Source organism: Actinacidiphila epipremni (assembly GCF_012034175.1).
In the GTDB taxonomy this organism is placed as follows: domain Bacteria; phylum Actinomycetota; class Actinomycetes; order Streptomycetales; family Streptomycetaceae; genus Actinacidiphila; species Actinacidiphila epipremni.
This window is the reverse complement of the sequence record NZ_JAATEJ010000009.1, coordinates 170473-226635: the sequence shown is the minus strand read 5'-3', so window position 1 is coordinate 226635 and position 56163 is coordinate 170473. Positions and strand designations below refer to the sequence as shown.

Sequence of the window (56163 nt, the reverse complement as noted above, 5' to 3'; positions counted from 1 at the left end):
ACTGCCAAAGCCGGTTGAGGAGGGCGGTGATGCCACCTGCCGGATCCCACTCACGGGAAGGATCCAAGTACAGGCACAGCCGTCGGCCTTGAAGCACGTGCGGATAGCCGACGAATCGGTCATGAACGACTTCCACCATGGGAGCCTGCAGCGAGTCGTCGGGCACCACTACGAAGAAGTCTTCGTCGTCCTCCAGCGGGAGCCCCCCTTCTGCTGCGGGCAGTCCGGCGGTATGCAGCCGCAGCCCGAAGCCAACAAGTCCACGTGCGGTTGTCACCGTCTGGTCAGTGATGCGCAGATCGTGCGGTTGCAGTGCAGCCAGGGTTCGGAGGTCACTCAGAACCCTGGCCTGCCACGCTGTCATGCCTGGCCGGGCCGGCTTGCGTTTTGTCATCCCGCTCGCCCGCTCCTGGGCACCGTCGCGATAGCAGAGGCCGGTACGACGAACTTGGAGCCGGCTGCCGCAACAGGTGCCTGAAAACGATCACCGAACACCTTTTGCCACAGCCGAACGCTCTTCGCTGGATCGCTCTCCTCGTAGGCGAGCTTGATCTCTGCCGCATGGGCATGGATACGGTCCCGGAAGTATGCGTAGGCGGTCTGGTCCCACCGGTGGTCGAAGGTCACCCCGGAGCCCGACGGGTCGGGAATGGACGGCTTGTAGGGACGCAGTTGAAGCCAGTCGTCGAGGTCGCTGACGATGTGCAGCAAGGCGGTGGGGACGTTCCCGTAGTAGCCGGGGTCGGTGAACTTGGAGATCTCGGACACCCGCTCGCCGAGCAGGGTCGTCAAGATGATCGACCTGGTGCCGGTGAAGGACCCCTTGTGGTCGCGCAGATACTTCATCAACCTGATGACCTTGCGGAGGTTACCCTCGGCAATCTTGTCTTTTGTCTGCATCCATGCGGTGAACCCTGCCGGGTTGGTGTCCTCCCACCGGTCCTCGTCCCGGTTCACAATGACCTCGCGACCGCTGGCGAGCTTCACATAGGGGACGATGTCGACGTGCATCGAGTTCGCGTAACTGAGCTGGACGCACCGACATTTACGAGTGTGCGGCATGTCCTTGTAGATGCTGTGTCGGTGGATCGCAGCGTAGACGTTCTCGATGTACAGCTTCGGGCTGTGGGCCCAGTCGGCGTTCTCCTTCATGTCGAGCATGAAGTCGGCGTCGAACTCCTTGTTGCCGACCGGGTTGATGATCGTGCGCTGAGCCCATGAACCCTGCGGCTTCTTGCCAAGGATGAGGCTGCCGAGCTCCATGTCTGCTTTCAGTGCTGTGTAGATCGCGGTGACCCGCAGATCCAGCAGGTTCAGCTTGGCATCGCTGAGGTTCACGACTTCTTTGAGGAAGGTGCCGAAGTAGTTGATGTGCTGCATCTTCTCCTCCTGGAAAAGCGGAAATGCCCAATGAATGGAGTCAGTCCCTTGACTCCTCATCAATCACAGCACAGGGGCGGCAGGATGTGCAACATAAATTGAGGGACAGTTTGGCTGACATGTGAGCCCAGGTCAGCCCTCGGTGGACACTTTCCACGGCGGAGTCCTGGACGATTACTGGCCGGGGCCGGAGATGATGCCGAGGTTCATGAGTCGATAATTCATGGCAACCTCGCTCATTTTGAACTCGCGGGAGAGGTCTCTCACCAGCTCCTGTGTGGTTCGGAACCTCGTGCGCCACACGGCCTCGCGCACCATCGCTTCAGGAGCTAGTAGGGCAGAGGCGAACCGGTTGGCCTCGATCTCTTCCCGGTCTGTGGCCATGCTGGAGACGGTGTTGCGGTAGTTGATCCGCGTGTCCGTGTCAAGGATCAGAGGCCGACCCCGGTGCATTCGAAGATGCCCCAGCTCATGGGCGACGGTAAATCTTCTGCGCACGGACGGGTGGCTGCGGTTCACTCCGATCACCCGCTCACCGTCCCGGCGCAGCAGCATGCCGGACACGTCATCGGCCATGTCCTGTGGCACGACTAGCACGCCGAGATCTCGTGCAATCCACTCCGGGTCGATGGGCGCGCCCATGACGCCGCACTCTTCCAGCAGAGCCTTAGCTGCAACGTCAGCTCTGCCCATCGTCCACCCGCATCTTCTTTGCTGCGGACAGCACGGACGCCACCTCGGCGGCTAGGTGTTCGGGAAGGTCACCGACCTGGGACCCTGGCCCCAGTGGAGGCAGAAGGTCGGCTGGTTCCACATGCAGAGCTGCGGCGATCCGCGCAAGGCGGTAGGGAGGAGGTGCCTGAGTGCCCGACTCCATATTCGTGATCGACCCTCGTGACAGTCCTGCCTGGCGGGCCAAAAGTTCTTGGGTCAGCTCAGCCCGCTGCCGCGCCGCTCGGATGTTTCGTCCGACGGCCGCATTGAACGCCTGCTCGTCCACAGTGCTCCTCAGAGATGTCAGCCACGCTGACAACCTACTGCCCATTGCCCAGCTTCACTACCGGCCGATCCGAACATGTGGCCCGTTTCTCAGTCCGATCGTGTGCTCGTCCAACATAGGTCGTTTGAGTGTGACCTCGCTCCCTGCCAGAACCCCACGTGCGAGTTCGGAGCGCCCTTCGTCCATCAGGGGGTAGCTGTGCACAGGCCACGGGCATCACAGGTCGTGCACTGGAACCACGTACAGTCGGCGGAGGTGCCAGCCGTCACCCGTCCGCCTGGTCAGGATGGGGCTCTTCGGCGTAACCGTTCCTCTCGCTCGCAGAGTGGGAGGAAGCCATCCCTCGACCGTTGACTGCGGTACGGTCCTTCAGCCCATGGCAGCAGTCTGATCCGTGTCCAGATTGGCCAGTCACAGGAACCCGCCGACCTTTGCAGCCGTTTGCCGGAGTACCGGACTCGCCATCCGTCCACGGCGTGCGGCCCGCGATCCGCCGCTTCACCGGCGACAAGCGCGCTGTCCGCGTCGGCCCCCTGCGCTTCACACCGGACGAGCACTGCCGCCAACGCGAAGCCGCTGCGGAGCACGGTTACAAGGGCGAATCCGGTTTCGCGGCCGACATCGTCCTCGCCTTCGTCGTGGGACGCTTCACCGCCAACCTTCCGCTGTCTATGGACCGCCGCCGTACGCACGTGTTCCGCGCCCCCTGAACGGCCACCAACCTCGTCATCGAGGAATCGTGACCCGCACTTTGATGTGCCCCCGTCGGCAACGCTCCGACGTAGCTCCTTACTGAGCGTCCGCGGCGATCAGCGTGGAAGGCCTCATCAGCTGCACGGTGTTTCCACGAGCTCATCGACTTCGGCTGCCACTACGTGCCAGTCGATGGCAAGAGAGCAGGCGCCTTGCCAGTACCGGTGGAAGTGTCGGATGGCCCTGCTCCATCCCAGGGCGCTGACCTCAGGCGGAAGGCGTTGGAGAACGCGGCGAGTGACGCCGCCGGCCCCGCGGGCAGCCGGAGTGATGCCGGTGACGATTCCCGAGGACCTCCTTGACGAGATCCGAGCGGAGGCGGCTGAGCGCGGCCTGTCGGCGTATGTCGCCGAGGCGCTGCGAGCCAAGCGCGATCGGGATCGGCTGGTCGAACTCGTCGACTGGCTCGAGGCGGAGCACGGGCCCGTCACCGAGGACGAGCGGTCAGCCGCGCTCGATGAGCTGAGCCGTCTCGATGCCGAGCACGCGCACCGTCGGCCGGGCAGGGTCGGAGACGCCGCGTGAAGAAGCGAGGCGGTGAGCACGGGCCCCCGCTCAGGGTCTTCGTCCTCGACTGCGAAGCTCTGTCCCTCGCCGTACGCGGCGACCGGAAGATGATCACCTGGCTCGACCTCGCGGCCCGGGGCGAAGCGGACGTGGTGACCTCCCCGATGACACTGGTCGAGGCGTACGACGGCAGGACCACCGAGCAGCGCTGGGACTGGGTGCTCTCCCGGCTCAAGGTCGCCGACGTCGGAAAGGACGAGGCCCGACAGGCCCGTCGGCTTCTCGCTGATGCCAAGTTGCACGGTCGCAAGTACGCGATCGATGCGGTGCTCGCCGTGGTTGCACGACAGCAGAAGGGGCAGGTCACCGTCTTCACCTCGGACGTCGACGACCTGGGAAAGCTCGTCCCCGACACGATCGTCGTCAAGCGGGTATGACGCGGCCCGGTCTCAGTTCTGGTCTCGTTCAGCCGCGTCCGGGGCCGTCCACCACCCAGCAGGGCTGCCGCTTGAGCGCAGGTCAGAACGCCTCCGCTTCCGCGTATACGGCAACCTCTCGCGAGTTGGAAACCCGTATCCTCCGCCAGCGCAGAGGGCCGGACCGTGGTCGTGGTCCGGCCCTCTTGGTGTTCAGCGTTTCGGATTCGGGTGGCCGGCGGCGTGTGCGACGTCGGGCTACCAGGGGAGGGGGTCGGGGCGGCGGCGCCACCACCAGGGGGCGTTGTCCTCGTCGGGGACTTTCAGTGCTGGCTGCGTTTTGAGGTCCAGGTACCAGGCGGGGGCGGGGACGGTCAGGTTGATGAAATGGCGGTCCACCAGGTCCACCGCGGCCTCCAGCAAGTCGGCCGCCTGCTGGGGAAGCTGCTGTTGCAGGTCCTCCAGCTCGTCCCGCGCCGTGAGGTTTTGTACATACAGATCCGCCGGGTACCAACCCGCGGGAGCCCAGTCGTCCGTCATCGTCTGTACGAGCTGTTCCCATGCCCCCAGGTTCGTCGCAGCCGTCCAGTACGGGGAGCCGGTTTCGTCGGTTCGGCCCGTCCCCAGGGCATTCAGAGACGCAGCGAAGCGGTCGCTGACGGGCGTCGGCTTCTCCTGGTCCTGCACGATCTCCGGAAGTCGGATGACCTGAGCGTTCGGGAGGTCGGCGACAGGTGCCTCGACGGCATCGACCCGGTAGCCGGGCTCCTCGTCGTCCGGGTCGAGCAGCCGTGCCCGGGTGACGGTGCCGTCGGCGGTGGCGAGCCAATACGCGCTGGGCCGAATCGAGTCCGTCGGGTAGAGGACTGAGCGGCCGAGTACCCGCGCGAGCGCCGCGGCAAGTTCCGGCTCGGTCGGCTGCGGTTCAACGCTGTCGTGGGCGTAGATGTCCAGAGACGTCCGCACGTCGCCGCGGACCGCATGCGTCTCGCAGAGCACCGGCGCGTCCCAGTTCCGTGCGTCCTGGTCGGCGTTCTCGTCGGCCACGTCGACATCGCGGATGGGGAGGCCGAAGCACTCGGCAAGCGCTTCGGCAACGGCTCTTTCGCTCAGCGGCTCGGTGACGAGCAGGTTGTAGGTCATCAGTACGTCCCATCATAAACTGCCTGGGCTTTCTGGATGGCTTCCGGATTGTTGATGAAGCGTGGATTCTTCACGAGTGCTTGCCCGGCTGCGATGTCGGCGACGTCCTGATTCACCTGCTGCTGGTACCCGCGCAGGATCACGCTGTTTTTCGCCTTGCTTTCACCGGACTCCGCACCGGAGACGGTGTGCCGTGAGTTGGGCGGCAGCAGTGATTTTCCCTTTGCGGACCCTTACACCGCGTCGGACACGGGCCAGGGGCCCCTCCCGGGGCCGGCGCCGCCGCCCTCCCCGGTGCGCATCAGCATGCCGAGGTCGTCGTAGCCGGCCGTCGGCCGCGCCTAACCCGCCGCCGAAGACCACTGCGTAGAGCGCGGCGTCGGTCGCCTCGTCGAAATTGAGGCCGCTGCTCTCGCCGCTGACCATCGCGATGGGCTGCGTGACGGCGAGGCCGACGGTGACCGATTCGACGCCGGCGATGGCGGCGGTGGCCAGCGTGGTGCCGCCGACGATCTCCAACTTGTGCTCCGGTTGCGTCACCGCGCTGTGCACGCTGTCGGCGTACTGGTCGAGGTCGTCGCCAGGTCGTGGGCGCCGTCGATCGTGTCCTGGAGCCAGCCGCGCCCGTGTTCTGCTCGATCAGCGTGCGGGCCGACGTGTTCGCCGCGGCCGTGAGCGTCTCCACGTCGTCGGCGAAGGTGCGCCATGCGGTGGACGCGTCCCGTAGACCGCCCGCGTCGGCGTCCGGCCACCACATGCCGGTCAGCTTCATGACGATCTTCTTGGCCTCGTCGGCGACGCTCACTGCAGACCTCCCCCGGCGGTGTGCGGGGGAGGCTCCGGGCGTGGCCCGTTCCTGCTGAACATCGACCGGATCAGTTCCTTGTTGCCCACGTGGCCGCCCGCCATGTCGACCATCGCGTCGTGGATGCCGGCCAGGCCGAACGCCAGGACTTCGGCGGCCATCGTCATGCTGGTCACGTTCGGGAGGTATTGGTCCTCGAACTGCTTTCCCCGGTCGTCCGCGCCCCATGGCGAACCGGTTGCGACCGGGCTGCCCCCGCACATGAACTGCGGTCGGAAGTACGGAAAGTGGGGGAAGCGTGGCTTGAACGGGGGCTGCGGTGGCTTGGGTTCGGCGAGGAGCGGTCCGCTCCGCGGCTTGCGGGGGCAGCGACCGTCGGGCCGGCTGCCGGCGGTGGCGCTACGGTGCTGCGGTGACTGGCGCTGCGCGACGACCCCTGCTGTTCTTGGACGTCGACGGGCCGCTCATCCCGTTCGGTGCCACCCGGGAGCAGTTGCCGGACGGCTATCCGACGTACGTGCCGCAGGGGGCCGGTGCGAATCCGCTGCTGGCCAGGGTCGATCCCGGGGTCGCGTGGTTGCGCGGCGGGTAGCGGTTCTCGTCCCCGTCGTGGCCGGGGCAGGCCCGCGGGACGGGCCGAATCCTGGCCCGTGCCCTCTGCGTCGTCGCCGAGATCCTGCAATCCGGAGTTCAGCCCGCCCGCGGCAACGATCATGGCTACGGTGAACGTCCGACGCTGAGATCCTTTGGCGCCGACTCCTGTGGGGGGACGTTATGGGTAAACGCCGCGGCTTCTTCGCGGAGCTGAACTACCAGGCACAGCAGGCGGAGAAGCGCCGGCGCCAGCAGGAGGCCGCGGCCCACCGTGCTCATCTCGCGGCGCAGCGGCAGGCGGAGCGGGCGGCGAAGGCGTACGAGCGCGCGCAGGTGGTGGCGGCGCGTGCCTCCGCCGCGGAGAAGAAGGCCGCAGAGCGTGAGGCCGCGCGGCTCCATGTGGAGGCCAGGCTCGCCGAGGTCGAGTCGATGAACGCCGACCTGGCCGGCGACCTCGCCGACATCGACGGGCTGCTCGTGTGGGCCCTGGACATGGACGACTACATCGATCTCGAATCCCTGAAGATCTCAGAGGTGGAGCATCCCCCGTTCGCGCCCGGAAGCCTGGCCGTCCCGGTCCCCCTGGTCCCGGAACCGGCCTATGCGCCTGAGCCTGCGTACGAGGAACCGCCCGCACCCGGCGGACTGTCCGCCATGCTCGGCGGTAAGAAGCGGCACCAACAAGCCGTCGAGGCGGCTCGGACCGCCTTCGCGGAGGCGCATCAGCACTGGGAACGGGCCAGGGAAGCTGCCCGCGGCAGGTACGAGAAGAAGACCGCCCAGCGCGAGAAGTCGGAAGCCGAGCGGCTGGCGGAGCTGTCGGCAGCCGAGGACAAGTACAGGCAGGAATGCGAAGAGCGCGAGGCCGAGGCGTCGGCGCACAACGCCGAGGTCGCCAAGCTCATCAATGACCTCGCCTTCGACGTCGAATCCGCCATCCATGACTACGTCGGCATGGTTCTGGCCAACTCGCTCTACCCCAAGGTCTTCCCGGTGACGCACGACCACGCGTTCAGCCTTGCGTCCCGCGAACTCTCCCTGAAGGTCAGCGTTCCGGAGCCTTCGTCCATGCCGTCGGTGAAGGCGTACCGGTACCTGAAGGGGAAGGACGAGATCACCTCGACCAACCTGTCCGTTCGCGAGAGGAAGGAGCGGTACGCGAACGCCGTCTGGCAGGTCGCGGTGCGCTGCCTGCACGAGGTCTTCGAGGCCGACCGCGCCGGCAAGATCCACTCGATCGCGCTGGCGGTCGGCGTCGAGACGATCGACACCGCGACCGGCCGCCCGACCACCGTCCCGCTGGTCGTTGTGGCGGCGGACCGCGAGACCTTCACCAGCTTCGACCTGACCAAGGTGATCCCGCAGGACACGTTGCGACACCTCGGTGCCGCGATGTCGAAGTCGCCGTTCGACCTGGCCCCCGCGGACACCAGCCGCGGCGTACGCGTTCGGGGACAGTGACGGTGCGCTTCAATCCGCCCCCAGGGTGGCCCACGCCGCCCGAGGGCTGGACACCCCCACCGGGATGGAACCCCGACCCCGCCTGGCCGGCCCCGCCGCCTGGCTGGCGCCTCTTCGTGCCCGACGACGGGCCCGAACCGGATGCCGACGCCGCCAAGTCCGTGGCCGGCACCTGGAGTTCGACGGGCCTGGCGCAGGGGGCGCAGGAAGCAGGGCAGGACCCCTCCGCCGACCCACCGCCCGCGCCGCCCTCCCACGGCGTCGACCCCGCGCCGCTGTTGGCCCGCATCGCCGACCTGGAGGCAGCGCTCGCAGCGGCGCGAGGTGGCGCCGGCCCCGTCGATCTCAGCGACCAGCGTGCGCTGCAGGACGTCGGCATCTATCGCTACCACCATCCGTTGGAGAACGCCGCGGCCTACAAGGACCGGTTGCGCAGCCTCGAAGGCGAGATCGGCGAAGCGGTCAAGAGCAGCCGCGCGATCCTCGCGGCCGACACGTTCACCTTCGACGGTTCCCTGGCCCGGGGAAGGAAGTTGGTCGGTGATCTGTCCAAGCTGATGCTGCGGGCCTACAACGCCGAGGCCGACAACTGCGTGCGCTCGCTGAAGTCGGGGAACGTGCGCACCGCGCTGCGGCGGCTGGAGTCGGCGGTCGCCGCGATCGAGAGGCTCGGGGCGATCATGGAGATGCGGATCAACCCCGAATACCACGCGCTGCGTATCCGCGAGCTCGAACTGACCGCCGACTTCCAGATGAAAGTGCGGGAAGAACGCGAACACGCCCGCCAGGAGCGGCAGCTCCTCCGCGAGCAGCGCAGAGCCGAGCAGGAGTTGGCCGCCGAGAAGGAACGGCTCGAAAAGGAAAGAGCGCACTACGTCAGCGCTCTCGCCGCTCTCCGCGCGAAGGGCGACGACGACGCCGTCACGGAACTCTCCAGCCGCCTCGCCGACATCGAGAAGGCCATCGCGGCGAACGACTACCGCTTGGCGAACATCCGCGCCGGATATGTGTACGTCATCTCCAACATCGGTGCGTTCGGCCCGGACATCGTCAAGATCGGCATGACACGCCGCCTCGACCCGATGGACCGGGTCCGGGAACTCGGCGACGCCTCCGTACCGTTCCGCTACGACGTGCACGCCATGTTCTTCTCCGAGGACGCGGTGACTCTGGAGGCGCAACTTCACAAGGCGTTCGCCGGCCGACGCGTCAACTTCGTCAACCTGCGGCGCGAGTTCTTCTTCGCCACGCCGTCCGAGGTCCGCGCACTCCTGGCGGACCAGGTGGGCGGCCTGCTCGAGTTCACGGAGGAGCCCTCGGCCGTCGAGTATTTCCAGAGTCGCGGCCGGTGGCCGTAGCACGGGCGTGCCCGGGGCCGGGCGCCTTGGGTTGGGGTGCCCGGCCTTGGGTGGGGGCTACTGGTGGGGGTGGAGGACGACCTTTGTGTAGCCCTCGATGCGCTTGTCGAACTTCTCGTACGCCGACGGGGCCTGGTCCAGGGGGAGTTCGTGGGAGACGACGAAGCTCGGCTTGGCCCGGTCCTCGATGATGAGGTCGCGCAGTTGGCGGTTGTAGCGCTTGACGTTGCACTGGCCGGTGCCCATGCGCAGGCCCTTTTCGAAGGCGCGGCCGATGGCGACCTGGAGCATGCCCTGCTGAGCGGACTTGTCGGGGCCGCCCGGGTCGCTGGGGACGTAGAGTCCGGGGATGCCCAGCGCGCCGGTGGGACGTACCGTCTCGATGAGCGAGTTCAGTACGGTGGCCGGCTCCTCGCGGTCGGCGGAGCCGGACTTGGCCTGGTAGCCGACGGCGTCGATGCCCTTGTCGGCGCCCTCGCCGCCGGTCTGCTCCTTGATCTGCTCCACCGGGCTGCCCTCGGCGAAGTTCACCGGGACCGCGCCGATCTCCTCGGCCTTCTGCAGCCGCTCGGGCACCCGGTCGACCACGAAGACCTTCTTCGCGCCCCGCAGCAGCGCCGAGTACGCGGCCATCAGCCCGACCGGCCCCGCGCCGTACACCGCGACGCTGTCGCCCGGCGAGACGTCGGCAAGCTCGTTGCCGTGGTAGCCGGTGGGGAAGATGTCGGCGAGCAGCACGAAGTCGCTCTCGTGCTCGGTGCCCTCGGGCAGCTTCAGGCAGTTGAAGTCCGCGTACGGCACCCGGAGGTATTCCGCCTGGCCGCCCGCCCAGGGGCCCATCGCGACGTATCCGTAGGCGCCGCCGGCGAATCCCGGGTTCACGGTGAGGCAGAAGCCGGTGTAGCCGGCCGTGCAGTTCCGGCAGAACCCGCAGGCGACGTTGAAGGGCATGACCACCCGGTCGCCCTTCTTCAGCGAGGTGACCCCGGCGCCGGTCTCCTCGATCACCCCGAGATTCTCGTGCCCGAACACGATGCCCGGCTCCGCCGCCGTACGCCCCTCGTACATGTGCAGGTCGGAACCGCAGATCGCGGTGGACGTGACCCGTACGACCACGTCGTTCGGGTGGTGGATCGACGGTTTGCCGACCTCTTCGACGGCTACCTCGAACGGTCCTTTGTAGACGACGGCCCTCATACGCGAACCTCCGATCGGCGGGTGCCTCACGTGATCTGGTTCTCATGCTCCCCCTCTGTGAGGAAGGGGACAAATCGCCTAAGCTCGGGCACACTATGCGCGTGCGGCCCCGGCTCCGGTCCGTGGGGTGCCCGCTCGTGCGCGACTGCGAGAGCGCAGGTGAACGTCCGTGACCCCACGCCGGGGAACGCTGCTCGTGCCGGTGCCCGGCCTGTCAGGGCACGTGTACCCGCCGGGCACGGAGATCGTCGTCAACGGCCGCGGGTCCGCCGTGGACGCCTTCGTCGGCGGCGACTGGCTGCCGGTCTCGTGGTGGGAGTTCGCCGAGGGCATCGAGGAAGCGCCCGCCGACGCCTGACCGCCGGAGTGACCGGAGTGATCGGAGTGATCGGGGGCGACTGCCGGTGAGTGCGGGTGATCCCCGGTGGCCGTGGGTGACCATGAGTGGCCCTGGGGTGGTCGCTCGGTCGCGGGCTCGGCCGTACGGGTGGACGTGCGGGGCGGGGCGATCCGATGGTGCAGGTCAACGGCTATCTGTGATCCCTGGGGTGCAAAATCTATGCTCGCCGCAGTAGACATTCGGGTGCGGCCTCAGTAATCTCGTAGGCGTCATACACGGTCGGGCCGGCCGCTCGTACAGCGGCCGGCCCGGAGGAAAGGACACAGCAGCAGACGCCGTCAGGATCGCCCGGTCCGAGGGGCCCTCGGGCCGGGTAACGCAAGACCCCGGAACGGAGGGTGGTCCCCGGTCACGCAGCCGCGATCCCCGCGTCCCGCCCGATGCCGGGCAGGGCGGCGGAAACGAGCGGCCGGCGCTCCCTGAGAACCGGCCGATGGTGTTCAATTTCCCTCGGGGCCCTGGTGCCGCACGGTGCCGGGGCCCCTCGACGCGCGTTGCACGACGAGGTGACATGGCAGCAGACAAACCGCTCAGCGATCGTCTGGACGACGACGACTACCCCGCCTACACCATGGGCCGGGCCGCCGAGATGCTCGGCACCACCCCGGGCTTCCTGCGGGCCATCGGCGAGGCCCGGCTGATCACCCCGCTGCGCTCGGAAGGGGGGCACCGGCGCTACTCCCGCTACCAGTTGCGGATCGCCGCCCGGGCCCGCGAGCTCGTCGACCAGGGGACGCCGATCGACGCCGCCTGCCGCATCGTGATCCTGGAAGACCAGCTCGAAGAAGCCCAGCGCATCAACGCCGAATACCGCCGCGCCGCGGACGAGGCGGCCGGCTCCCGCCCCGACCCGGGCTGACCGGCCCCGCGTGCCTACCCCCGGTGGGGGCAGGCTACCTACGCGCGGCGGGCCCACACTCGACGCCATGACCGCGAAAACGCCCCTCGGGGACTTCCTGCTCGCCCGGCGCTCCCGGCTGCGCCCGGACGACGTCGGGGTGGACACGTACGGCGAGCGCCGGCGAGTGCCGGGGCTGCGCCGGGAGGAGCTCGCGCTGCTGGCCGGGGTGAGCGCCTCGTACTACACGCGGCTGGAGCAGGGGGAGTCGGCGAGCGCGTCGGCCGAGGTGCTGGACGCGCTCGCCGGGGCGCTGCTGCTGGACGAGTCCGAGCGGCGCCATCTGCACGACCTGGCCCGTGCCGGACGCGGGCGAAGGCGGCGCCAACGGCCCGCGCCCGAGCGGGTGTCGGCGGCGACCCGGCAACTGCTGGACGTGCTCGGCGATGTGCCGGCGATCGTCCTGGGCCGCCGCAGCGACGTGCTGGCGTGGAACCGCCCCGGACACGCGCTGTTCGCCGGGCACTTGGACCCGGACGCGCCGCAACTGCCCCGGGAACGCCCCAACATGACCCGGCTGGTGTTCCTCGACCCCCACGTCCGTGAGCTGTACGCGGACTGGCCGAGCAAGGCCGCGGCGGCGGTCGGCGGGCTGCGCCTGGTGGCCGGCCGGCATCCGGAGGACGTGGCGGTGCATGCGCTGGTCGGCGAACTGTCCGCCAAGAGCGCGGAGTTCGCGTCGCTGTGGGCCGACCACCGGATCCGGGCCTGCACCGTCGCCGAGTACGAGATGCGTCATCCGCTGGTCGGTTCGCTGACCGTGACGCAGCAGACGCTCAGCAGCGGGCCGGGGCCCGCCGTGGTGGTCGCCACGACGCCGCCGGACTCGCCCTCCCGGGCGGCCCTCACGCTGCTCGCGCGGGCCACCGCGCACTCCGGCCTTCCCGCCGGGCCGGTACGGGCCGGGGCCCGCGCCGGCCGGGAGTGACCCCGCCGTACGGCATCCCCTCGCCTCCTGACCGCCGTACGCGAGCGACCCCGCCGTACGGCACCCCGCCACCCTTTCCCGCCGGCCCCGCCCGGCGACCGTAACGACCCCGAACAGGGAGAAACCATGTCCACCAAGCTCTTCCGCTCCGCCCTGACGGCAGCCCTCCTGCTCGCGGCGGCGGCATCCGCGACCGCCCCCACCGCCGCCTCGGCCGCCACCCCACCGCTCACCCGCGCCCGGATAGCCCAGCACTTCGACCTCGCCGGGGGCCAGACGCCGGAGAACATCGCCATGGCGCCGGACGGCGACGCGTACGTCACCTTCGCCGCGGGCCGGCAGCTCGCCAGGATCTCGCCCACGGGTGCCGTACGGGTCCTCGCCACGCTGCCCGAGCCCGCGGACGGCGGCGTCCACACCCCCGCGCTGGGCTTCCCGCTCACCACCGGCGTCGTACGGGCCGGCGACGGCACGCTGTACTTCCTGTACGCCACCGGTACCGCCGACCTCACCGGCGTGTGGCGGCTGCGGCCCGGCGGACGGCCGCAGCGGATCGCCGCGCTGCCCGCGAACGGCCTGCCCAACGGGCTCGCGCGGGACCCGCGCACCGGCACGCTCTACGTCACCGACTCCGTGCTCGGCACCATCTGGAGCGTCCCGGCCGCCGGCGGCACCCCCACCGCCTGGTCCACCGCGCCCGAGCTGGCCGCCGCCGGATTCCTCGGCGCCAACGGCCTGAAGCTCCACGACGGCGCCGTATGGGCGTCCAACCTCGACCAGGGCACCGTCCTGCGCATCCCCGTCCTCCCCGACGGCCGCGCCGGCACGCCACGCACCCGGGCCACCGGCCTGACCGGCATCGACGACTTCGCCTTCACCGGCCGCGGCGACCAGCTCCTGGCCACCCTCGACAGCCCGAGCGAGGTCGCCCTCGTCCAGCCCGACGGCACCCACTCCATCGTCCTGACCTCGGCCGACGGACTGCAGAACCCCACTTCACTCGCCCTGCGCGGCGACACGGTCCACGTCCTGAGCGCCGCCTACCTCACCGCGCACGACCCCAACCTCCTGCTCGCCCGCCTCACCAGGTGACAGCGGACTCCCGGGCGGAGGGGGTGGCAGTGCACACTGGGAGCAATGACAAAGCCCGATGCTCCGAAACGACACTTGCCCACCAGTCCCTTCAAAGCCCCGGTCGTCCCCACGGCCAAGCATTTCGCCGTGGGCGACCAGGTCACACATGACGTGTACGGCCTCGGCCGGGTGATCGACACCGAGGAGGGGGTCGCGGCGCTCGTCGACTTCGGTTCGTCGCGCATGCGCATCCTCAGCCCGTACACCAAGATGACCAAGCTCTAGCGCCGCACCGATCCCTTGGCGTCGAAGGCCCCTGCCGGAACCGGCAGGGGCCTTCGACGTCCACCACTTCGCGGCTCCCCGCCGGCTCCCCGCTACTTGCTCATGGCGAAGCGCATCAGCGCCTGCTCGTCCCCCTGCTTGATCTTGCCCGTCTCGTTGATCACCTGGAGCTTCCAGCCATCCGCGCCCCGGGTCGCCTTGGCCACCGCGCAGCCGTTGTCGGTGGTGAGCAGGCTCGGCCAGATGTCGGCGACCTGCTGGGTGCTGCCGCCGGTCGCGTCGTACACCTTGAAGCTGACGTTGCGCGCGTTCTGGAAGGCGCTGCGCTTCTTGTACGCGGCGGCGATGAACACGATGCTGGTGATGTTGGCCGGGACCCGGTCGAGCACGACGGTCACGGTCTCGTCGTCGCCCTCCCCGCGCCCGGTCTGGTTGTCCCCGCTGTGCACCAACGAGCCGTTGCCGAACGGGTCCAGGGAGTCGAGGCCGGCCAGGCGCACCGGTTCCTGGCCCTGCATCGCTATCGCGATCAGGTCAAGGTCGGTGCCGGTCTTCTGGCGGATCTTGCCCATCAGCCCGCCGCTGCTGCCGGCGGTGGGGTCCCAGGACACCCCGATGGAAAGGTGGGTCACCCCGCCCAGGTCCGCCGGCTCGTCTTCCTTGTTGAGCGTGATCATGCGTGGTCCTCTTGTCGGTTCGGACTGCGACACGTGAAGTGTGCCTGGTTCACTGCGCCGTGGCCGCCACCAGGTCGGCTCGGCGTCGGCTGGGCGGCGGCTCAGCGCAGTACGCCTCAACGCAGTACGGCCTCAACGCAGTACGGCCTCAACGCAGTACGGCCGACAGCACGTCGGTGCCGAGCGCCGTCAGGTCGGGCAGGCTGAGGGTGTAGCGCACATAGCGGCCCCGGCGCTCGGCCGTGAGCAGGCCCGCGCGGCGCAGCACGGCGAGGTGCCGGGAGACCTCCGGCGGGGTGAGCTCCCAGAAATGCGCCAACTCCGCGGTGGTGTGCGGGCCGCGGGCCAGCGTACGCAGCAGCCGCAGCCGTACCGGGTGCGCGAGCGCCGCCAGCCGGAGGGTGACCGTCTCCAGCGAGACCGGCTCGGCAGGGCCCGGCTCGGCGACCGGATACTGCACCACCGGATGCCACCCGGGCGCGTGGACCGCCACCAGGTGCGGGCGGCCGAAGACGCTGGGGACGAAGGTGACGCCGGCGCCGCGGGCCGCGGTCGCCTTGTCCTGCACCTTGTCCACGACGATGCAGTCGCCGTCCGGCGCCAGGGCGACCGCGCCGGAGACCGAGGCGAGCGCCGCCGCGACACCCTGCCGCCTGAGCAGTTCGTTCTTCAGCCGCAGATCGCCGGCGAGCTGCGCCGCGACGCCCGCCCAGGCGTCGTCGAAGAAGGCCGCGGCGCATTCCTCCAGGGTGGCGCGCACCCGCGCCCGTACCGCGGCAGGATCGGCGAGCAGCCGCTCCGCGAACGCCTCCTGGAGCGCGCCGCGGGCCTGCGCCACCTCCAGGGCCCGCTCGCGCGCGGCGGTGTCGGTGAGCGGGGACGCGCCGCGGAAGTGGACCCGGTTGCTGCCGCACGTGGTGACGAGCGCGGCCGTCACGTACGTCTCGTCGTCGATCCGGTCGACGTCGTCCAGCTCCTCGGCCAGCGTCGGCCGGGGGCGGGCGGGGATCAGGAAGTCGGCCTGCGAGGAGCGCCAGAGGAACTCCGCCTCCCGCAGCCGCTCGGCCAGCTCCGGCCGCAGCCCCGCCCACACGTCCGCGGCCCAGCCGGCGAACTGCGGATGGTGGCCGGGCTCGGCCAGCACATGCAGCATCGCGGTCAGCTCGGCCATCGGGGAGGCGGCGAACCGCACGGGCTCGGACGGCACACCGCTGATGTCGATCCTCAGCGTCATGCCCCCATCATCACCGCGCCGGCGGCCCGGCGGCGGTGCCGATTGACGGGACGCGTCAACCGGCGTGCCCCGCCCCGGCGCCCGCCCGCACCGTCCGACGCATGGCATCCCTCACCGCGCTCCGCCCCCGCGCGCTCGTCCGCGCCTCGGGCGGTCCCCGCTACACCGTCGCCCTGGCCGTCGACGCGCTCGGCACCGGCCTGCTGCGGCCCTTCCTGCTGCTCTACGGCGTGACGGCGCTGAAGCTGTCCGCCCCGGTCACCGGCGCCGCGATGACGGCCGGCATCGTCGTGGGCCTGGGGTGCATGCCCGCGGTGGGCCGGTGGCTGGACCGCGGGGCACGCAGCACGGTCGTGGCCGCGTCGATGCTGGTGCGGGTGCTGGGGGTGGCGCTGCTGCTGGCGGCCCCGGCGGGGCACGTACCGCTCTTCGCGGGCGCGGCGCTCTTCCTCGGCATCGGCAACCAGGCGTGGCCGGCCGCGCACGCGGCGCTGGTGGCCACGGTCGCGCAGGGCCGGGACCGCGACACCGCCTTGGCGGCGGCCCGCGCGCTGCGCAACGCCGCGCTGGGCGTCGGCGCGCTGCTGGCCACCGTGTGCCTGGCGGGCGGTACGGCGGCGCTGCGGGCGCTGGCGGGCGGCACCGGGCTCGCCTACCTCGCGGCGGCGGGGCTGGCGTGGTCGGTCCGGGTGCGCGCCCGCCCCGCGCAGGCCGGCCCGGCGGGGGAGCGGGGCGCCGGGCCCGCACCGCGGATGCTGCCGCTGCTGGCCGCGAACGTGGTCTACGCCTTCTGCCTCAACGTTCCCGAGGTCGCGCTGCCCCTGGTCCTGGTGACGCAGCTGCACGCGTCGCCGGTGTGGCCGGCGGCGGTCTTCGTGGCCAATACGGCGCTGGTGGTGACGTTGCAGGTGCCGGTCACCGTCCTGGCGTCGCGCTTCCCGCGGCGGAGCGTGCTGGCCTGCTCCGGGGTGGTGCTGGCCGGGTCGTACGCCGGCTTCCTCGGCGCCGCCTCGCTGGGGCCGGGCTGGGGCACCCCGGCGGTCGCCGCGGTGTCCGTGGTCTGCACGCTGGGCGAGATCGGCTACGCCGGCAGCGCCACCGCGCTGGTCGCCGCACTCGCGCCGGCGCATGTGCTGGGGCGCGCCCTGGCCCGCTTCCAGCTCTCCACGGGCTTCGGGCTCGCCGTCTCCCCGGCGGTCATCACCGCGCTCGCGCCGCACGGGCCGGCCGCGCTGTGGGGGAGCCTGGCCGCGGGGACGCTGGTGTCGGCGGCGGGCGTCGCGGGCGGGCGGGAGCGGGGGGCGCGGCTGCCCGGCGGGGCGGGGGCGCGGCAGGGGTGAGGCGGGACGGCCCGGCCCCGGGGGTGGGGCCGGGCCGTCGGGCGCCGTCGTGGGGGCAGGGAATCGGGCCGGGGATCGGGCCGGGGGTCAGGCCGGGGTCAGGAGGTCAGGGGCTCAGCAGGCGCCGAGGTCCTGCCAGACGCCCCACTCGCCGGTGGTGCCGGGCTCCTCCCCTTGCGTCCACCACTTGGCCTGCCAGTTGTGGCCCTTCCAGGAGACGGTGTTGCCGCCGGTGTAGATCTGCGAGGAGCTCCAGGAGGCGGTGGTGCAGCCGGTGCCGCCGGTGGAGCCGCCGGTCGTGGAGCCGCCGGTGGTCGTCCCGCCGGTGGTGGTGCCGCCCGTGGTCGTGCCGCCGGTGGTGGTCCCGCCGGTGGTGGTGCCGCCCGACGTGCCGCCGGAGCCGCCCGCGTACTTCTGGAAGATGTCCGTGAAGGCGAGGCTGCTCTGGCTGATCTGGCTGCACGTGGACAGCGAGTTGGCGGAGCCGCCGCACGCCTGGTCGCGGTTGACCGACCAGAACGCCAGCCGCCCGACGCCGTGTTGGGCCGCGAAGCTCTCCACGGTCTGCGCGTCGGCGAGCGTGAACGTCGAGCCGTCGTCGTTCTTGCCGATCATCGGGGTGATGCCGAGGTTGGCGTAGGTGTAGCCGGAGTCGACCGACTGCATCTGGGCGAGCGTCGCCTGGGCGGCGGAGACCGAGCCCTGGCCCATCTCGGTGCCGGTGCCGGCGTAGAAGTCCATGGTCATGATGTTGACCACGTCGATCTTGATGCCGGCGTTCTTGGCGGCCTTGAGGATGTTCACGCCGTCGTTGGTCAGCCCGCTGGTCAGGACCGGCAGCGTCACCGAGAACTTGAGGTTGGGGTTGGACCCCTTGAGGTCCTTCATCGCCTGCATCTGGCGTGCCGCCGCGGCGGTGTCCGCGATGGCGGCGCCCTCGATGTCGAAGTCCAGCTGCGTGACGCCGTAGTCGTTGATGAGCGCCTGGTAGCCGGCGTCGATCGCGCTCTGCGTGGAGCACGTCCAGGCCAGCGGCAGTCCGCTCGCGCCGCCGGAGGAGATGATGAGGGACGCGCCCTCGGACTTCGCCTTGGCGATGAGCGGGTCGGTGAAGGAGTCGTTGCCGATGGGGAGGGTGTCGCCCCAGATCTGGTTGCAGCCGGAGCCGAGCACGAAGGCCGCGGTGTAGGCCTTGAGGCCGTGTCCGGTGATGGCGGTGTCGAGCAGGCCCTCCTGGCTGTTCGACATGTCGACGTACGGGGCCACGGAGTAGGTGCCGGTCGCCGCGGCGTTGCCGGCGGGGGCCAGGGCGAAGACCGCACCGGCGGTCGCGAGCGTGAGCGCGGAGGCGGAAGCCGCCCATTTCGCAAGGTGCATGGGAGTCCCTCGGGCGTGGAGTGGTGGGGGGTGCGCATCGTGGGCCGGAGTTGGTACGTACCAAACCGCGCGCATGCCTGCCCCGTCAAGAGGACTAGACCAACTTCCGTGCGCGGAAGTGCCGCCGGACTTCGAAATGACGAGCCGTCAGATACGGCGAGGGCCCCTCCGGGCGGACCGCGGGGTCCGCCCGGAGGGGCCGTTCGCCGTTGCTATGTACCGAGTGCTACGTGCCGAGCGCTATGGACCGAGGATCAGCCGCCGGTCGTGAACGGCCGGTGGTCGCGGTCCGTCTGCCGGAAGCCGACCGTGTACGTGCGGCTGGACCTGCCGTCGGCCGAAGTCACCGTGATCGTACGGGTGGTGAGCCGGGCGCCGGTCGAGGACAGGATCCGGCTGCCGTCGGTGACCCGCACCCGGGCGCCGGGCCCGGCCGGCACCGCGGTGACGGCCGGCACCTTCTTGTTCCTCGGCCAGTCGACGACGTACGTGGCCACGTCCGGCGCGAAGCCGTCGATCGCGACACCGCCCACCGTGATCGCGGACGCGTCGGCGACCGCGGCCTTGGTGGCGTCCCGGAAGTTGGTCACCGTGACCGAACCGTCGGCGTTGACGACGACCTGCGCCGCCATCGCCGCCGCCAGGTTGATCCGCTCCCAGCTCGCCCCGCCGTCCCCGGTGAGGTCGAGCGGATAGCCGGAGTCCGTCGCGGTCTGCTCCAGGATCTGCGTGCGCTGCTCGGTGCTGAGGTCAGGGAACGCCGTGACCAGCAGCGCCGACGCGTCGGACGGCGCCGTGAGTGGCTGCCCGGACGCGCCCACCTGGGAGAAGCCGTACGACAGGCGCTGCGTGTAGAGGTCGATGTCCTGCGCCGTGCTGAGCCCGGCGTAGGAGCCGCCCGCGCAGGCCGCGAGCGTGTCGCCGTACCCCTGCTTCCGGCAGTCGGCGAGCAGCACGTTCTCGATCTCGGTGTGCGCCTGGAGCAGCAGGTCCTGGAAGCCGGGGTCGGCCCACCGGTGGGCCACGGTGGCCTGCCCGGTGATGCGACCGCCCATGACGTCGAGCGGGTAGTGGAAGCCCAGGACGATGCGGTTGTTGCCGTACTCCGAGGTGCGCGCCAGGATCGACGGCGCCAACTCCGGGAGGAGCGTGGCCAGTACGGTCCCGGCCTCGTAGCCGCCGTAGGTGTGGCCGCTGGGGTACGAGCCGCTGGTGGCCAGGCCGCTGTACGAGCCGTCCTGCGACTCGTAGACGTCGCCGCCGTCACCGACGAACCCGAGCCGGACGTACGGGCGCAGGTAGCCGAAGTGGTCCTTGGCCGCGTCGTGGGTGTCGAGGCTCTGCGTGACGCGGCCGAACAGCGCGTTGGTCTTGGGCAGTTGGCCGCCGTTCAGTGCGTCGAGGTAGACCTGGCCGAGCCGGGAGCCGAGGCCGTCGGCCATTGTGACGGTGGGGCTGTTGGTCGCGTCGACCTCGGCGCGGTCCACCTGGGCCTGCGTGGCCGCGTTGTTGATGCGCACCGCGATCCGGTCGTTCTGCGCGGTGAGCGGAGTGCCGTTCGGCACCTTGGAGTTGGCGCCGAGGATGTCGGGGTGGAGGTCGTCGATACCGGCGAGCAGGTCATCGAAGTAGTCCGAACCGTCGCCGGTCGCCGGCCACTTGTCCGACGGGTAGGCCGCGTCGAGGGTGCCCGCGGGGAAGGGGGCGGGGGTGTACGCCGGGTCGGGCGCGGCGGCCGGCGTGGTGCCGGTGCCGGTGCCGGCCTCGGTGCCGGCCTCGGTGGCGGCGTCGGTCGTGCCGGTGCCGGTCGTGCCGGTTGCCGGTGCGTCGTCGGAGGTGCCGGCGAGGGTGACCGCGGTGACGGTGGCGGTGTGCGCCTTCGCCTTGCCCGTGGTCGTGAGCAGCGCGGTGTCCGCGGTGGCGGGCAGGTGCGCGGTGGTCCCGTCGTCGAGGGCCACGGTGTAGCCGATGATCGGGAATCCGCCGTCGCCGGCCGGCTGCCAGCTCACCCGGGTCTGCGTGCCGTGGGTGACGACGCCGGTCACGGCCGGCTTGCGCGGCTTGGCCGCGGTCACGACGGGCGCGGTGGCGGCGCTCTGGCGCGAGGTGCCGCGCGCGTTCACCGCCTGGACGCGGGCGGTGAAGGAGCGGTCGGCGGGCAGCCAGGTGAAGGTCGTGCTGCGGCTGCCGGGATCGGCGACCGTGACCTGGTGCCCGTCGCTGAGGGCGACCTTGTAGCCGGTGACGGGCGAGCCGCCGGTGTCGGTGGGCGGCGCCCAGCGGACGGTCACGCTGCTGCCGGAGGCCGTCGCCGAGACCGCGTCGGGCGCCGCGGGCACCGTCTTCGGCTTGGTGACCAGCGTGGCCAGGGCGTGCTCCAGGGTGTTGTAGCGCAGGGTGAGCGTCGCGTCCGTGGTCGTGCTGTCCGCGAGGGCGGCCTGGGCCGCGGCGAGCGCGGTGGTGAAGGCCCGCCACGAGGTGTCGGTGTAGCGGGCGTTGTCGAGTGCCGCCGCGGTCGTGGCCAGGTCGTCGAGCGTGAGCCGTGCCAGCGGCACCAGTTGCTCGGCGGCCAGGGTGAGGCTGCGGGTCTGCGTGTCGACTTCGAGCTGCGTCGCACCGTCGGCGGCCACCAGGGCGCGTGCGGCGGCGAGTTCACGCCGGTAGACGCCGAAGTCGATGGCGTCGTAGCGTGCCGCGTCGCCGGCGAGCCCCGCGTACTGGTCGATGGCCTTCTGCAGCGCGGACGTGTCCGTCGCGGCAGGCGCGTCGGTGTGGCTGAAGGTGACCCGGCCCAGGTTCGCGACGTACGGGTGCGAGGAGTCCGGGGTCGTCGTCAGCCGCAGGTAGACCGCGTGCGTGCCGGTGACGGCCTTGGGCAGCGTCAGGCTCGTCGTGCCGCCCGAGGACCACGCGCTTCCGGTGACCGGCAGCGGGACCGTCGCGTACGGCGTGCCCGGGTTCGCCGCGTCGAAGGAGTCCAGGTAGAGCTGGACGGCCGAACCGGTGCCGCAGCGCGCGGAGTTGTTGACGTAGGTGAGCGTGACGGTGTTCTTCGGGGAGTCGCCGAAGTCGATGCTCCCGTAGTCCAGCCACGCCCCGTCGTACGTGCCGCCGAGGTCGGTGGCCGAGCCCGCGTCGCTCCAGCCGGCCGGCTCGCTCTTGAGCCCGCCGCCGCTGTCGGCGCGGAAGGCGGTGGCGTCGAAGCCCACGGGGGCGGCGGCGTCACGCGTCAGGGCCAGCGAGTAGACGTTGGCGACGTAGGGCTGGGACGACGTCTGCGTGCCGGAGACGAAGTCGGCGTAGACGTCCTGGACGCCGGCGAAGACCGCCGGGTCCAGGTGGGCGGTCGCGGTGCCGATGGTGCCCCAGCCGGAACCGGTGTAGTCCAGCGGGATCTCGACGCTCTTCGGGCCGTCCTTCGCGCCCAGGTGCAGCTCGATGCGGGAGTCCGACGCGGCCCGCGACTGGGGCTTGTCGTAGCGGACGGTCACGGTGTCGGCGCCGCTCTTGAGGTCGGTGCCCTTCCACTGCGCCCACGCGCCGTTCGAGACGTTCTCGAAGATGCCGTTGGAGAGGTTGAGCGGCAGCGAACCGTCGCCCGTGGCCGTGCTGTCGGCCGCGGTCAGGGTGGCGAGGGTGTCGGTGGGCTGCGACGGGACCGGGTTCGGCGAGAACTGGTACCAGTCGAAGTTGGACACCCACTGCTGGCCGGCCGGCGCGTGGAAGACGAACGCCGCGCCGGAGGCGGCGAGTAGGGCCGCCGGGTCGGTGACGGCCGCCTGCACGGTGGTGTAGTACTGCCAGCCGCCCGTGCCGGGCAGCTGGACGGTCGCGACGACCGGCCCGTCGGCGGTGCCGGCGTGGACGTCCACGCTGCTCGGCTTGGCGCTCACCGCCTGCGAGTTGGCGTAGCGGACCGAGATGCTGCGCGGGGCGACCCCGCCGAAGTCCAGGGTGTCGTAGCGCTCCCAGGCGCCTTCGGTGACGCCGCCGAGGTCGCCGTCGGAGTAGTACGCCTCGCTCACCAGGCTCGGGCCCTGCTTGGCGTCGGGCTTCTCGGCCTGGAGGACGGCGTAGCCGCCCTCGTCGATGGTGAGCGCGTCGATCGCCGAACCCAGCTGGTCCGCGGCGGACATGAGGCTGCCGGTGCCGGACGCCGGGTCGGCCAGGACGGTGCGGGCGTGCTCAAGGGCGGACTGGAACAGACTCCAGGAGCCGGCCGAGTAGTTGCCGCTGCGCACCACCGACGCCTGGTCGACCAGGGCGCCAAGTGCCTTGCGCTGCACGGCTGCCGCGTTGACGACGAGCGGGTCGGTCGCGGAGATGCCGGTGCCGTTCACCGTCGCGGCCCGCACGCCGTGCGCGAAGGCCGCGTCGCGGAAGCTCAGGCCGAGCCGGGCGTCCACGGTCGTGGTGCCGGTCAGCGACAGCGTCGCCGTACGCGAACCGGTCACGCGCAGGTCGGCGGCGAGGCCCTTGGGCAGGCCGGTAACGCTTGCCGTACCGGCCTTGGTGAGGCTGGTGCCCTTGCGGGCCGCGAACGACGCCGGTCCCGACAGGCTGAGTTGGACCTGGCCCGTGACCTTGCCGTTGGCGTCGGTGTCCACGGTGGCCGGGCGGGCGGTCAGGACGCTGTCGCCCCAGGCCGTGCCCGTACCGCCGTCGCCCGGGGTGCCCGGGGCGGTGTCCAGCGAGTACGCGGGCTTGGTCGCGGCGCCCCAGGAGGAGGGCTTGGCGCCCATCCGGAAGTCCAGGGTGCCGCCGGCGATGATCTGCGAGTAGTCGAGCCAGGTGTTGTCGAAGCGCTTGCCGTTCAGCGTCGCGCTCTGCACGTAGTAGCTGCTCGGCGAGACCCCGTCGGCCTTGACGGTGAAGCGGGAGCCGTTGGCGTACGTGATCGTCGTGGAGTCGAAGAACGGGCTGCCGATCTGGAACTGGCTGGAGCCGGCCGTCACCGGGAACAGGCCGAGGGCGGCGGCGACGAACATCGTCGACATCGTGCCGGCGTCGTTGTCCATCGTCGGCAGGAAGCCGTCCGGCGACAGCTTGTAGACCCGGGTCTTGACCGGCGGGGTGAACTCGCCGCCGGAGCTGGGGGCTTCGTTCGTGGAGCCGGTTGCGATGTAGCGGTTCCAGGTGGCGCCGGTGTAGATCGACCGCACCCACTTCTGCGTCTGGGCGGGCTCGCCCACGTAGTTGAAGAGGTAGGGCGCCTGGAGGTCGATCTCGTTGGCGTTGGAGTGCAGCATCGTGGAGCCGTCGTCGGCGGCGGAGTCCACGCCGAACATGTGCTCCACGGCGGCCTTTCCGGCCTTCGCGCCGCCCATCGCCTTGATGAGGCCGCCCATGTCGTAGGCGTCGTACCAGTTGTACTGCCACAGCGTGCCCTGGTAGAGGCCGGCCGCCTCGAACTTCTCGTAGTCCGCGCTCTGCCAGTCGCCGCCGGACGCGCGCGGGGTCAGCAGGCCGACCTGCGTGCCGTCGGCGGCCGTCCAGGCGCCGGACTTCACCAGGTTGTCGATCGCCATCGTCGACTGCGTGCGCAGCTTCTGCGCGTCGTCGTCCTTGCCGAGCGCGCCGGCGATGATCGACAACGCCCACTGGTCGTAGCCGCGTTGGACCGTCGTGCCGGGATCACCCGAGACGTATCCCTGCCGCAGCTGCGCGCCCGTGTAGTAGCCGGCGTACGACAGCAGCGCCGGGTACGCCTCGTCGAGCCGGTCGAAGTTGCGGTAGCCCTTGGACAGCGCGTCGGCGATCACCACCGCCGAGCGCTCCCAACGCACCGTCGGCACCGAGTGGGTGAGGCTGCCGGGGCTCTTGCCGGCGGCGTGCGTGTCGGCGAACAGCTCGACGAGCGACTGCACCATGTCCCGGTAGGTGGCCGGGTCGATGTACGCCTCGACCGAATACTTGCGGAAGTCGTCCCAGGTGGACCAGCCGTCGTAGTACGTGAAGCCGTTCGTCTTGTGCACGGCCCCGTCGGCGCCGCGGTAAGTGCCGCTGGTGCTCGTGGCGTTCACCGGCAGCCCGTACATGCGGTACAGGTGCGTGTAGAACTCCTCGGTCAGCGTCGAGCCCGGGTCGGACTTCGCGGAGGACTGCACGGCGACGGCGCCGAGCGTGCTGTTCCAGTCCGCCTTGGTCTGCGCGCGGACCTGGTCGAAGGTGCGGCTGCCGAGTTCGTTGCGCTGGTCGGTCGCGGCCTGCTCGGCGCTGATCGGGGAGAGGGTGATGCGCAGTTCGACGTCGTTGCCGGCGGAGGGGGCGAAGCCGAGGACGGCGCCGGTGTCGGTGCCGTCCTGCGCGGTGGCGGCGCTGAGGGCGCCGTCGTTGCCCCAGGACTTGAGGGAGGTGACGGGGACGTTGGTGGTGGCGTCGTAATACAGCTGGTACGAGGCGCCGTTGAAGGAGCCGGCGATGAGGCCGGTGATCGAGGTGGTGCCGTCCGGGAGGGTCGTCGCCTTCATCGTCGCGCGGGTGCGGCTGGTGAAGTTGTTCGCGAGGTCCAGGACGAGTTCGGGCTGCGCGCCGGCCGGGAAGCGGTAGCGCTCCAGCGCGGTGCGGGTCGTCGCCGTGACCTCGGCGTCGATCTTCCCGGGGCCTTGCGTGACCGCCGAGCCCGTACCGGTCAGCGCGCCGAGGCCCACCCGGTAGGAGCCGGGCGAGGCGTCCTCGTCGTCGTGGCTGTACGGGTGCGCGTACGTCGCCGGCGCGGGCCGCCGGTCGTACGCCACGGACGTCGGCACGACCAGCAGGTCGCCGCCGCCGCCCGAGCCGCCGACGCCGTCGAGGTCGGTGGCGGTGAAGCCGGCGATGTGGTCCTCGTTGTAGTCGTAACCGGAGTGGTTGCGGCCCGGCGTGGTCATCGGGTTGACCTTGGCGAGGCTGTGCGGCGCCTCGGCGCCCGGCAGGTCGTTGCCGTCGTCGCCGGCGGTCGACACGAAGGGGTCGACGAGCGCGGTGTAGTCCGTGCCGCCGGGCGCGCTCGTGCGGCCGGCGGCCCCGGGCGCGGCGCCGGCCGCCCCGGCCCCCGCGAGCGCGGCGAGGCCGAGCGCGCCGGTGAGCAGCGCGGCGACGGTCGCTTGCAGCGGGCGGCGGCGGGCGGCGCGGGGCCGCGGTCCGGGGTTCGGTATCGGTGGGGCGGTCGGAAGCTGCACCCCGGGCAACGGGATGCGGGATCTGCTGGGCACGTGACCTCTCCGGCGTCGCGGTGACGCCCCGCACGACCCCGGCGGAGCCCGGGCCGGCGACCTGACCGACAACGTTGTCAGCGGTCGTCCGGCCCGAACGCCGGGGCGAGCGAGGCGGGTTGGCAGTGGACACAAGGGATTCCACCCGTTGCGTTCACGGATGTCCACCATCAGACACGGAGAAGGCGTACGGGGGGCGAACGGGGGCCGCACAACTGGTGCGACCTGGGCGTGTCGCCCTGGCCGGGCGGGGGCGCGGCGGGCGCGCGTGGCGGACGGGGGCCCGGTCGGGCCGCGGCCTGCGCACGGGCGGGGGCCCGGGGTTGGCGGGGCGGCGGCGTTGCCGCGCTCGGTGCGGACGGCCGCCGGGTGGGGGTGCCGGTCGGTGCGGGGGCCGGCTGGGGAGGTTCGGGCGGATGGGTTGAAGTGCGGTTCTTGCTGGGTTTTCTCGAAGTCTTGCGGGGTCGGCGCGGTCGGCCCGACAATGACCCGGGGCATGGGCGGCGGTTTTCCGCCATTGCCCCCGAAGGGGCGATCCCGTGACGTTTACGGCGCAACGGGCCCGTCCCCCGGCGGACTTCGCATCGGTGAGCGGCGGACACTTCGAGGGGACGGCGGCCGATGGCTGAGACGCCGACGAGTACGGTGCCGGGCACGGTATTGGGCGGGGTGCGGATGACGGACGGCGTCGTCGTGCCGTTCGCGGGGCCGGGCGCGGGCGTCGGGGAGCTGACGTGGGGGCAGCGCAAGGTCTGGACGCTCATGGAGCTGGCCGGCGGGTCGATGAGCATGGGCGGCGCGGTGCCCGTCACGGACGGCCGCACGGTCGGCGACCTCGCGGCGGAGCTGCGCTTCTTCCTGTGCCGGTACGCCTCGCTGCGGGCCCGGATCAGGGCCGGGGCCGACGGCGGCCTGGTCCAGGAGGTGGCGGGCGCGGGCGAGGCCGTCCTGGGCGTCCTCGACACCCCGGACGGGGGCGAACCGGACGTCGTGGCGGGCGAGTTGGCCGCGCGGTGGGAGGCGACGCCGTTCGACCACGCCGAGGAGTGGCCGATCCGGATGGCCGCGGTACGCGCCGGGGGCGTGGTCACGCATGTCGTCGTGATGATCTCGCACGTCGCCACCGACGGCGGCGGAATCGCGGTCATGCTGCGGGAGTTGGCCGAACGCGACCCGGCCACCGGGCAACCGGCCGCCGCCGGGCCCGCGATGGGCCCGCTGGAACTCGCGGCGCTGCAACGCACGCCGGCCGGCCGCCGGCACAGCGACACCTCGCTGCGGCACTGGGAGCGGCTGCTGCGCGCCGCCGGACCGCGGCGGTTCGGGCCGCGCGTGGACCGGGGCGAACCGCGCTACCGGCGGGCGGTCTTCACCTCCCGCGCCCTGCACGTGGCCTCGGGCGTCGTGGCGGCCAGGACCGGCACCTCGACCTCCACCGTGCTGCTGGCCGCGTACGCGGTGGCCGTCGTGCGGCTGACCGGCATCAACCCGGCGCTGATCCAGGTCGTCGTGAGCAACCGCTTCCGGCCGGGACTCGCGGAGGTGTCCCACCCGCTGTCCGTGAACGGCCTGTTCATGGCCGACGTCGCCGACGCCTCCTTCGACGAGGTCGTGGACCGTACGCGGCGGGCCTCGGCGCAGTGCTCGAAGTACGCGTATTACGACCCGGGCCGGTTGGAGGAGTTGCGCTCCCGCGTCCACGCCGAGCGGGGCGAAGTGGTCGAGATCACCTGCCTGTTCAACGACCGCCGGCTCGCCCTCGGCGTGGAGCCGGCGCGCCGCGAGGTGCCGTCCGAGGCCGAGTTGGCGGCGGCCCGGGCCGAGAGCGAGCTGCGCTGGGGCGAGCCGTTCGCCAGCTACCTGGACATGCTCATGATCCAGGTGGGAGCGGCGCAGGACACGGTGGAACTGGAGGTCCAGGTGGACACGCACCACGTCTCGGTGGGGCAAGTGGGCGAGCTGGTACGGGACATGGAGGCGCTGGCCGTCGCGTCGGCGTCCGACCCGGAGCTGCCGACCGGGGTACGGGGGGCCTGACCCGCGCGGCGCCCGGCCGCGGGTCGTAGGTGAGCGTGGCGGATGCGGGCGTGGGCCCGCCTGGACGACGAGGCGGTCCGGCGTCAAGCGGGGCTTAACGCGCGTTGCGCAGAGCGTCGTTGATGGGGGGCCTGGGGCCGAGCAGGATCGGGGGCGGGGATGGAACCTCCGGCCTGCACAGGGAGAACAGCATGTACGTCACCCGGGATCGTGCCCTCGGGGCAGTCGCGCACGACGGCGGGGCGGTCGTCGCGGAGTTGCGGGACCGCGTCGAGATCACCGACGCGCTGCACCGGTTCGCGCTCGGCCAGGACCTGAAGGACGAGGAGCTGTTCGCGTCGGCCTTCGCCGTGGACGCCGAGGTGGACTTCCGGCCGGCCTCCGCCAGGTGGGGCGCGCAGCCGCCGGTCATCGTGGGGCGGGAGGTCATCGTGGCGACGATCCTGGGGCTGTTCACCGGCCGGGTCGACACCACCCACCAGGTCACCAACGTCCGGATCGAGATCGAGGGCGACACCGCCCGCCTCACCGCCCTGGTCGAGGCGCAGCACCTGCTCAGCGCGGACCACGGCACGTACGCGCTGCTCAAGAACCCCTACGACGTGGACCTCGTGCGCGACGGCGACCGCTGGGTCATCCTGCGGCTGCGCATCGACAACACCTGGTACACCGGCGACCCCGCGGCGATCTTCGGCTGACGGCCCGAGGGGGGCCGTCAGCCGGCGGCGCTGCGCAGGAGGGTGCGGGCGGCGGCGCGGATGCGCTGGTCCTCGGCGAAGCGCCGCCAGTTGCCCGCCGACCCGAGCAACTGGTCGGACTCCAGGGCGGAGGTGAGGGCCGCGCGGGTCGGTGGGCCGATCTCGCCGATTTCCGTCAGCGCCTCCAACGCCCGGTGCATCACCGGCAGATGGCGGCCTTCGGCGAGCGGCCGGACGGTCTCTTCGAGCGCCGGGCGGCTCGGCTCCGGATCGCCCGTGACCTTCCACAGGGCGATCGCCGCCTCGACGCTCGTCCAGTCCACCGGATACCCGGTCGCCAACAGTACGCGCAGCCGCCCGGCTTGGGAGACGGCCGCCGGGCCGAGGTCGCCCACGTAGCGGGTCGTGGTGTGGAAAACGCCGTCCGCCGCGAGTGCCGGGCCGAGCACGTCGAGGGCGCGCGCCGGGTCGTCGCCGAGCCGGGCCCGCGCCCACGCGAAGAGCTGCCGTTCGGTGGCCGCTTCACGCGAGCCGGCCGCCGCGGTGCCCGGCGCGGGGTGCAGATACGGCAGGGCCCCGGCGGCGGACGGGCCGATCGCGGCGAGCGCCCGGGCCGCGTGGCCGCGCAGACGCGGGTCCGCGAGCAGGGCGATCAGCTCGCCGAGGGCCGACAGCGCGGCCTCGCCCCACGCGGCCAGCACCTCCGTGCAGGCCCGCGCCGCCTGCCAGTCACCGGACTTGCGCACCTCGCGCATCAACGCGGCCACCTGTGGCACCAGTTGCTTCGCGTGCGCGCGCAGCGGGATCAACACCTCGTGCATTCCCGGCAGATCGTGCAGGCCGAGGAGACCGCTGTGGGAGCTGTAGGGCGCGAAGACCTCCTGCCGGGCGTGCAGCCGCGTGACCAGGCCGGGCAGGCAGCGCGGGTCGCCGCAACGGGTCAGCGCCCACAGGGCGTTGTCGGCGACGGTGGCCGGTGCCCACCGCTCCGGCCGGCGCGCGTGGTCGTCGAGGCGGGCGGCGAGCCGGTCGGCGTACGGGGCCGAGGCGGCGCCGAGTGCCGCGAGCAGATGCGCGGCCTGCACCCGGACCGCCGGCTCCGTGTCCTCCAAGCCCCTTGCCAGGACCGGCAGCAGCGCGGCGGCCGGTGAGCGCCACCGCAGCAGCAACTGCCCGGCGCAGTCCATCGCGGCGGTCCGCAGCTCGGCCGGACCTTCCGCGGCGGCGAGGCGGACGACCAGGCCGGTGGCGGCTATGGGCCGGTTCGCCACGAGCGCGAAGCTCCACGAGACGGCCTGGGCCAGGTTCATCTCCGCCCAGGCGGCGGCGAGTTCGGTGGCCGCCCCGGGCGCCGTGAAGCCCTCGCACAGGAGATCCACCCGGCGGGCGGGCGCGTCCGGATCGATGCAGGCGAGGGCGTGCAGGGCGGTGATCCGCACCGCAGGACGTGCGTCGGCGAGCAGCGCTTCGAGATACGCCGCCGTCCGCGCGCACTGCTGCGCCCCGGCCCGTGCCGCCGTCCGGCCGAGCGCGTGCAGCGCGGCGAGCCGGGTCGGCCCGTCGCCGTCCCGCTCCCAGCGCTCGCGCAGCAACTCCACGGTCTCCGGGCCCGGTTCGGGCGCCTCGCCCAGTGCCTCGACGGCCGCCCGGCGGACCGCCGCAGGCTCGGCGTCGGCGGTGGGCAGCGCCAGGAGGGCGGGGAGCGACCGCTGCCACGCCTCGGGCCAGCCAAGGTGCACGAAGCGGGGCTCGGCGGTGCGTGCGGTACGGGCCAGGTCCCCGACCAGTTCGAGCAGGCCGAGCCGGTCGGGCAACGCCACTGTGGGCAGCGCCGCGAGGCCGACGAGGAAGGGCAGCGCGGCCGTTGCCGCCGGGCACACCCAGCCGCCCTGGTGGGAAAGGTGGTTGGCCAGGTCGCCATCAGCCGGCTCGGTGCCGGCGGCAACTCCGCGCAGCCGGTCCGGGATGTCCTCGGCGGTGCCGTAGTTGTGCTCCAGCCGCGCCCAGGGCAGGGCGTCGACGCCGTCGAGCACGGGCGGATACGGGGCAGCGGTCATGCGCACAGGGTGGCTGCCGGACGGGGCGTGTGTCAGCAGGATTTCGGGTGTGTGGCACGGGCCCGGCGGGCGCCGGGGGCCGCGCACACTGGGGGCATGGAGCTTGTGCCCGTTTTCGTCGCCGACTGGGAAATGCGATGCTGCGGCGACCCCTTCGCCCTCGGCACCGAGGTCCGCTGGGACCTGGACTTCCTGTACGAGGACGAGTTCGCGGCTCCCGCGCAGGCGCTGCTGCCCGCCGGGACGGCGCTGACGGCCGCGATGGCGCCGGGGCCGGACGAGCCCGCCGGCGGTGCGGGGGCGCGGGGCCTGCTGCTCGCGACCTGGCACCGGGGCGAGGGGCCGCGGGCGGAGCCGGCGTCGACCGGCACCGTCCGGCGGATCCGGCTCGTACGGCAGCCGGCCGTGCGGGAGGGCACCCGTACGACGGTCGTACCCGGCGGTGCGCGGCTGACCGAACTCACCCGCAGCCGTGCCCACTTCGCGGGCGCGTCCTGGAACGCGGACGGCGGGGCGTGGGCGGAGACCGGCCTGCTCGTGGACCTCGCGACCGACCTCGACGCCGTGCTCGCCGCGCTCGCCCGCTGAGGCGAGCTGCGCCGGGGCGCCGGGGTTCCGGCGGCGGCGTCTTCGGCGGACGGCGGGGCGGGCGGTGCGGGCGCGGCGGGTAGCCTCGGTGCGGGAGGCCAGCGTGAGCACATCCGAACAGCGGCGGGAGCTCGCCGAGTTCATCCGCAGCCGGCGTGAGCGGCGGCGGCCCGAGGACGCCGGGCTCACCGTGACCGGGCACCGGCGGCGCACACCGGGCCTGCGCCGCGAGGAGGTCGCCACGCTCGCGGGCCTGAGCATCACCTGGTACACCTGGCTGGAGCAGGCCCGGGAGATCAACGTCTCGCGCCAGGTGCTCGGCAGCCTCGCCCCCGCGCTCGGCCTCGACCCGGTCGAACGCGACCACCTCTACCGGCTCGCCGGTGAAGTGCCGCCCGGCGACGGGCCGGTGCGGTCCGGGCTGCCCCGGCAGTACGAGTTGCTGCTCGCCCACCTGGACCCGAACCCCACCTTCATCGTCAACCGCCGCTTCGACCTCGTGGCGTGGAACGACGGCTTCACGCTGCTGTACGGGGACCTCGCCGCGGTGCCGGCCGAGCGGCGCAACGTCCTGTGGCTGACCTTCACTTCGCCGGAGCCGAAGGCGATGTCCGAGGACTGGGAGCAGGAGGCCGCGTACACGGTCGCGCTCTTCCGCACCCAGGTCGGGGAACACCTTTTGGACGCCGACGTGGTGGCGCTGCTGCGCGAACTGGAGGCGGCGAGCCCGGACTTCGGGCGGCTGTGGCAGCGCAAGGACGTCACGCCGTTCGTGCCGGGGCCGCGTACGGTGAGGCATCCGCGACTGGGCGTCGTCGAGTTCGAGTACGTCAAGATGCATGTGGCCGACGACGACAAGACGTTGGTCTCGTTCCTGGTGGCGCCCGGCTCCGAGACCGAGCGGAGGCTGCGCGAGCTGACGGTGAAGCCGCCGAACTGACAGCCGCTGGGCTTGCATGCCGCCGGGCCCGCGTGACGCCCGGAGCCGCCGCGTCTCACGCCGGGAGCCGCCGCGTCCCGCCGCGCCTGCATTGCGCCGGGCCCGCGTCGTGCCGGCCGCCGGCCGTATGCCCTCCCAACTGGGCCGTTACGCGGCCGTGACCGTATGAGCCAGACGTCATCATGTGCCCTCGCGAGCCTGGAAGCCGCGCGGACGGCGTGCGGCCTACCCCCTCGCCCGCCCCTCCGTGCCGGCCGCGGCGGGAGGCGGACAGGACCGTGCCGCCTCCCGCCGCCGGTTTCCGAGCGGAGAGGACCGTGGGATGGGCGGCAGAGCGGCGGGTCGGGGCAGCGGACGCAAGGCGCACGCGCAGTCGCGCGGCCGGAGCGGCCGTACGAGCAGCGCCGGCCGTACGAGCCCGGCCGGCAGCACGAGCCCCACGAGCCGCGCCGGCCGGCCCCGGCGCGGCTGCGTCACGTATGGCGTCTTCGCGGCGGTCTTCGTCGTCCTCCTCGGTGTGACCCTCCACATGCTGCGGCCCGGCGCGACCGCCGGGCAGTCGGGCACCGCGGGCCGGGCGGGCGCCGCGTCCGCCGGGCGGGGGCAGCCGGCGGACCCGGCCCGTACGCCCGACGCGGGCGGCGCTCCCGCGAAGACCAAGGCCCCGGCCCCCACCGCCACGGACGTGCCCCAGCACGGCAGCGGCAGCTTCAGCACCGCCGATGCCGCAGGCAAGGCGGTCGGGCGCGGCCGGATACGCCGCTACGAGGTGCAGGTCGAGCAGGGCGCGGGCATCTCCGCGGACGGGGCGGCGCACGAGATCGAGGCCATTCTCGCGGACCCCCGGGGCTGGACGGACGACGGCCACGACGGCTTCCAGCTCGTCTCGTCCGGCCCCGTGGACTTCGTCGTCAAGATCGCCACGCCCGACACCGTGGACGCCATATGCGGCGCGGCCGGCCTGCACACCCATGGTGAGGTCAACTGCGACGTCGGCCCCACCGTCGTCGTCAACCTCAAGCGCTGGCTGCTCGGCTCGCCCGAATTCCCGGGCCCCATCGCGGGATACCGCGCGCTCATCATCAACCACGAGGTGGGCCACCGGATCGGCCACGGCCATGAGACCTGCCCCGGCCCCGGCCGGCTCGCCCCGGTGATGATGCAGCAGATCGACGGCCTGCACGGCTGCAAGGCCAACGCCTGGCCGTACGACTCCGCCGGCCACTACATCCAGGGCCCGCGGGTCCCCTGAGCCGGGCCCCTGAGCCGGGCCCCTGAGCCGGGCCCCTGAGCCGGGCCCCTGAGCCGGGTCAGCGCGCCGCCGGCGGCCCGGCGAAGTGGGCGGTGAGCAGGGCGAGCCGGGTGGTGTGCGCCGCGGCGGGGAGCCGGCCGCTGCGGCCGAGGGTCGCGAGGCCGTGCAGGGCGGCCCAGAAGGTCTCGGTGAGGATGCCCGGGTCCTCGTCGGGGGCGGCGTGCGGGGTGACGGCGTCGAGGAGTTCGTCGAAGGCGGCCCACAGCGGCGCCGGGGCCTCGGGGCTGGCGAAGGGCAGGTCCACGGCCCGGGTGAACATCGCCTCGTAGAGGGCGGGGCGTTCGGCGGCGAAGGCGGTGTAGGCGTCGGCCACCGCGGTGAGGGCCGCCCGCGGGCCCTCCGCCCGGCCCTCCGCACTCGCCCGGGGGTCCCCCGCACTCGCGCCGGCGTCCTCCGCCTGGGGTCCCTGCGCGCCCGCCCGGCGGCCTCCCGTACCCGCCCGGGAGCCCTCCGCCCCGGTGCGCGCGGCGCGCAGGACCGCCGCGAGTTCGACGAAGCCCTGGAGCGCGACGGCCGTCATGATCGCGCCCTTGCCCTTGAAGTGGCTGTAGAGCACGGGCTGGCTGTACTCGATCTCGGCGGCCAGCCGGCGGGTGGTCACCGCGTCCCAGCCCTCCGCCTCGGCCAGTTCCCGTGCGGTGCTCACGATCAGCTGCTCGCGTTCGGCTCGTTCGCGCTCCCGGCGCTCCTGGATCGACATGACCGTGATTCTAGCATCGCTAGCAATCGTGCCGCCGCTATGTTAGCTTCGCTCTCGTCCCTAGCGCTGCTAGCAAGGAGTTCGGCATGACCGTCACCGCGTACACCCTCGCCGTCGTCCTCGACCTCTTCGTCGTCCTCATCGGCGCCCGCTTCCTGCTCCAGCCCCGCCCCGCCGCCGCGGGCTACGGCGTACCCGCCAAGCCGGACGGCGATCCGGCGTACCTGACCATCAAGGGCCTGCGGGACGGCACCTTCGGGTTGCTCGGCCTCGCGCTGCTGGCCTTCTCCGGGGCGCACGCGGAGGCGTGGTTCATGCTCGTCGTGGCGCTGCTGCCGCTGTGCGACACGCTGATAGTGCTGCGCAACGGCGGCCAGAAGTCCGTGGCGTACGGCGTCCACTTCGCCACCGCCGTCGTCGTACTCCTCAGCGCGGGGCTGCTGTTCGCCGTCTGAGCACCGCGGCGGCGGTGCGCTGCGCCGCGTCCTCGACCCGTAACCCGTAACCCGTAACGCGCAACCCGTAATCCACAACCCGCAATCCGTGATCCGTAGGCTCATCACCGGCCCTCCCGGGCCCTCGCGTTCGACGACATCCACAGGGGGATCCCATGTCGCTGCTCGTTCCCGACTTCGACCGGACCGTGATCGTCCGCTCCGCCGAGGCGGAGGTGATCGGGCGGGCGCCCACCACGGTGCGGCTGCTCGCCGACAGCAGTGCGACGGGCGGCGCGCTGTCCACCCAGCGCGTCACGCTCGTCGACGGCGCCGACGGGGCGCGCCCGCACCGGCACGACAACTCCGCGGAGATGTTCTACGTCCTCGACGGGGCCGCCCAGTTGCTCTCCGGCGAGGAGACGCTGACCGCCGAGCGCGGCGACCTCGTCATCGTCCCGCCGGGCCGCCCGCACGCCTTCGCCGCCGCGCCCGGCACCGACGCGGACCTGCTCATCGTCATCACGCCGGGCGTCGAACGCTTCGAATACTTCCGGCACTTGCAGCGCATCGGGCTCGGCGAGGCCACCCCGGAGAGCCTGTTGGAGGTGCAGGAGGTCTACGACACCTACTTCCTGCAGAGCCAGGCGTGGGAGGCCGAGCGCAAGCGGGCGGCCGGGCAGGCGCCGGTGCGGACGGTGTACGGCCGTACGCGGCGGCACGGGTGACCGGCCCGGCGGCACGGGTGCGGCGGAACGGTTCGCCGCCCGGCGGCGGCAGGGCGGGCTCCTATGCTCTGCTCACCGCGGGCGGCAGCCCGCACCCTCCCCGGGGGTCCGGAGCGCAGGCGTAGGAGAGCACCGCATGGCTGAGCAGGACGAGGAACTGACCCGCAGGTCACGGTCGTTCGGGTCGATCGCGGAGGAGTACGGGCGGCTGCGGCCGGCGCCGTGCGACGCGGCGGTCGACTGGCTGCTCCCGCCCGGTTGCCGCTCGGTGCTGGACCTCGCGGCGGGTGCCGGCACGCTCACCGGGCTGCTCGCCGAGCGGGTCCCCGAGGTCACGGCGGTGGAACCGGACGACCGCATGCGCGGCGTGCTCGCCGAACGCGTCCCGGGCGCCGCGGTGTTGAGCGGTACGGCGGAGGACGTGCCGCTGCCGGACGGGCGGCTCGACGCGGTCGTGGTGTCGTCGGCCTGGCACTGGTTCGACCCGGCGCGGGCGGTGCCGGAGATCGGCCGGGTGCTGCGGCCGGGCGGCCGGCTCGGCGTGGTCTGGAACAGCCTCGACGTGAGTGTGCCGTGGGTCGGCGAGTGGTACGCGGGCCTGCGGCCCGAGAACGCCGCCGTCACCCGCGACCCGGCCAGCCGGCACGCCGGCCGCGGCGCCCGGCTGCGCGGCGACCTCGACATCCCCGGCTCGCCCTTCGGCGAGGTCGAGGAGGCCGCCTTCACCTGCACCCGCCGCAGCACCCCGCGGGATGCCGCGGCGCTGCTGGGCACCTACAGCCGCGTCATCCTGCTGCCGGCCGAGAACCGCGCCGCGCTGCTGACCCGGGCGGAGCGGAGCCTGCGCGAGATGCTCTCCCTCGGCGCGGCGGGCGACCGGGCCACCGGGCGCGACCAAGACGCAGGGGCCGCCGGTGACGCCGAGTTCGACCTGCCCTTCCGCTCCCTGTGCTGGCGCGCGACCCGCACCGCCGGCATCCAGCCAGCGCCCTGACCCCGCCGGCCCCGCCCACCGCACCCCGACCAACCGCTGGGACCACCCGGCCCGCGCCGTCTACGCTGCGGGCGGCGCGCACCGCGACGGGCGGCGCGCGCATGATTCCGGGGAGAAGCAGTGCGCTACGACCGAGCCGCCTACGTCCGGTGCCGGCTGCACGTGATCGGCGGGCCTGACAGCGGATACGGCGAATACGCGGGCGAGGGCACGGAGTTCCGGCGCGCGCTGGCCGGCTACTTCGCCGGGCTGGAGCGCGCCCTCGAACGCCGCTTCGGGCAGACCCTGGACCTCGCGCGGGCCGCGCCCACCGCGAACCGTGCGCTGCTGATGCTCTTCCGCAGCACTGCGGCCTCCTACCTCGCCCTCCGCACCCCCTGGTCCGGCTATCTGGAGGCCGGCCTGCTCGTCAAGCGGCTGGAGGCGGCCGGGCCGGCCGGTGGGCAGGTCCTCGCGGCGAGCGGCCGTATCGAGGAGGCGGTGGCGTCCGCCCGGCGCGACCATCTGGACATGCTCGACACCCTCGCCGCGATCGTCCTCACCGACCGCGCGGACGCCGCCTTCAGCTCGGAAGACCTCCGCGCCGGCGGCTTCGACGACGCCCGCAGGCCGCTGCGCGACGCCTACCCGGAGGCCGAGCTCTGAGCCGTGTCCGGGGGGCGTGCGAGGATGGCGGGATGGTGGGGTGGGGCGAGCGGAAGCAGAGGCTCCGGGAGGGGTGGGAGCTGCGGGAGGCCGCGCGGGCGGTCGTGGGGGATCACGGGGCCGCCGTGGGGGAAGCGCGGCGGGCGTACGGGGTGGTGCGCGACGAGGCCGCCGGGCGCGAGCTCGGGGGGATGCCGGTCGCGCGGCTCAAGGACGTGACCGAGGGGCGGCTGCGGCTCGCGGCGATCGAGGCGGCGGGCTATCGCAGCGTCGCCGAGGTGGTGGCCGCCGGGCGGTACCGGCTGCGGCAGATCCCCGGCGTGGGGCCGCAGACCGCGGACCAGGCGGTGGCCGCGGCGGGGCAGTTCGCGCAGGCGGTCGCGGAGGCCGTCGCCGTACGGTTCGACGTCGAGGTGGACGTGCACGCGCGGGACCCGGGGCAGACCGCGCTGCTGGTCGCGCTGCACCGGCTGGTCGAGGCGGGGCCCGCGGCGCGGCGGGCGGTCGCGGCGGCCGAGGCGCTGGAGCGGGAGCTGGAGCCGCTGCTGGCGGCGGCCGAGCCCGCGGCCGGGCGGCTGCGGTGGTGGCTGGGCGGGCGCGCGGCCCGCGAGCGGGCGCTGGACGCGCTCGGGCGGCTGCGCGAACTGGCGGCGCGGGCTGCGCGCGACGGCGTCCCCGAACTGCTGCGGCAGGCGTCCGTGGACCTGCTGCGCGATCCCGCGGGCGAGATCGAGGCGTGGGTCGACTTCGAGGTGCGCTCCGCCGACTACTACGCCCTGCTGGCCCAGTTGTCGGAGCGCGGCCCCGACTCGGCGGCAGCCGAGGGCTTCCTGCCGTCCGAGGTCGTCGAACGGGTCAGGGAGCAGCCGCTGGACGACACCCACCTGCGGGTGTCGCTGCGCGGCTACCAGGCGTTCGGCGCGCGCTTCGCCCTCGCCCAGCGGCGGGTCGTGCTCGGCGACGAGATGGGGCTCGGCAAGACCGTGCAGGCCGTCGCGGCGCTCGCGCACCTGGCCGCGCGCGGGCGTACGCACTTCCTGGTCGTGTGCCCGGCGGGCGTGCTGGTCAACTGGACCCGGGAGATCGCCGGGCGCAGCGCCCTGCGGGCCGTACCGCTGCACGGCCCCGACCGGGGCGACGCCTTCGCCGAGTGGCGTACGGGCGGGGGCGTCGCCGTCACGACGTACGACGCGCTGCGCGGTTTCGCCGTACCGGAGGAGGGGGACGGGGCCGCGCCGGCGATGCTCGTCGTCGACGAGGCGCACTACGTCAAGAACCCGGAGACCCGGCGCTCGCAGGCCGTCGCGGGGTGGGCGGCGCGGTGCGAGCGGGTGCTGTTCCTCACCGGCACGCCGATGGAGAACCGGGTGGCGGAGTTCCGTACGCTCGTACGGTATCTGCGGCCGGACCTCATACCGGAGGAGCAGGGGGCGGGGCCGGGGTCCGGGGAGGGCGGCGGTGCGGGCGGGGGTGGCGGCGGGGGCGGGGCGCGGGCGTTCCGGGCGGCCGTCGCACCGGCGTACCTGCGGCGCAACCAGCGGGACGTGCTCGCCGAACTGCCCTCGCTGGTGCGGACCGACGAGTGGCAGGAGCTCAGCGCCGCCGACCAGGACGCCTACCGCGAGGCGGTGCTCGCCGGCAACTTCATGGCCATGCGGCGTGCCGCCTTCGCCCGCCCGGAGCAGTCCGCGAAGCTCGCGCGGCTGCGTGAACTCGTCGCCGAGGCGGCGGCCGGCGGGCTGAAGGTCGTCGTCTTCTCCTACTTCCGCGATGTGCTCGCCGTCGTCGGGCAGGCGCTCGGCGCGGAGGGCCTGCCGGCGGGTGCGGGTACGGGTACGGGTGCGGGTGCGGGTGTGCACGGGCCGCTGACCGGGAGCCTCGCGCCCGCCGCGCGGCAGGCGGTCGTGGACGCGTTCGGCGCCGCGCCCGGCCACGCGGTGCTGCTCGCGCAGATCGAGGCGGGCGGCGTCGGCCTCAACCTCCAGGCGGCGTCCGTGGTGATCCTGTGCGAGCCGCAGGTCAAGCCGACCGTCGAGCAGCAGGCGGTGGCCCGCGCGCACCGGATGGGCCAGGTGCGTACCGTCCACGTCCACCGCCTGCTCGCCACGACCGGCGTCGACCCGCGGCTGCTGGACATCCTCGCCGCGAAGTCGCAGCTCTTCGACGCGTACGCGCGGCGCAGCGATCTCGCCGACGCCGCGCCGGACGCGATCGATGTCTCGGACGGGTCGCTGGCGCGGCGGATCGTGGAGGAGGAGCAGGCGCGGCTGGCGGCTTCCGCCGCGCCCGGGGCCGCGCCCACCTCTGCGCCTTCGCCTGAGCCCGCGCCTTCGCCGGCCCCGGCGTCCGAGGCCGCGTCCGCTTCCGCGCCGGGCGCCGGGACGTGAAACCCGGGTGATGCCCGGGCCCGGCGTCGGCGACACTGGCCGCCGGGCGAGCGGCGGAGCGGCGGAAGGGCGGCGGGGCGATGGGTTACGACCTGCGGGCGGTGATCGGCGGCGCGGAGCTGGTGCGGGGCGTCGTCCGGGACCTCGGCGCCGGGGCGGCACCGGACCCGGCGTGCGGGCTCGCGCGGGGGCTCACGGACGGCCCCGCGTACGGGCTCGCGTACGGCCTCGCCCATGAGCTGGGCCAGGGGCTGGCGCTGCTCCCGATGACGGACGAGCTCTTCGATGCCGTCACGAACGGCGACACCGGCTGCGCGTGGGGCTTCTTCTTCCTGCCCGGCGGCTTCGGGGCCCGGCTGGCCCGCTGGTCGGCGGCGGGGGCGGGGGGAGCGGCGGCGGGCCCGCTGGCCTACGTGGAGGCGGACTTCTTCGGCGGTGTGGGCGAGCAGCACGCCGCCGTGTGGCAGGGCGGCGACCTGGCGCTCGGCCCCCTGCACATGGGGGTGGACGAGCCCTTCGACGCGGACGGCAGCCCGATCTCGCAGGCGTTGCGCCACCTCGGGGCCGTCGCGGGCGACGCGTACGACGAGTTCGCGGCGGTGGGGCTGCGGCGGCACCGGCGTACCGGGGACTGGGCGGAGGCGGCGGCGCAGGCGGCGGGGGCGACGGGGGCGGCCGGCGGCGCCGGGGGCGTCAACTTCGGGTCACCGGCGTCGGGCGGGTGAGGCGGGTCAGCTTGCGGGGGTTGCGGACGACGTAGAGCGCGGTGATCAGGCCGTCGTCGATGCGGACCGTCACGACGTCGTCGATCTCGCCGGCGATCCGGACGACCAGCGCGGGGCGGCCGTTGGCCTCGACGGTCTCCAGGGTGGCGCGGGCGCCGAGTCCGGGCAGCCCGGCGGACAGCGTGCGGGCGACGGCCGGGGCGCCCACGACCGGCTCGGTGGCCGCGGTCACGGCGCCGCCGCCGTCGCCGACGAGGACGACGTCAGGCGCGAGCATGTCGAGCAGTGCCCGCAGGTCGCCGGTCTCCACGGCCCGGCGGAAGGCGGCGAGGGCGCGGCGGCTCTCCCGCGCGGTCACCGCCGCCGACCCGCGCGGCCGGCGGGCCGCCACATGCGCGCGGGCCCGGTGCGCGATCTGCCGTACGGCGGCCGGGGACTTGCCGACGGCCGCGGCGATCTCCGCGTAGTCGACGGCGAAGACCTCGCGCAGCACGAAGACCGCCCGCTCGGTCGGCGCCAGCGTCTCCAGCACGAGCAGCATCGCCGTCGAGACGCTCTCGGCGAACTCGACGTCCTCGGCGACGTCGGGCGTGGTCAGCAGCGGCTCGGGCAGCCACGGGCCGACGTACGTCTCCCGGCGTCGGGCCAGCGTGCGCAGCCGCAGCAGCGCCTGCCGGGTGGTGGCCCGGACCAGGTACGCGCGCGGGTCGCGCACGGTCGCCAGGTCCACGGCCGACCAGCGCAGCCAGGTCTCCTGGAGGGCGTCCTCGGCGTCGGCGGCGGAGCCGAGCATCTCGTAGGCGACGGTGAAGAGCAGGTTGCGGTGCGCGAGGAAGACCTCGGTGGCCGGGCCGCCGTCCGGCGTCGCCATGCGCTCGCTCATCGTGCGGCTCCTGATCCCTCGCCTGCGGCTACTCCCACGAGATACCGCCGGGCGCCGCCGTGTGACGGCTCCGGCCCGTGGGCCACGTCACATCGCCGCGCCGTCACGGGCCCCGGGGCCGCGGCATCTTCTGGGCGTCCGGCGCCGCGGCGCCCACCCCGCAGCACCCCACCAGCACACACCGGAGGACCGACCGATGGAACCCCGCTTCAACCTGCTCGGCAGCCCCACGGCGGCGAAGGTCGCCAAGCGCTTCCACGCCACCTCGCTCGCCCTCTTCGCGTCCACGACCCTGCCCCGGGCGCTGCTGGAGCTCGTCCAGCTGCGGGTCGCCCAGATCAACGGCTGCGGCTACTGCGCCGACGTCCACGTCAAGGAGGCGGTCGCCGCGGGCGAGACGCCGCTACGGCTCGGGCTCGTCGCGACCTGGCGGCACACCACCGTCTTCTCCGCCGCCGAACGCGCCGCGCTGGCCTTCGCGGAGGAGGGCACCCGGGTCGCCGACGCCGCCGAGGGCGTCTCGGACACCACCTGGGCGGCGGTGCGCACGCACTACGACGACGACCAGCTCGGCTCGCTCGTCTGCCTGGTCTCCCTCATCAACGCCGCGAGCCGCATGGGCGTCATCGTCCACAACCAGGGCGGCTCCTACCAGCCCGGCGCCTTCGCCGCCCTGGACTGACCCCCGCCACCCGCCGGCCCGCCCGGCGCCCGGCCGCGCGCCCTGGATGCCTTACGCGGCCGGGCGCACGGCGAACGTCCAGCGGTTGGCGGCGAGCGCGTCGTCCGGCTCGGGCAGCGGGCCGCGGCCGAGGCGGCGGCTGAACTGGAAAGGCGTACGCACCTGGGCCCGCCAGCCGCGCGCGGTCAGGTCCGCCGCGGAGTCGGGCCGCGGGTCGCCGTCGAAGAGGGCCAGCAGGTCCACGCCGATCCGCTCCCGGGCCGCGGTGTAGACCGGCGAGGAGCGCACCGCCGCCGACTCCGCCACGTACTTCACCTCGTACCCGAACGTGCTCCCCGGCGCGCTCAACGCGTCCACCGTCGCCATGAGCTGCGCCTCCGCCGCCGAGGGCAGGTACAACAGCAGCCCCTCCGCGAGCCACGCCGTGGGCCGGCCCGGCTCGAACCCGGCGGCCCGCAACCGCGCCGCCCAGTCCTGCCGCAGGTCCGCCGCCAACGCGACCCGCCGGGCCCGCGGCACCGCCGCCGCGCCGTCCAGCGTGCGGTGCTTGAACGCCAGCACCTCCTCCCGGTCCACCTCGAACACCGTGCAGCCGTCCGGCCACGGCAGCCGGTACGCCCGGGTGTCCAGCCCCGCCCCGAGCAGCACCACCTGCCGTATCCCGGCCCGCGCGGCGGCCAGCAGGTGATCGTCGAAGACCCGGGTCCGCAGCCCGAAGTAGCGCCCCAACCTCCCCCAGAGCGGATCCGCGTCCCCACCCGGGACCTCTTCCGGCCGCAGCGGCCAGCCCGCGCACACCCCGGCCGCGCGCACGAAGCCCTCGGCGTACTCGTCCCGCGCGAGCGCATCCGCCCGCCGCGTCTCGATCGCCCGCGCGGCAGCAACCAGCAACGCCGTCCGCCCCACCCCGACCTCGACCCCGCCGCCCGGGGCCGCGGCGCCCTTGCCTCCGGCGTCCGGCGCTTCGCAACCCTCGGCCCGAGCGCCCGCGGCTCCGGCACCCGGTGCGGCCCCGGCGCCCGCGTTCGCTAACCCCGCGGGTCCGCTGTCCGCCGGGTCGTGGGCCAGGTCGGGGGGTCCGAGGGGTGAGCCCTCTGCTGTGGTGCCGGCCATGCTGCCTCCTCCTCTTCCGCTTCGTCGTCCTCGAAGTCCTCCTCGTACTCGTCCTCCTGGGCCGCCCACCGCTCCGGGTGGCGGGCCCAGCCCGTGACGGGCTCGTGCGCGACCACCCGCGCGTCGTACAGCCGGCTCATGAAGCGCAGGATCTGCTCGTCCGGGACGTGCAGGGCCGTCGTGCAGTCCCGCAGCACCGTCAGATGCAGGCCCTTCTGGAAGGCGGTGCGTGCCGTGCTGTCCACGCACACGTCCGTGAACACCCCGGCCAGCACCAGGTGTCCGGCCCCGCGCGCGGCCAGGTGGGAGCCGAAACCCTCCGCCAGGAACGCGTCGAAGCAGGCCCGCTTGGTGAACACCCGCTCGCCCTCCGCCGGTTGCAGCGGCTCGGTGAACTCCGCCCCCCACGTACCCTCCAGGCACTTGGGCCGGCTGCCCCGGCGGGCGTCCCGGCGGCGCCAGGCGGGGCCCTGGTACGCCGGGTCGCCGAGGAAGCGGACGAACACCACCTCGACCCCCCGCGCCCGCGCCGCCGCCACCGCACGGGCGGTGTTGGCCACCACCTCGCGCAGCACCGCCGGATCACCCGGATAGCGGGACTCCGCCAACGGGCCGACGCAGAAGTCGTTCTGGACGTCCACGACGACCAGGACCGTCCCCCTGCCGCCGTCCCCCCGGCCCGTCACGGCCCCGGCGCCGGTGTGACGGGCTCGGCCCCGAAGCCGACAGCCCTCCCCCTCCCGGGCCCCGGGACCGCCGCACCCGGGATCGGCGGCCCGGGCACCGGCGGTTCGAGGGCGTCCAGGAGCGCGGTGACGACCGCGGTCGTGGTGTGGCGGCCCCCCGCATCCGGGGTGGCGATGCCCTCCTGGCGTATCCGGGCCAGCGCCCGCTCCGCCGCGGACACCGCGCCCGCGCAGTCCGCGTGCCGTTCGGCGATCGCGGCGGCGGCCCGTACCGTCGCCACCGGGTTGAGCAGGTCCCGTCCTTCCAGGTCGTCGGCCGAGCCATGGACCGTCTGATACTCGACCAGGCCGTCCACGTCGCCGTGCAGATGCACATTGCGCGTGCAGTGGTCCTCCTGCCGCCCGGCGCCGAAGCGGTCGAGCAGCACGACATGCATGATGTCCGCCCACTCGTTGCCCGCCACCAGCACCGTACGGTCGGCCGGTCCGTGCGTGATCAGGTTGCGGTTGACGGTGTCCGGCTGGAACACCCGGACCTCGACGCCGCTGCGCTCCGCGAAGTCGGCGGCCCACTGGTCGAGCGCGCCGTCCAGCAGATGGAACTTGTACGCCATGACGATCGCCGCCGGCTCCTCGCCCGGCCACTCCAGCCGGGCCCGGTGCAGCGCGTACCGCAGCACCTTGTCGGTGACCTCCCGGCTGAACTCCGTGGTCCTGCGGATGTGGCCGGGCCGGTGCTCGTTGTCACCGGTGTAGAAGCCCTGGGCCTCGTCGCGCACCAGCAGCACCCGGGCGCCGTCCGCGTCGAGCGTGTCGACCTTCACCGCGTGCAGCCGCTGCCGTACGAGATACAGCGTCTGCGCGTTGATCGCCGTACGGAAGACCGCCGCGGTGCCGGCGGACGCCTGCTCGCGCAGGAACTCCTCGTAGTGGTCGGCGTCCTGCCGCGTCATCCGGCGGATCTGCTCCACCGCGCCCGTGTCCCTGCGCGCGGTGGCCGAGCGCAGCGACACGTACGAGTGGTACACCCGCGGCGAGCGCCGCACCGCCACGCGTCTGCCGTACAGCCGGGCGAACCGGTCGAGGACCTGCTCGAAGACGGCCGCGACCTGCTCTCCCGTCCCCCGGCCGACGGCAAGGCCGACGGTGTGCTCCGCTGCGCTCATGGCTTCCCCCCTTCCTCCCCCTTCCGGTCTCAGGCCGCGGTGTCGGCGGCCCCGGCGACCAGGTGATCCCCGGGGATGCCGGCCTTGTCCGGCGAGTAGTAGTCCTTGATGCCCTCGACCCACGTCCGCACCCGCACCCGGTCGTCGGGCGTGGGGCCGAAGGCGTCGAAGAGCGTGTCGATGTTGGCGCGCTGGAAGCCGATGGCCGTCATCAGGTCCATGAACGCGGGCCGCTCGATCAGCCCGTCGCCGTCCGGATCGCCCAGCGCGGCGAGGGCCTCGGCGAACTCGGTGATCGTCGGCTCGAACCGCTCCGGGGACAGCACGCAGGCGGTGTACTCCTCGAAGCTGATCTCGCCGTCCCCGTTGGCGTCCAGCTCCGTCAGCAGCGTCGTCCAGTACCGTTCGAAGGCGGCGCGCATGCGCTCCCGGGCCGCCGGTTCGGCGTGCGGCGCCGCGGCGACGACGCGCTCGGACATGAGCGAGAAGTCGACGGCCTCCAGCACCCCGTTGCCGTTCGCGTCGAGCAGCGAGAAGACGAGCGCGACCCTGCGGGTGGCCTCAGTGCTCATGACTGCGGTGCCTCTCTTACGATTTGTGGTGTCCTGCGGTGAATGCGGCCTTCCGGGCCCGAAGAGTTCGTGCCCGGCGATCGGCTCCCGCACGCCGCAAGCCCGTGCGGTTCCCCATAAAGAGGGAAACTCCGTGATTGCGTTGCGCGTTCGGGCGCGGAGAGGTTATTACCGGCGCTTTCGGTCGGGTGGGGGAGGGCGTTGTCAGACCCGTGCGCAAGACTGGTCGTGTCACGGAGCGTGATGGGTCATGAGGGGCCGGGAGGGGTCATGACGGGTCGTCAGGGGTCGGGAGGGGGCGTCATGGGGACGTTCGACGGGATCGGGGATGTCGACTGGGGCGCGCTGGAGCACGCCTACGGGAGCGCGGAGGAGGTGCCCGCGCTGCTGGTCGGGCTGGCGTCCGAGGACGCGGCGGAGCGCGAGACCGCGCTGGACGGGATGTACGGGGCGGTCCACCACCAGGGGGACGTCTACGATTCGACGCTCGCCTGCGTCCCCTTTCTCTTCCGCATCGTGCGGTCACCGGGGGTGGCCGACCGGGCGGACGTGCTGGGGCTGCTGGCGAGCATCGGCGGGGCGGATCTGGAGCACTGGGCCCGGGACGTCGAGAGGTGGCGGCGAGCGGACGAGTCCGGTCGGGCGGTCGGGGCAGGAGACCGGGCAGGAGTCGGGGAAGAAGGGGACGCGGGCGCGGACGCGCGTGCGCGGGAGGCGGTGCGTGCGGGTCGCGACTGCTTCGCCGGGCTGCTCGACGACCCCGCCGACGCGCGGCTGCGGGGCATGGCCGCGCGGGCCGTGGTGGCCTTCGGCGACGACGGCGAGGAGGCGCTGCGGCTGCTGCGCGGGCGGCTCGCGGTGGAGCCGGACCCGGCGGTCGCCGCGAGCCTCGTCGAGTCGCTGGACGCGCTGGCGGTACGGCATCCGGTGGTCGGGCCCGAAGTCGTCGCCGAGCTGGGCGTGTTCGTGGCGGAAGGGCACGCGCCCGAGATGCGGCTCGCGGCCCTGACGGGCCTGGCCCGGCATGCGCCCGAGCGACTGCCCGCGGACCTGGTGGGGCTGGCCTCCGGGCTGGTACGGGGGCGGCGGCCGGAATCCGCGCGCGAGGCGCCGCAGCATCCGCCGACCGCCACCCTCGTCGGGCAGCTGCGCCGTCTACTGCCGGGCGAGGCACAGGCGTTGGAGCTGATGCGCGGCCTGCACGCCGCGCTCGGCGACCGGGTGGAGCTGCGCGCGGCCCTGCTGGAGGGGCAGTTGGCCGGCGGCGACGCGGCCGAGCGGCTGCATGCGCTGCGGCTGCTCCCCTCTTTCTTCCGCGAATGGCGGGGCGCCTTCCCCGGCCTCGTCGCGCTCGCGGGACGGCAACTCGCCGCGCAGGAGGACACGGTGGCGGAGGCGGCGGCGTCCCTGCTGGAGGACCTGTTCGGCCTGGCGGCACCGGCCGCGGACGACCTGGCGGCGTATGTCACGGCGCGGCGGCAGCCGTGGGTGACGGTGTGGAGCCATGGCGCCCCGACGCTGGGCGGCGCGCTCAAGGCGCTGCTGCGCACGGGCGACGAGCGGGCGGTGCCGGTGATGGAGGAGGTGCTGCGCGGCCCGCACCTGCCGCACCACCTGGGCGGCGACGTCGCCTACCTCGGCGCGGCGGCCCGGCGGTTGGCGCCCGCGGCCCGCGAGCGGCTGGCGGCCGTCGACCTCGGCGGCGAGCACGGCATGGGGGAGGTGATGTCGCTCGCGGCGGTCCTGGCGGCGGGCGGCTGGAGTACGCGTACGGGGGCTGGCCCGGAGGCGGAGGGCGCGGAGGGTGCGGAGAGCGCCGCGGTGCTGCTGGACGTGCTGGGCGCGCTGCCGCCGGGCGCGCGGCAGCGCGACTTCGCCGCGGAGGCGTGTCTGCGGGCGCTCGCGGCGTGCGGTCCGTCGGCCGCGGAAGTGGTGGGCGGGGCGGCGGAGTTGCACGCCGGGGAGTGGCCGGTCAGCGCGGCTGCGGCGCTGTGGGCGGTGCACGGGGACGCGGCGGCGGTGCTGCCGGTCCTGCTCCCCGTGCTGGAGGGCGAGCGCCCCGGCGAGCGGCGGGCGGCAGCGGCGGTGCTCGGCCGGCTCGGAACCGAGGGCGCTCCGGCGGTGCCGGCGCTGCGGGCCATGGCCGAACGGGGGGATTCCTGGGACCGGTTGGCGGGCCTGACGGCGTTGTGGCGGGTGACGGGCGACCCGGCGCCGTTGCCCGCACCGCTGCGCGAGGTGTGGATATCCACGCCCTTCACCCGTACGGCCATAGCGGAGTGCCTGGCGGAAGCGGGCCCGGCCGCCGCGCGTTTTGACCTCGCGCTGCTACGGGCGGAGGCCGCCGACCCCCGCCGTTTCCCCTTCCGCGCCGGCCACTGGGGCAGCCACAACCTGCGCGATGACGAGGCGCTCCTGACGGCGTGCCGTACGGCCCTCACGGCGGCGGAGGGGACACCCGCGTAGAGGTCCAGGGGTCCAGGGGGCCAGGGGTAGGGGCCCAGCTCCCGGCCCCCGGCTCCCGCCAGGTCCCGCCCACCTGGCGCAACCAATGGTTGCAGATCAAGCCTTCGGCGACTAACCTGATACGCAACCGAACGTTGCGAAAGGTGGCCCCCATGGATGACGGAACCCTGGAGCGGGAGATCCGTATCGACGCCTCGCCCGAGGTCGTGTTCGACGTCGTGAGCAGCCCCGAGCACCTGCGGGAGTGGTGGCCGGATGCGGTCGAGTTGCCGGCGGTGCCGGGGGCGGCGGGGCGGATCGGCTTCGGGGATGTGGCGAAGGGCGAGGTGAGCTGGGTGCAGTTCACCGTCGTCGACGCCGTGCCGCCGCGGCTGTTCTCCTTCCGCTGGACGCACGAGGCGGGCCGGACCGCCGCGCCCGGCAACTCCAACCTCGTGGTCTTCGCCCTCGAACCCGACGGCGACGGCACCCTGCTGCGGATGACGGAGACCGGCTTCCGGGAGCGCGGCTGGGACGAGGCGAAGGCCGCCGGGCGGTACCGCGACCACGTCACCGGCTGGGACCACTACCTGCCCCGGCTCGCGGTGTACGCGGCCAAGGTCGGGGCGGGCGCGTGACCATGGCGCCGGCCGGCAGCACCATCGACGACGACCTGTGGTCCGCGGTCGGCGACCCGACGCGGCGGCGGATGCTCGACCTGCTGCTGGCCGAGGGCAGCGGGACGGCCACCAGCCTCAGCGATCACCTGCCGGTCACCCGGCAGGCGGTCGCCAAGCACCTGGCCGTGCTGGACCGGGTGGGCCTGGTGCACGCCACCCCCGCCGGCCGTGAGCGGCACTTCCGGGTCGACGAGGCGCAACTCGCCCGCGCGGTCGCCCAGCTCACGGACGTCGGCGCCGCCTGGGACTCCCGGCTGCGCCGCATCAAGCGCATCGCCGAGACGATCCAGCGCGGCAAGGACAAGGACCGCGCCCCTACCTCCGACGCCGCCACGCCGGACGCCCCCGGCGACCCCACCGCCCACTGACCCCCGCAAGGCACCCCCCGAAAGGCAAGCCCATGCCCGACATCATCCACCGCATCGGCGTCGAGAACGCCACCCCCGAGCAGGTCTACACCGCCCTCACCACCCTTGACGGCCTGGCCGGCTGGTGGGCGGAGAAGACGACCGGCTCCACCGACACCGGCGGCGTCATCGAGTTCCGCTTCCGCGTCGGCGGCTTCGACATGAAGGTCCTCGCCGCCGACCCCGCCCGCCACGTCCGCTGGGAGGTGGTGGCGGGCCCCGACGAATGGCTCGGCACCACCGTCTCCTGGCACCTCCGCCAGGAGGGCGACTACACGATCGTGCTCTTCGCCCACGAGGGCTGGCGCGAGCCCGTCGAGTTCATGTCCCACTGCAGCACCAAGTGGGCGGTCTTCCTGGTGAGCCTCAAGCAGCTCCTCGAAACCGGCGAAGGCGCCCCCGACCCCCGCGACCTCCCGATCAGCGACTGGCACTGATCCCCACCGGGCGGCAGCCCCTGAACCGAGCCGAGCCGAGCCGAACCGGAACCCGGGCGGCCGGGACCGGTTCCTAGGACGACAGCGTCTGCGTGCAGCCCGGGCACAGGCCGCGGTAGGTGACCTCGACCGTGGAGACGGTGAAGCCGAACCGTTCCGCCGGGGGGAGGTCGGTCAGGGGGCTGCCGCTGGGGTGGACGTCGCGGATCATGCCGCAGCGGGAGCAGACCAGGTGCTGGTGGGGGTGGTGGGCGTTGGGGTCGTAGCGTTTGGCGCGGCCGTCCGTGGAGACCTCTATCACCTCGCCGAGCGAGACCAGCTCGCCCAGCGTGTTGTAGACGGTCGCCCGGGAGATCTCCGGCAGGAGCAGTGCGGCGCGGGCGTGCACCTCGTCGGCGGTGAGGTGGACGTGGTCGCCGTCGAGGACCTGTGCGACGACACGCCGCTGCGAGGTCAGCCGCCAGCCCCGGCCGCGCAGCCGTTCCAGCAGGTCGCTCATGTCGGTTCACCTATTCGGGTAAGGCTCCTGGGAGCTCGGAGTTTAGCAATCGGCGTCCGTATTTCGATGGTCTGTACGGTTGGCCCGCTTCTTGACTTGGACTGAGTCCATCGTAGGATCGGATCCGGTGATAGCCAAGGTCTGTGCATGCCGCAGCCAGAACCGCAGGTCGGGAAGGACTCCGCAATGACTGAGAACCACGACGCAGTCGTCGTCGACGCGAAGACGGAGGGCGCGGGTGGCTGCCCCGTCGCGCACGGGCGCGCCCCGCACCCCACCCAGGGCGGGGGGAACCGCGGCTGGTGGCCGGACCGGCTGAACCTGAAGATCCTGGCGAAGAACCCCGCCGTGGCCAACCCGCTGGGCGAGGACTTCGACTACCGCGAGGCGTTCCTGTCCCTCGACCTCGCGGCCGTCAAGCGCGACATCGCCGAGCTGCTCACCACCTCGCAGGACTGGTGGCCGGCCGACTTCGGCAACTACGGCCCGTTCATGATCCGCATGGCCTGGCACAGCGCGGGCACGTACCGCATCAGTGACGGCCGCGGTGGCGCCGGCGCCGGGCAGCAGCGCTTCGCGCCGCTCAACAGCTGGCCCGACAACGGCAACCTGGACAAGGCCCGCCGCCTGCTGTGGCCGGTGAAGAAGAAGTACGGCAAGAACATCTCGTGGGCCGACCTGATGATCCTCACGGGCAACGTCGCGCTGGAGCAGATGGGCTTCCAGACCTTCGGCTTCGCCGGTGGCCGCGCCGACGTGTGGGAGCCGGACGAGGACGTCTACTGGGGCCCGGAGACCACCTGGCTCGGCGACGAGCGCTACACCGGCGACCGCCAGCTGGAGGAGCCGCTCGGCGCGGTCCAGATGGGCCTGATCTACGTCAACCCCGAGGGCCCCAACGGCAACCCCGACCCGCTGGCCTCGGCCCGCGACATCCGGGAGACCTTCCGCCGGATGGCGATGAACGACGAGGAGACCGTCGCCCTCATCGCCGGCGGCCACACCTTCGGCAAGACCCACGGCGCCGGCCCCGCCGACCACGTCGGCGACGACCCCGAGGCCGCCCCGATCGAGGCCATGGGCCTGGGCTGGGCCAACAGCTACGGCACCGGCAAGGGCGGCGACACCATCACCAGCGGCCTTGAGGGCATCTGGACCGACACCCCCACCACCTGGGACAACAGCTTCTTCGAGATCCTGTTCGGCTACGAGTGGGAGCTGTTCAAGAGCCCGGCCGGCGCCCACCAGTGGCGGCCCAAGGACGGCGCGGGCGCCGGCACCGTACCGGACGCGCACGACCCGGCCAAGTCGCACGCCCCGACCATGCTCACCAGCGACATCGCGCTGCGCGTGGACCCGGCGTACGAGCAGATCTCGCGCCGCTTCAAGGACAACCCGGCCGAGTTCGCCGACGCTTTCGCCCGCGCGTGGTTCAAGCTCACCCATCGCGACATGGGCCCGGTCGTCCGCTACCTCGGCCCCGAGGTGCCGTCCGAGACGCTGATCTGGCAGGACCCGCTGCCCGAGGCCACGTACGCGCAGATCGACGCGGCCGACGTCGCGGCCCTCAAGGAGCAGGTCCTCGCCTCCGGCCTGACCGTCGACCAGCTGGTCTCCACCGCGTGGGCCTCGGCGTCCTCCTTCCGCGGCAGCGACAAGCGCGGCGGCGCCAACGGCGCCCGGATCCGCCTCCAGCCGCAGATCGGCTGGGAGGTCAACGAGCCGGACCGCCTCGCGGTCGTGCTGCGCACGCTGGAGGGCATCCAGGAGTCCTTCAACTCCGCGCAGAGCGGCGACAAGCGCGTCTCGCTCGCCGACCTGATCGTGCTGGCCGGCGGCGCGGCCGTCGAGAAGGCCGCGAAGGACGCGGGCGTGAGCGTCGAGGTGCCCTTCACCGCGGGCCGGGTCGACGCCTCGCAGGAGCTGACGGACGTCGAGTCCTTCGCGGCGCTGGAGCCCACCGTGGACGGCTTCCGCAACTACGCGGGCAAGGGCGCCATCACCCGGCTGCCCGCGGAGTACCTGCTGCTCGACCGGGCGAACCTGCTGACGCTGAGCGCGCCGGAGATGACCGTCCTGGTCGGCGGCCTGCGCGTGCTGGGCGCGAACTACCAGCAGTCGCCGCTCGGCGTCCTGACCGACCGGCCCGGCACGCTGACGAACGACTTCTTCGTCAACCTGCTGGACCTGGGCACCACGTGGCACGCCGTCTCGGGGGACTCGCAGACCTTCGAGGCGCGTGACGCCGCCACCGGCGCGGTCAAGTGGACCGGCACCCGCGCGGACCTGGTCTTCGGCTCGAACTCCGAGCTGCGGGCGCTCGCCGAGGTGTACGCGAGCGACGACGCGAAGGAGAAGTTCGTCACGGACTTCGTCGCCGCGTGGGCCAAGGTCATGGAGCTGGACCGCTTCGACCTGGTCTGAGGCCCGGTCCGAGGCCCGGTACGGGATCCGGTCCGAGGTCCGGTACGGGATCCGGTCCGAGGTCCGGTACGGGATCCGGTCCGAGGTCCGGTACGGGATCCGGTCCGAGGTCCGGTACGGGTCCGGTCCGAGGCCGGGTCCGGCCCTCACCGGTCAGCCGACCGGATCGTACGACCGGGGCCCCGCAGCCACCACGGCTGCGGGGCCCCGCCGCGTTACCGCACGCGCACCGCCTCACTGCGCCAGCACGGTCAGATCCGCCGTCGCGCCGTCGAACATCTGCGACCACGCCACCGCCAGCACCCCGTCCGCCGCCCGCACCGGCCGCAGTGCCGCCGACGGGTCCGGTGAGAAGGCCGCGGAGTCGTCCATCGGCACCGCCGGCAGCGCGCCCGCGTGCACCTGGCGGCCCGTCGCCGCGTCGAGGACCAGCAGTTGCGCCGGATACGGGGCCCCGGCCACCGGCTTGCCCTCGTCGTCCAGCGGCGCCCGCGCCGGCTGCTGCACGACGTAGACCCGGCTCCCGGCCAGCAGCGGCGCGCCGAACCGGGTCCCCGGCGCCGGCGCCACCCGCCAGTGCCGCCGCCCGTCGCCGACGCCGAAGCCCTCCAGCGCGCCCTCGTCCTCGCCGTCCTTCCGATCGCCGGCGCCCACGTTGTCGACGCACAGCACGATCCCGTCCCCGGCGGCGACCGACGGGTGCCCGTCGAGCGAGGTCCAGCGCCGCGTCACCGGCTGCGGACCCGAGACGTCCACCACCTCGCCCTCGTCCGTGTGCCGCCCGGACGCCGTGACGAGCGTGCGGTCGTCGGCCGGCAGCAGTCGGTTGAGCCCTTCCGGCAGCTGCCAGCGCACCGAGCCGCGGCCGGTGTCGTAGCCGACGAGCCGCAGGTCGTCGCCGCACAGCGCCGCCGCGACGACCACCTGCGCCATCGGGAAGACGCCGTGGTTGGTGAAGCCGCAGCCCTTCGGCGGCGCGGCCGTCCACGCGTGGCCGCCGCCGTCCGCGTCGTACGCGGCGAGCGCGGTACGGCTCTGCGCCAGCACCAGCCCCGCGGTGACCCGCAGGTCGGCGAACTCCCTGCTGCCGCCGCCCACGTCGCCGTAAGCGATCTTGTGCCGCCAGCGGACCTCGCCGCTGCGGGCGTCGACCGCGGCGAGCAGCCCGTCCTTCCACCACACCGCCGCAGTGCCGCCTCCGCCCCCGCCGGACGTGGCGAGTGCGACCGGCCCGAGGTCCGTGCCGTCGCGCGCGTAGCGCCAGTACGTCTTCCCGGTGCGCAGGTCGGTCGCCGTGATGCCGTCCTTGCGCAGGCCCCGGTCGGCGATCTCGTCGACCGACAGGGCGCCGACGATGCCGTACGAGTCGGTCGTACGCCGCAGCAGCCGGCCGGGCGCGTCCGGCGGGGCGGTGCCGAGGGCCGCGGGGTACGTGCTGCTCGCCGCGCTGACCTGCTCGTGGTAGTCCGGGCCCTGCCGGGCCCACAGCCAGCCGCCCGCCGCGAGCGCCACCACCACGACGCCGGCCACCGCCGTACGCCCCCTGGTCCAGGTACTCGCCTGCGTTTTCGCCTTCGTCTGCGTCGTCGTCTCGTTCGCCGTGCCGGGTGCCATGCCCGTCCCCACCCCCGCCGTGCCGGTCGTGCCGGCGCGGGGACACGCATGCCCCCGCGCCGATGATCCGACAAGGCTACGAGACGGCCGTACGGCGCCCGGTGACGGCCCGACACCCGCCGCGGGAAGGCTCAGTAGCCGTTGCCGGAGGGCGGCGCGGAGGACGAGGAGGACGCGGACTTGGTGATCGCCTTGCCGTCCGTGCCCAGCACGTACCACTTGGCGCCGAAGTTGTTCAGGCCCTGCCCGCGGACGTTGCCGGGGCTGGTGTCGGCGGCGAAGCGGTAGAGCGGGTGCCCGTCGTACGTCACCTGCGTGCCGCCGTCCGAGCGCTTGCTCGTGCCGAGCTTCTTCTGGTCCACCCCGCCCGCGACCGTCGGCGTGCCGTTGACCAGCAGCGGCGGCCACAGCTTGGCGCACGCGCCGGTGCAGGTGGACGTCGTGCTCTTGTCGGCCTGGAAGAGGTACAGCGACAGGTTCTTGTCGTTGACCAGGATTTTGCCGAACGGCGAGACGTTCATCGTGGTGACCGTCGCGGGCGCCGTCGTCTGCGCCTGCGCGGCCTGCTCGGCGCTGCGCGCCGCGGTGCTGGCGTCGGCGTGCGTGCTGCCGCCGCCGCTGCTGTTCCCGCTGCCGGAGCAGCCGCTCACCGCGGCGGCGAGGATCGCCGCCCCTGCGACGGCGGCGGCTTTGACGTGGTGCTTCATGGCGGCGTGGTGCCTCACGGCGGACTCCTCGGAATGGTGTGGGGGCGGCACGCCCGTTGCGGGGCCGCACACCGCCCACTACACGCCACCGCCGCACACCCGGCCACGCGGGAGCGCCGTCCGGGCTACCCGGGCCCCGGACCCCGCTGGCGAAGGCGCGCCGGGCGGTGCGAGAGTGTCCACTCCGGTGGGTGCAACCGGCGGTCGCGGGGCGACCGGTTCAGTACGGACGGCACCGCGCGCCGCCCCCCCCCGCCTCGGCGGCCGACGCGGGGCGGTGCCGGGAACGGGGGAGCACAGGATGGAACCGCTCAGGCCGGGAGAGCCGGCGCAGGTCGGCCCCTACCCGCTCGTCGGCCGGCTCGGCACGGGCCCGCTCGGCGAGCAGTACGCGGGCCGCGGGCCGGACGGGCGGCCGGTCACCGTCACGCTCGTGATGCCGCAGCTCGCGGGCGACCCGGTCTTCCGCGCCGTCTTCCGGCGGGACGTGGCGGCGGCCCGGCGGGTCGGCGGGCCCTTCGTGCTGCCCGTCGACGCCGACACCGAGAGCCCGGCGCCATGGCTGGCCACCGGTGTGCCGGAGGCGCCGACGCTCGCCTCGGCCGTCGCCGGGAGCGGGCCGCTGCCGCCGCACGTCCTGCGCGACCTCGCGGTGGCGCTGGCCGGCGCGATGGGCGCGGTGCTCGCGTCGGGCGGTGCGCTCTTCGGGCTGGAGCCGGCGCATGTCGTGCTGACGCCGGAGGGCCCGCGGCTCGCGGCGTACGGCGTCACCGGGCCGGCCCGCGGGCCGCACGCCGCGCCGGGCGGGATACGCACGGAGGCCGACGCCGTCTACACGCTGGGCGCGCTGCTGCACTTCGCCGCGACCGGCCGCCCGCCGGCCCCCGCCGCCGGGGGCTGGCAGCAGGGGCCGCCGCCGCCCGTGCCCGTACCCGATCCCGTGCTGGGGCAGGCGATCGCCGAGTGCCTGGCGCCGCGGGCCGCCGGCCGGCCGTCGCTGCGGGGGCTGGTCGAGCGGCTCGGCGGGGTCGGGCCCGGGGGTGTGCCGGCGGCGGGGCTGATACCGCGGCAGCGGTGGTGGCGCACCGGGGCGGGGCAGGCGGCGGCGCTGGTCGCGGTGCTGGCCCTCGTCACCGGGGTCGCGCTCGCCACGGACGGCTCCGGCGACGACTTCGGCGGCAAGCCGGCCGCGCAGGCGTCCGCGCCGGGGCTGCCGGACCTGAACGGGCTGCTCCCGTCCGACAAGGGGCCCGGCGCGGACGGGAGTTCGACCGACGGCGGCGACTCCGGTTCCGACTCCGGTTCCAGCGACGGCAGTAGCAGCGGCAGCGGCAGCAGCGGCGGCTCCGACCTGCCGGGCGACGAACCCTCCGCCGACCCGATCGCCGCCGCCGCCGTCGGCGACTGCTTCACCAACTCCGGTACGGCCGCCAGCCCCCAGCTCGCCGCCACCTACTGCGGCCCGCAGACCTTCAAGGCCGTCGCCGTCCTGCGCGGCACCACCGACACCCACCAGTGCGACAGCGTCGCCGAGGACGACTGGAACGTCTCCTACCCCAGCCGCGGCGTCCTGCTGTGCCTCA

At 73.2% G+C, this 56163-nt stretch carries 52 protein-coding genes and 1 pseudogene (2 of these 53 cut by a window edge); 30 read left to right on the top strand and 23 right to left on the bottom strand.

The genetic code is table 11. The features are described from left to right. The 4 genes from HCN08_RS14560 to HCN08_RS14545 all read right to left on the bottom strand — a co-directional run. Nucleotides 1-394 carry the start of a ThiF family adenylyltransferase gene (locus HCN08_RS14560; protein ID WP_167983463.1) on the bottom strand. It extends 1358 nt beyond the left edge of the window, so only the first 394 of its 1752 coding nucleotides appear in the window; it begins with the start codon at nt 392-394; its stop codon lies beyond the left edge, outside the window. Next, nucleotides 391-1380 carry a nucleotidyltransferase gene (locus HCN08_RS14555; protein ID WP_167983462.1) on the bottom strand — a complete coding sequence of 330 codons (990 nt, stop codon included), beginning with the start codon at nt 1378-1380 and terminating at the stop codon, nt 391-393. Before HCN08_RS14555 ends, HCN08_RS14560 begins: the two co-directional genes overlap by 4 nt. Before the next feature lie 174 nt (nt 1381-1554). Further along, nucleotides 1555-2022, bottom strand: coding sequence for an ImmA/IrrE family metallo-endopeptidase (locus HCN08_RS14550; RefSeq protein WP_240970086.1), 468 nt, complete (start codon nt 2020-2022; stop codon nt 1555-1557). Nucleotides 2023-2059: 37 nt separating this feature from the next. After that, nucleotides 2060-2380, bottom strand: coding sequence for a helix-turn-helix domain-containing protein (locus HCN08_RS14545; RefSeq protein WP_167983460.1), 321 nt, complete (start codon nt 2378-2380; stop codon nt 2060-2062). Nucleotides 2381-2730: 350 nt separating this feature from the next. On the opposite strand from HCN08_RS14545, the pseudogene HCN08_RS14540 reads away from it, so the two are divergent. The 3 genes and pseudogenes from HCN08_RS14540 to HCN08_RS34785 form a co-directional block, all read left to right on the top strand. Next, nucleotides 2731-3084, top strand: a pseudogene (locus HCN08_RS14540) (plasmid mobilization relaxosome protein MobC); the annotation flags it as partial. Nucleotides 3085-3403: 319 nt separating this feature from the next. Beyond that, nucleotides 3404-3658, top strand: a complete 255-nt coding sequence (locus tag HCN08_RS14535) for a CopG family transcriptional regulator (protein ID WP_167983459.1) — start codon at nt 3404-3406, stop codon at nt 3656-3658. Then, nucleotides 3655-4077 carry a PIN domain-containing protein gene (locus HCN08_RS34785; protein ID WP_167983458.1) on the top strand — a complete coding sequence of 141 codons (423 nt, stop codon included), beginning with the start codon at nt 3655-3657 and terminating at the stop codon, nt 4075-4077. Before HCN08_RS14535 ends, HCN08_RS34785 begins: the two co-directional genes overlap by 4 nt. 237 nt (nt 4078-4314) lie before the next feature. Here the strand turns inward: HCN08_RS34785 and HCN08_RS14525 are convergent, their stop codons facing one another. From HCN08_RS14525 to HCN08_RS14510, 4 genes are all read right to left on the bottom strand, one after another. Continuing rightward, entirely contained in the window at nt 4315-5199 is an 885-nt protein-coding gene (locus HCN08_RS14525) for a hypothetical protein (protein ID WP_167983457.1), read from the bottom strand. Continuing rightward, nucleotides 5199-5342, bottom strand: coding sequence for a hypothetical protein (locus HCN08_RS14520; RefSeq protein WP_167983456.1), 144 nt, complete (start codon nt 5340-5342; stop codon nt 5199-5201). The genes HCN08_RS14525 and HCN08_RS14520 overlap by 1 nt, the downstream gene beginning before the upstream one ends. Nucleotides 5343-5361: 19 nt before the next feature. Next, nucleotides 5362-5751, bottom strand: a complete 390-nt coding sequence (locus HCN08_RS14515) for a hypothetical protein (protein WP_167983455.1) — start codon at nt 5749-5751, stop codon at nt 5362-5364. 249 nt (nt 5752-6000) lie between these two features. Further along, nucleotides 6001-6180 carry a hypothetical protein gene (locus HCN08_RS14510; RefSeq protein WP_167983454.1) on the bottom strand — a complete coding sequence of 60 codons (180 nt, stop codon included), beginning with the start codon at nt 6178-6180 and terminating at the stop codon, nt 6001-6003. A 236-nt stretch (nt 6181-6416) separates the two neighbouring features. On the opposite strand from HCN08_RS14510, the gene HCN08_RS14505 reads away from it, so the two are divergent. From HCN08_RS14505 to HCN08_RS36565, 3 genes are all read left to right on the top strand, one after another. Next, nucleotides 6417-6596, top strand: coding sequence for a hypothetical protein (locus HCN08_RS14505; protein ID WP_167983298.1), 180 nt, complete (start codon nt 6417-6419; stop codon nt 6594-6596). 182 nt (nt 6597-6778) lie between these two features. Then, nucleotides 6779-8059, top strand: a complete 1281-nt coding sequence (locus HCN08_RS14500; RefSeq protein WP_167983453.1) for a DUF1682 domain-containing protein — start codon at nt 6779-6781, stop codon at nt 8057-8059. Nucleotides 8060-8175: 116 nt separating this feature from the next. Beyond that, nucleotides 8176-9417, top strand: a complete 1242-nt coding sequence (locus tag HCN08_RS36565; RefSeq protein WP_206318775.1) for a DUF4041 domain-containing protein — start codon at nt 8176-8178, stop codon at nt 9415-9417. A 57-nt stretch (nt 9418-9474) separates the two neighbouring features. On the opposite strand, the gene HCN08_RS14490 is transcribed toward HCN08_RS36565, so the two are convergent. Beyond that, nucleotides 9475-10614, bottom strand: a complete 1140-nt coding sequence (locus HCN08_RS14490; protein WP_167983451.1) for a glutathione-independent formaldehyde dehydrogenase — start codon at nt 10612-10614, stop codon at nt 9475-9477. 169 nt (nt 10615-10783) lie between these two features. Between HCN08_RS14490 and HCN08_RS14485 the strand changes: the two genes are divergently transcribed. The 5 genes from HCN08_RS14485 to HCN08_RS14465 all read left to right on the top strand — a co-directional run bounded on the left by HCN08_RS14485 (nt 10784) and on the right by HCN08_RS14465 (nt 14199). Continuing rightward, nucleotides 10784-10972, top strand: coding sequence for a hypothetical protein (locus HCN08_RS14485; RefSeq protein ID WP_167983450.1), 189 nt, complete (start codon nt 10784-10786; stop codon nt 10970-10972). A 553-nt stretch (nt 10973-11525) separates the two neighbouring features. After that, nucleotides 11526-11873, top strand: a complete 348-nt coding sequence (locus tag HCN08_RS14480; protein WP_167983449.1) for a MerR family transcriptional regulator — start codon at nt 11526-11528, stop codon at nt 11871-11873. 67 nt (nt 11874-11940) lie between these two features. Beyond that, the gene (locus HCN08_RS14475) at nt 11941-12840 is read left to right on the top strand and encodes a helix-turn-helix domain-containing protein (protein WP_167983448.1); all 900 of its coding nucleotides are present in this window, start codon (nt 11941-11943) and stop codon (nt 12838-12840) included. A gap of 126 nt (nt 12841-12966) precedes the next feature. Further along, nucleotides 12967-13932 (top strand): SMP-30/gluconolactonase/LRE family protein, encoded by a 966-nt coding sequence (locus tag HCN08_RS14470; RefSeq protein ID WP_167983447.1) that lies wholly within the window; start codon nt 12967-12969, stop codon nt 13930-13932. Nucleotides 13933-13977: 45 nt separating this feature from the next. Then, nucleotides 13978-14199 carry a hypothetical protein gene (locus HCN08_RS14465; RefSeq protein ID WP_167983446.1) on the top strand — a complete coding sequence of 74 codons (222 nt, stop codon included), beginning with the start codon at nt 13978-13980 and terminating at the stop codon, nt 14197-14199. A gap of 92 nt (nt 14200-14291) precedes the next feature. On the opposite strand, the gene HCN08_RS14460 is transcribed toward HCN08_RS14465, so the two are convergent. Continuing rightward, complete coding sequence (locus tag HCN08_RS14460; RefSeq protein ID WP_167983445.1) at nt 14292-14876, bottom strand: TerD family protein; 585 nt, start codon at nt 14874-14876, stop codon at nt 14292-14294. Nucleotides 14877-15024: 148 nt separating this feature from the next. Next, entirely contained in the window at nt 15025-16110 is a 1086-nt protein-coding gene (locus tag HCN08_RS14455; RefSeq protein WP_167983444.1) for a DUF5937 family protein, read from the bottom strand. A 101-nt stretch (nt 16111-16211) separates the two neighbouring features. On the opposite strand from HCN08_RS14455, the gene HCN08_RS14450 reads away from it, so the two are divergent. After that, the gene (locus HCN08_RS14450) at nt 16212-17450 is read left to right on the top strand and encodes an MFS transporter (protein ID WP_167983443.1); all 1239 of its coding nucleotides are present in this window, start codon (nt 16212-16214) and stop codon (nt 17448-17450) included. A 114-nt stretch (nt 17451-17564) separates the two neighbouring features. Here HCN08_RS14450 and HCN08_RS36165 read toward each other — a convergent pair whose 3' ends face one another. Together HCN08_RS36165 and HCN08_RS14440 are read right to left on the bottom strand one after the other, a co-directional pair. Further along, on the bottom strand, nt 17565-18827 hold the full coding sequence (locus tag HCN08_RS36165) for a chitinase (protein ID WP_167983442.1): 1263 nt from the start codon (nt 18825-18827) through the stop codon (nt 17565-17567). Between the two features lie 254 nt (nt 18828-19081). Continuing rightward, nucleotides 19082-25897 (bottom strand): glycoside hydrolase domain-containing protein, encoded by a 6816-nt coding sequence (locus HCN08_RS14440; protein ID WP_167983481.1) that lies wholly within the window; start codon nt 25895-25897, stop codon nt 19082-19084. Nucleotides 25898-26641: 744 nt separating this feature from the next. Between HCN08_RS14440 and HCN08_RS36160 the strand changes: the two genes are divergently transcribed. Both HCN08_RS36160 and HCN08_RS14430 read left to right on the top strand, forming a co-directional pair. Continuing rightward, nucleotides 26642-28057 carry a condensation domain-containing protein gene (locus tag HCN08_RS36160; protein WP_167983441.1) on the top strand — a complete coding sequence of 472 codons (1416 nt, stop codon included), beginning with the start codon at nt 26642-26644 and terminating at the stop codon, nt 28055-28057. Nucleotides 28058-28248: 191 nt separating this feature from the next. After that, nucleotides 28249-28755 carry a nuclear transport factor 2 family protein gene (locus tag HCN08_RS14430; RefSeq protein ID WP_167983440.1) on the top strand — a complete coding sequence of 169 codons (507 nt, stop codon included), beginning with the start codon at nt 28249-28251 and terminating at the stop codon, nt 28753-28755. Between the two features lie 17 nt (nt 28756-28772). Here the strand turns inward: HCN08_RS14430 and HCN08_RS14425 are convergent, their stop codons facing one another. After that, the gene (locus HCN08_RS14425; RefSeq protein ID WP_167983439.1) at nt 28773-30812 is read right to left on the bottom strand and encodes a HEAT repeat domain-containing protein; all 2040 of its coding nucleotides are present in this window, start codon (nt 30810-30812) and stop codon (nt 28773-28775) included. A 96-nt stretch (nt 30813-30908) separates the two neighbouring features. Here HCN08_RS14425 and HCN08_RS14420 point away from each other — a divergent pair, with 96 nt between their 5' ends. From HCN08_RS14420 to HCN08_RS14410, 3 genes are all read left to right on the top strand, one after another. Continuing rightward, nucleotides 30909-31400 (top strand): DUF6578 domain-containing protein, encoded by a 492-nt coding sequence (locus tag HCN08_RS14420; RefSeq protein WP_167983438.1) that lies wholly within the window; start codon nt 30909-30911, stop codon nt 31398-31400. 103 nt (nt 31401-31503) lie between these two features. Beyond that, nucleotides 31504-32340, top strand: coding sequence for a helix-turn-helix transcriptional regulator (locus HCN08_RS36560; protein WP_167983437.1), 837 nt, complete (start codon nt 31504-31506; stop codon nt 32338-32340). Between the two features lie 322 nt (nt 32341-32662). Further along, the gene (locus HCN08_RS14410) at nt 32663-33592 is read left to right on the top strand and encodes a DUF3152 domain-containing protein (protein WP_167983436.1); all 930 of its coding nucleotides are present in this window, start codon (nt 32663-32665) and stop codon (nt 33590-33592) included. A 58-nt stretch (nt 33593-33650) separates the two neighbouring features. Here HCN08_RS14410 and HCN08_RS14405 read toward each other — a convergent pair whose 3' ends face one another. Beyond that, a complete protein-coding gene (locus HCN08_RS14405; protein ID WP_167983435.1) occupies nt 33651-34352 on the bottom strand; it encodes a TetR/AcrR family transcriptional regulator in 702 nt (233 codons plus the stop codon). Nucleotides 34353-34438: 86 nt separating this feature from the next. On the opposite strand from HCN08_RS14405, the gene HCN08_RS14400 reads away from it, so the two are divergent. The 6 genes from HCN08_RS14400 to HCN08_RS14375 all read left to right on the top strand — a co-directional run bounded on the left by HCN08_RS14400 (nt 34439) and on the right by HCN08_RS14375 (nt 40265). After that, nucleotides 34439-34807 (top strand): DUF4267 domain-containing protein, encoded by a 369-nt coding sequence (locus HCN08_RS14400; RefSeq protein WP_167983434.1) that lies wholly within the window; start codon nt 34439-34441, stop codon nt 34805-34807. Between the two features lie 155 nt (nt 34808-34962). Beyond that, nucleotides 34963-35514: a cupin domain-containing protein gene (locus HCN08_RS14395; RefSeq protein ID WP_167983433.1), complete on the top strand. Its 552-nt coding sequence runs from the start codon at nt 34963-34965 to the stop codon at nt 35512-35514. Nucleotides 35515-35650: 136 nt separating this feature from the next. Continuing rightward, nucleotides 35651-36508: a class I SAM-dependent methyltransferase gene (locus tag HCN08_RS14390; RefSeq protein ID WP_167983432.1), complete on the top strand. Its 858-nt coding sequence runs from the start codon at nt 35651-35653 to the stop codon at nt 36506-36508. Between the two features lie 120 nt (nt 36509-36628). Next, entirely contained in the window at nt 36629-37153 is a 525-nt protein-coding gene (locus HCN08_RS14385) for a hypothetical protein (protein ID WP_167983431.1), read from the top strand. A 32-nt stretch (nt 37154-37185) separates the two neighbouring features. After that, nucleotides 37186-39540, top strand: a complete 2355-nt coding sequence (locus tag HCN08_RS14380) for a DEAD/DEAH box helicase (protein WP_167983430.1) — start codon at nt 37186-37188, stop codon at nt 39538-39540. Nucleotides 39541-39620: 80 nt separating this feature from the next. Then, nucleotides 39621-40265 carry a hypothetical protein gene (locus HCN08_RS14375; RefSeq protein WP_167983429.1) on the top strand — a complete coding sequence of 215 codons (645 nt, stop codon included), beginning with the start codon at nt 39621-39623 and terminating at the stop codon, nt 40263-40265. Here HCN08_RS14375 and HCN08_RS14370 read toward each other — a convergent pair. Further along, the gene (locus HCN08_RS14370) at nt 40234-41148 is read right to left on the bottom strand and encodes an RNA polymerase sigma-70 factor (RefSeq protein WP_167983428.1); all 915 of its coding nucleotides are present in this window, start codon (nt 41146-41148) and stop codon (nt 40234-40236) included. The genes HCN08_RS14375 and HCN08_RS14370 overlap by 32 nt on opposite strands. Nucleotides 41149-41344: 196 nt before the next feature. Here HCN08_RS14370 and HCN08_RS14365 point away from each other — a divergent pair, with 196 nt between their 5' ends. Next, on the top strand, nt 41345-41830 hold the full coding sequence (locus HCN08_RS14365; RefSeq protein WP_167983427.1) for a carboxymuconolactone decarboxylase family protein: 486 nt from the start codon (nt 41345-41347) through the stop codon (nt 41828-41830). Between the two features lie 51 nt (nt 41831-41881). Here the strand turns inward: HCN08_RS14365 and HCN08_RS14360 are convergent, their stop codons facing one another. From HCN08_RS14360 to HCN08_RS14345, 4 genes are all read right to left on the bottom strand, one after another. Beyond that, a complete protein-coding gene (locus tag HCN08_RS14360) occupies nt 41882-42721 on the bottom strand; it encodes an SAM-dependent methyltransferase (RefSeq protein ID WP_240970084.1) in 840 nt (279 codons plus the stop codon). A 137-nt stretch (nt 42722-42858) separates the two neighbouring features. Further along, complete coding sequence (locus tag HCN08_RS14355; protein WP_167983425.1) at nt 42859-43629, bottom strand: cysteine hydrolase family protein; 771 nt, start codon at nt 43627-43629, stop codon at nt 42859-42861. Beyond that, entirely contained in the window at nt 43626-44795 is a 1170-nt protein-coding gene (locus HCN08_RS14350; protein ID WP_167983424.1) for an isocitrate/isopropylmalate family dehydrogenase, read from the bottom strand. Before HCN08_RS14350 ends, HCN08_RS14355 begins: the two co-directional genes overlap by 4 nt. 29 nt (nt 44796-44824) lie before the next feature. Next, nucleotides 44825-45367: an EF-hand domain-containing protein gene (locus HCN08_RS14345; protein ID WP_167983423.1), complete on the bottom strand. Its 543-nt coding sequence runs from the start codon at nt 45365-45367 to the stop codon at nt 44825-44827. A 303-nt stretch (nt 45368-45670) separates the two neighbouring features. On the opposite strand from HCN08_RS14345, the gene HCN08_RS14340 reads away from it, so the two are divergent. From HCN08_RS14340 to HCN08_RS14325, 4 genes are all read left to right on the top strand, one after another. Next, nucleotides 45671-47833 carry a HEAT repeat domain-containing protein gene (locus HCN08_RS14340; protein WP_167983422.1) on the top strand — a complete coding sequence of 721 codons (2163 nt, stop codon included), beginning with the start codon at nt 45671-45673 and terminating at the stop codon, nt 47831-47833. A 152-nt stretch (nt 47834-47985) separates the two neighbouring features. Next, the gene (locus tag HCN08_RS14335; protein WP_167983421.1) at nt 47986-48450 is read left to right on the top strand and encodes an SRPBCC domain-containing protein; all 465 of its coding nucleotides are present in this window, start codon (nt 47986-47988) and stop codon (nt 48448-48450) included. A 2-nt stretch (nt 48451-48452) separates the two neighbouring features. After that, a complete protein-coding gene (locus tag HCN08_RS14330) occupies nt 48453-48860 on the top strand; it encodes an ArsR/SmtB family transcription factor (protein WP_167983480.1) in 408 nt (135 codons plus the stop codon). A gap of 32 nt (nt 48861-48892) precedes the next feature. After that, nucleotides 48893-49336 (top strand): SRPBCC family protein, encoded by a 444-nt coding sequence (locus HCN08_RS14325; RefSeq protein ID WP_167983420.1) that lies wholly within the window; start codon nt 48893-48895, stop codon nt 49334-49336. Between the two features lie 73 nt (nt 49337-49409). Here HCN08_RS14325 and HCN08_RS14320 read toward each other — a convergent pair whose 3' ends face one another. Then, nucleotides 49410-49835, bottom strand: coding sequence for a Fur family transcriptional regulator (locus HCN08_RS14320; RefSeq protein WP_167983419.1), 426 nt, complete (start codon nt 49833-49835; stop codon nt 49410-49412). Between the two features lie 186 nt (nt 49836-50021). On the opposite strand from HCN08_RS14320, the gene katG reads away from it, so the two are divergent. Continuing rightward, complete coding sequence (gene katG / locus HCN08_RS14315) at nt 50022-52259, top strand: catalase/peroxidase HPI (RefSeq protein ID WP_167983418.1); 2238 nt, start codon at nt 50022-50024, stop codon at nt 52257-52259. Between the two features lie 234 nt (nt 52260-52493). On the opposite strand, the gene HCN08_RS14310 is transcribed toward katG, so the two are convergent. Together HCN08_RS14310 and HCN08_RS14305 are read right to left on the bottom strand one after the other, a co-directional pair. Beyond that, nucleotides 52494-53873 carry an outer membrane protein assembly factor BamB family protein gene (locus tag HCN08_RS14310; RefSeq protein ID WP_167983417.1) on the bottom strand — a complete coding sequence of 460 codons (1380 nt, stop codon included), beginning with the start codon at nt 53871-53873 and terminating at the stop codon, nt 52494-52496. A gap of 131 nt (nt 53874-54004) precedes the next feature. Continuing rightward, complete coding sequence (locus tag HCN08_RS14305) at nt 54005-54598, bottom strand: COG4315 family predicted lipoprotein (RefSeq protein WP_322974440.1); 594 nt, start codon at nt 54596-54598, stop codon at nt 54005-54007. A gap of 283 nt (nt 54599-54881) precedes the next feature. Between HCN08_RS14305 and HCN08_RS14300 the strand changes: the two genes are divergently transcribed. Beyond that, nucleotides 54882-56163 carry the 5' portion of an LppU/SCO3897 family protein gene (locus tag HCN08_RS14300; RefSeq protein WP_167983416.1) on the top strand. It continues 470 nt past the right edge of the window, so only the first 1282 of its 1752 coding nucleotides appear in the window; it begins with the start codon at nt 54882-54884; the stop codon falls past the right edge of the window.

Bases quoted from the DNA above. Each gene is read 5' to 3' on its own strand.
- HCN08_RS14425 (WP_167983439.1), bottom strand. From the start codon at position 30,812: ATGACCGCTGCCCCGTATCCGCCCGTGCTCGACGGCGTCGACGCCCTG.
- HCN08_RS14460 (WP_167983445.1), bottom strand. From the start codon at position 14,876: ATGATCACGCTCAACAAGGAAGACGAGCCGGCGGACCTGGGCGGGGTG.
- HCN08_RS14310 (WP_167983417.1), bottom strand. From the start codon at position 53,873: ATGGCACCCGGCACGGCGAACGAGACGACGACGCAGACGAAGGCGAAA.
- HCN08_RS14320 (WP_167983419.1), bottom strand. From the start codon at position 49,835: ATGAGCGACCTGCTGGAACGGCTGCGCGGCCGGGGCTGGCGGCTGACC.
- HCN08_RS14465 (WP_167983446.1), top strand. From the start codon at position 13,978: ATGACAAAGCCCGATGCTCCGAAACGACACTTGCCCACCAGTCCCTTC.
- HCN08_RS14500 (WP_167983453.1), top strand. From the start codon at position 6,779: ATGGGTAAACGCCGCGGCTTCTTCGCGGAGCTGAACTACCAGGCACAG.
- HCN08_RS14400 (WP_167983434.1), top strand. From the start codon at position 34,439: ATGACCGTCACCGCGTACACCCTCGCCGTCGTCCTCGACCTCTTCGTC.
- HCN08_RS14330 (WP_167983480.1), top strand. From the start codon at position 48,453: ATGGCGCCGGCCGGCAGCACCATCGACGACGACCTGTGGTCCGCGGTC.
- HCN08_RS14380 (WP_167983430.1), top strand. From the start codon at position 37,186: ATGGTGGGGTGGGGCGAGCGGAAGCAGAGGCTCCGGGAGGGGTGGGAG.
- HCN08_RS14340 (WP_167983422.1), top strand. From the start codon at position 45,671: ATGGGGACGTTCGACGGGATCGGGGATGTCGACTGGGGCGCGCTGGAG.
- HCN08_RS14430 (WP_167983440.1), top strand. From the start codon at position 28,249: ATGTACGTCACCCGGGATCGTGCCCTCGGGGCAGTCGCGCACGACGGC.
- HCN08_RS14375 (WP_167983429.1), top strand. From the start codon at position 39,621: ATGGGTTACGACCTGCGGGCGGTGATCGGCGGCGCGGAGCTGGTGCGG.
- HCN08_RS36160 (WP_167983441.1), top strand. From the start codon at position 26,642: ATGGCTGAGACGCCGACGAGTACGGTGCCGGGCACGGTATTGGGCGGG.
- HCN08_RS14470 (WP_167983447.1), top strand. From the start codon at position 12,967: ATGTCCACCAAGCTCTTCCGCTCCGCCCTGACGGCAGCCCTCCTGCTC.
- HCN08_RS14335 (WP_167983421.1), top strand. From the start codon at position 47,986: ATGGATGACGGAACCCTGGAGCGGGAGATCCGTATCGACGCCTCGCCC.
- HCN08_RS14490 (WP_167983451.1), bottom strand. From the start codon at position 10,614: ATGAGGGCCGTCGTCTACAAAGGACCGTTCGAGGTAGCCGTCGAAGAG.
- HCN08_RS14535 (WP_167983459.1), top strand. From the start codon at position 3,404: ATGCCGGTGACGATTCCCGAGGACCTCCTTGACGAGATCCGAGCGGAG.
- HCN08_RS14450 (WP_167983443.1), top strand. From the start codon at position 16,212: ATGGCATCCCTCACCGCGCTCCGCCCCCGCGCGCTCGTCCGCGCCTCG.
- HCN08_RS14390 (WP_167983432.1), top strand. From the start codon at position 35,651: ATGGCTGAGCAGGACGAGGAACTGACCCGCAGGTCACGGTCGTTCGGG.
- katG (WP_167983418.1), top strand. From the start codon at position 50,022: ATGACTGAGAACCACGACGCAGTCGTCGTCGACGCGAAGACGGAGGGC.
- HCN08_RS14410 (WP_167983436.1), top strand. From the start codon at position 32,663: ATGGGCGGCAGAGCGGCGGGTCGGGGCAGCGGACGCAAGGCGCACGCG.
- HCN08_RS14455 (WP_167983444.1), bottom strand. From the start codon at position 16,110: ATGACGCTGAGGATCGACATCAGCGGTGTGCCGTCCGAGCCCGTGCGG.
- HCN08_RS14525 (WP_167983457.1), bottom strand. From the start codon at position 5,199: ATGACCTACAACCTGCTCGTCACCGAGCCGCTGAGCGAAAGAGCCGTT.
- HCN08_RS14550 (WP_240970086.1), bottom strand. From the start codon at position 2,022: ATGGGCGCGCCCATCGACCCGGAGTGGATTGCACGAGATCTCGGCGTG.
- HCN08_RS14395 (WP_167983433.1), top strand. From the start codon at position 34,963: ATGTCGCTGCTCGTTCCCGACTTCGACCGGACCGTGATCGTCCGCTCC.
- HCN08_RS14405 (WP_167983435.1), bottom strand. From the start codon at position 34,352: ATGTCGATCCAGGAGCGCCGGGAGCGCGAACGAGCCGAACGCGAGCAG.
- HCN08_RS36165 (WP_167983442.1), bottom strand. From the start codon at position 18,827: ATGCACCTTGCGAAATGGGCGGCTTCCGCCTCCGCGCTCACGCTCGCG.
- HCN08_RS14370 (WP_167983428.1), bottom strand. From the start codon at position 41,148: ATGAGCGAGCGCATGGCGACGCCGGACGGCGGCCCGGCCACCGAGGTC.
- HCN08_RS14350 (WP_167983424.1), bottom strand. From the start codon at position 44,795: ATGAGCGCAGCGGAGCACACCGTCGGCCTTGCCGTCGGCCGGGGGACG.
- HCN08_RS14480 (WP_167983449.1), top strand. From the start codon at position 11,526: ATGGCAGCAGACAAACCGCTCAGCGATCGTCTGGACGACGACGACTAC.
- HCN08_RS14325 (WP_167983420.1), top strand. From the start codon at position 48,893: ATGCCCGACATCATCCACCGCATCGGCGTCGAGAACGCCACCCCCGAG.
- HCN08_RS14475 (WP_167983448.1), top strand. From the start codon at position 11,941: ATGACCGCGAAAACGCCCCTCGGGGACTTCCTGCTCGCCCGGCGCTCC.
- HCN08_RS14365 (WP_167983427.1), top strand. From the start codon at position 41,345: ATGGAACCCCGCTTCAACCTGCTCGGCAGCCCCACGGCGGCGAAGGTC.
- HCN08_RS14555 (WP_167983462.1), bottom strand. From the start codon at position 1,380: ATGCAGCACATCAACTACTTCGGCACCTTCCTCAAAGAAGTCGTGAAC.
- HCN08_RS14420 (WP_167983438.1), top strand. From the start codon at position 30,909: ATGGAGCTTGTGCCCGTTTTCGTCGCCGACTGGGAAATGCGATGCTGC.
- HCN08_RS14345 (WP_167983423.1), bottom strand. From the start codon at position 45,367: ATGAGCACTGAGGCCACCCGCAGGGTCGCGCTCGTCTTCTCGCTGCTC.